The organism is Pelagibacterium lacus, assembly GCF_003345525.1.
GTDB classification, from domain to species: domain Bacteria; phylum Pseudomonadota; class Alphaproteobacteria; order Rhizobiales; family Devosiaceae; genus Pelagibacterium; species Pelagibacterium lacus.
In genome coordinates this window covers 1-53,512 of record NZ_QQNH01000015.1, presented here as the reverse complement: position 1 = coordinate 53,512, position 53,512 = coordinate 1, and the positions used below count along the sequence as shown (strand labels likewise).

Here is a 53,512-nt window from a genome sequence, read left to right as displayed (position 1 = left end):
GCCGCCTTGAGCGTGAGCATCTCGCTGGCCGCAACGGCCCTGTCGCTCTCGGACGGGGTTTCGGCCACCGCTCCCATGAGACGGAAGGCCGAAGCGCACCACAACAGGCGATCGGCCTCGTCCGAGACCGGCTGCGCCGCGCCCGCCCCGGGCAGCAGCACGACCAGGGCGGCCAGCAGCGCGAGGGGGATCGATCGCATGGGTTTCCTTCCGGGATGCGTGGCGGTTTGGCCGCTCTACCCTCGCATAAACCGGGCGCAATCGCGAGCCTGGGGCAAAAAGGCCCTTCTTGGCGCCAGTATGCTTGAAGGGCAGCGGGCACCTCCTTATATAGCCAGCCAAGCCCGGTAACGGGCAAGGACAGGATCAGCATCCCAGAGCAGAGGGACCCGGCCGCCCATCCTCCGACGCGACGCCGCTCGAAACGGGCGCGTCGGGGACGGAAGGCCAAATCCGGGGTTCGCTCGTGAAAGTGAGGCATTAAAAATGGCTAAAGTAATCGGTATCGATCTGGGCACCACCAATTCGTGCGTCGCCGTCATGGACGGCAAGACCCCGAAAGTGATCGAGAACGCGGAAGGCGCGCGCACCACCCCCTCCATGGTCGCCTTCTCCAATGACGGGGAACGTCTGGTCGGCCAGCCGGCCAAGCGCCAGGCGGTCACCAATCCGGAGGGCACGCTGTTCGCCGTCAAGCGCCTGATCGGCCGCCGCTTCGACGACCCCATGGTCACCAAGGACAAGGATCTGGTGCCCTACAAGATTTCCAAGGCCGACAATGGCGACGCTTGGGTCGAGGTGGATGGCAAGAAGTCGTCCCCGTCCGAAGTCTCGGCCATGATCCTCACCAAGATGAAGGAAACCGCCGAGAGCTATCTGGGCGAAAACGTCACCCAGGCCGTGATCACCGTTCCCGCCTATTTCAACGACTCCCAGCGTCAGGCCACCAAGGACGCCGGCAAGATCGCCGGGCTCGAAGTGCTGCGCATCATCAACGAGCCGACCGCGGCCGCGCTGGCCTATGGGCTCGACAAGAAGGAATCGGGCACCATCGCGGTCTATGACCTGGGCGGCGGCACCTTCGACATCTCGATCCTCGAGATCGGCGACGGCGTCTTCGAGGTGAAGTCCACCAATGGCGACACCTTCCTGGGCGGTGAAGACTTCGACATGCGTCTGGTCGACTATCTCGCCGACGAGTTCAAGAAGGAGCAGGGCATCGACCTGCGCGGCGACAAGCTGGCGCTGCAGCGGCTGAAGGAAGCCGCCGAAAAGGCCAAGATCGAGCTGTCGAGCGCCTCGCAGACCGAAATCAACCTGCCCTTCATCACCGCCGATGCGTCGGGCCCCAAGCACCTGCAATTGAAGCTCACCCGCGCCAAGTTCGAATCCATCGTCGAGGATCTGGTCAAGCGCACCATCGAGCCCTGCCGCGCCGCGCTCAAGGATGCCGGCATCACGGCGGGCGAGATCGACGAAGTGGTTCTGGTCGGCGGCATGACCCGCATGCCCAAGGTACAGGAAGAAGTGAAGAACTTCTTCGGCAAGGAGCCCCATAAGGGCGTCAACCCCGACGAGGTGGTGGCCATGGGCGCCGCCATCCAGGCCGGCGTCCTGCAGGGCGACGTCAAGGACGTGCTGCTGCTCGACGTGACCCCGCTGTCGCTCGGCATCGAAACCCTGGGCGGTGTCTTCACCCGGCTGATCGACCGCAACACCACCATCCCGACCAAGAAGGGCCAGGTGTTCTCCACCGCCGAGGACAACCAGTCCGCCGTGACCATCCGGGTGTTCCAGGGCGAACGCGAAATGGCCGCCGACAACAAGATGCTCGGCCAGTTCGACCTTGTCGGCATCCCCTCGGCCCCGCGCGGCGTGCCCCAGATCGAGGTGACCTTCGACATCGACGCCAACGGCATCGTCAACGTCTCGGCCAAGGACAAGGGCACCGGCAAGGAGCAGCAGATCCGCATCCAGGCCTCGGGCGGCCTGTCGGACGCCGACATCGAAAAGATGGTCAAGGACGCCGAAGCCAATGCGGAAGTGGACAAGAAGCGCCGCGAAACGGTCGAAGCCCGCAACCAGGCCGAAAGCCTCGTGCATTCCACCGAATCCTCGCTCAAGGAGCATGGGGACAAGGTCTCTGCCGAGATAAAGGCCGAAATCGAGACCGCCATCGCCGAAACCAAGACCGCCATCGAAGGCGAGGACCCTGAAGCGATCAAGGAAAAGTCCGCCGCCCTGGCGCAGGCGTCCATGAAGCTCGGCGAAGCCATGTACAAGGCCAGCCAGGAAGAGGCCGAAGCCGCCGCTTCGGGCACGGACGAGGCCGATGACGACGTGGTCGACGCCGATTTCGAAGAGGTCAAGGACGACGACGACCAGAAGTCGGCCTGATCCGGCTGCAACACCCTTTCAGTGCCGCCTCCGGGCGGCACTGTCTTTTCCGGCAGGGGCCCGGTTTCACGTGAATCAGCACCGCCCGCTGGTCTTCCTGCCTCCGGCTATGGTAACAGGCGCCGGGCATCATTACCTAAGACGCATGGCAGGGCCGGCATCGTGCCGGGGCCTGACGCGCTCAACGACAACGAACGGTTGGTTTGGCACAAGAGATGATCTTGCATCCGTCCATGATTTGCCCCCGCCGCGACACGGGGAAGTTCTAGAACATGTCCAAAGCCGATTTCTATTCGGTGCTCGGGGTCGACAAGGGCTGCGACGCCACCGCGCTCAAATCCGCCTATCGCAAGCTCGCCATGCAATACCACCCGGACCGCAATCCGGGGAATGCCGAGGCCGAGCACAAGTTCAAGGAAGTCTCGGAAGCCTACGATACGCTCAAGGACCCGCAGAAGCGCGCCGCCTATGACCGGTTCGGCCATGCCGCCTTCGCCAATGGCGGCGGGGGCGCCGGGCAAGGCTTCGGCTCGGATTTCTCCTCCTCCATGTCCGACATCTTCGAGGACATCTTCGGCGAATTCATGGGCGGGGCGCGCGGCCAGCGCCAGCGCGACGGCCGCCAGCGCGGCTCGGATCTGCGCTACAATCTCGAGATCGACCTCGACGACGCCTTTACCGGCACCACGGTCGACATCGACGTGCCGACCCTCACCCAGTGCGGAACCTGCGACGGCTCCGGCGCCAAGCCGGGCACCGGGTTTTCAACCTGCCGCATGTGCGGTGGCCACGGCAAGGTGCGCGCGGCGCAGGGCTTCTTCACCATCCAGCAGACCTGTCCCCAGTGCCATGGGCGCGGGGAGACCATGGACCAGCCCTGTACCGATTGCCACGGCCAGGGCCGCAAGCAGACCTCGCGCACCCTCTCGGTCGACGTGCCCAAGGGCATCGAGGACGGCACCCGCATCCGGCTGGGCGGCGAGGGCGAGGCCGGGGTGCGCGGCGGGCCGGCCGGGGACCTCTATATCTTCGTTTCGTTAAAGCCCCATCAGCTGTTCCAGCGCGACGGCGCCGATCTCTACGCCAAGGTGCCGATCTCGATGATCACCGCTGCCCTGGGCGGGGAATTCGAAGTGCCCACGCTCGACGGCATCCGCGCCAAGGTGAAGGTCGGCGAGGGCACCCAGCCCGGTGCCCGGGTGCGGCTCAAGGGCAAGGGCATGCCGGTTTTGCGCAGCCAGCAGGTCGGCGATCTCTACGTCCAGCTCGAGGTGGAGACGCCGCAAAAGCTCAGCAAGCGCCAGCGCGAGCTGCTGGAGGAATTCCAGGAGCTGTCCAGCCGCGAGACCTCACCGGGCTCGGAAGGCTTCTTCGACAAGCTCAAGCATATGTTCGGCTAGCAATGGGGCTTGCCGTCCCCGAGGCGGCCTGCCTATCCTCGCGCCGTCCACCAAGGAGACGGCCCCATGCCCAGCGCGCTCACCCTTTCCGGTTCGATCCGCACCGGTTCGTTCAACAAGAAGCTGCAGGACGCGGTCGACGGCAAGCTGGCCACGGCCGGCGTTGCGGTCAATTCGATCTCGCTGGCCGATTTCGACATGCCGATCTTCAACGAGGATCTCGAGCCCCATGCGGTTCCCGAGGCGGCGGGGCGGCTGGCCGAACTGTTCCGGACCCACGACATCGTCTTTATCGCCACGCCCGAATACAATGGCGGCCTGCCCCCGCTCATGGTCAACACCATCGCCTGGCTGTCGCGGCAGAAGCCCTCGCCTTTCCGTCACACGGTGTTCGGCATTGGCGGGGTCTCCTCGGGCCGCTACGGCACCATCTGGGCCCAGAGCCATCTGCGCGATTCGCTCTCCAAGATCGGCGCCCTGGTGGTCCCCACCCTGCTCGGCGTCGGGCCCCATTCCTCGGCCTTTTCCCCCGATGGCCAGATCGCCGAGGCCGGCGCCGTGCAAAAGATCGACCAGATGGTCTCCGAACTCACCCATTTTTCCCGCGGCGGGATTTGAAGGGCGCCGGCGCGCCACCCTTGCGCTCGGCGCCAAGTCGTGGCATCGAGCCGGCAAGCATCGCGCAGGGGAGATTGCCATGGCCGGAGACCTGATCGTCGGACTGGATGTCGGCTCGCGCTATGAGGCAGAGGAGATCATCTCCCGCCTCGGCGACAGCGTCCAGTATTTCAAGATCGGCTATCAGCTCTTTTACGGCGGCGACGGGCTGACCATCGGGCGGGAGCTGATCCGGGCCGGCAAGAAGGTGTTCTTCGACCTCAAGCTGCTCGACATCGACAACACGGTGGAAAAGGGCGTCGCCGCCTTCGCCGAGACCGGCGCGGCCATGCTGACGCTCCACGCCTATCCAAAGGCGATGGCAGCGGCGGTCAAGGCCGCCGAGGGCTCGGGGCTGTGTCTGCTCGGCGTCACCGTCCTCACCTCGATGGACGAGGCCGATCTGGCGGAAGCCGGCTACGGCATGCCCATCGAGGCCCTGGTGGCCCGCCGCGCGCAACAGGCTCGCGACGCCGGCATGGGCGGCATCGTCGCCTCGGCCTTCGAGGCCGAGACCGTGCGCGGCATCGTCGGCCCCGACATGGCCATCGTCACCCCCGGCATCCGCCCCTCGGGCAGCCCGGCCGGCGACCAGAAGCGGGTGATGACCCCCGCCGAGGCGCTGGGCGCCGGGGCCAGCCATCTGGTAGTGGCCCGCCCCATCGTCGCCGCGCCCGATCCCAGAAAGGCCGCCGAGGCGATCCTCGTCGAAATGGCCACGGCATAGGGGACAGCGCATGGATTTCAGGATCGGCATAGTCGGCGCCGGCGGGCGCATGGGTCTAGCCAGCATCCGCGCCGTCGCGGCGCATCCCGAAACGGCGTTGGCCGCCGCCATCGACCGACCCGGGGCCGACAGCATCGGCAAGGATGCCGGCAGCCTCGCCGGCCTCGAACCGCTCGGCGTTGTCATCGGCGACGATCTCGACGCCCTGCTCGGGCAGGTGGATGCCATCCTCGATTTTACAGCTCCCGCGGCCAGCGTCGATCTGGCGCAACGCGCCGCGAAGAGGGGCCTCGTCCACATCATCGGCACCACCGGCTGCACCCCGGAGGACGATGCGCGGATTGCCGAGGCGGCGGGGCGGGGCGCCCGCATCGTCAAATCGGGAAATTTCAGCCTCGGGGTCAATCTCCTCGCCGCGCTGGTCCAACTGGCGGCGACGACGCTCGACATCGATTTCGACATCGAGATCCTCGAAATGCACCACCGGCACAAGGTCGATGCCCCCTCGGGCACGGCGCTGCTGCTCGGGGAGGCGGCGGCGGAGGGGCGCGGCGTCGCGCTGGCCGACACCGCGGTCACGGTGCGCGACGGCCACACCGGGGCCCGGACGCCGGGAACGATCGGCTTTGCCAGCCTGCGCGGGGGTGGCATCGTTGGCGAGCATTCGGTGCTGTTTTCCTCCATGGCGGAAACCGTCACCCTCTCCCATTCGGCGCGCGACAGGGGCCTGTTCGCCGATGGCGCGCTCAAGGCCGCGCTCTGGGCCCGCACGCGCCCGGCGGGGCTGTATTCCATGGCCGATGTGCTCGGCCTTTCACCAGAAGGACGCAATTGAATGACCGGTACGCTGATCCTCGTTCGCCACGGCCAGAGCCAATGGAATCTTGAGAACCTCTTCACCGGCTGGCGCAATCCCGGCCTCACCGAACAGGGCATCGACGAGGCCCGCAAGGCCGGTCAGGCCCTCAAGGCGCGGGGGATCGTGCCCGATGCCTATTTCACCTCGGCGCTCGTCCGCGCCCAGCACACTCTCGACCTGATGCTCGAGGAAATGGGGATCACCGATCTGGTCATCACCCGCAACCACAAGCTCAACGAGCGCGATTACGGCGACCTGTCCGGGCTCAACAAGGACGATGCGCGGGAAAAATGGGGCGAGGAGCAGGTCCATGTCTGGCGCCGCTCCTATGACGTGCCCCCGCCGGGCGGGGAAAGCCTCAAGGACACCGCGGCCCGCGTCCTGCCCTATTACCAGGCCGAGATCGAGCCGCTGCTCAAGGCCGGCAAGACGGTTCTGGTCACCGCCCATGGCAATTCCCTGCGCGCCCTGGTCATGCAACTCGAAGGGCTGGACGAGGACGCGATCCTCAAGCGCGAAATCGCCACCGGCGCGCCCATCGTCTATGGCATCGGCGCCGATGGCGAACGGGTTTCGACGCAAGAACTCTAGGGTCGAAACGAGGACCGGGCGCGGCGCCTATTGCTGCGCGACCAGCCCCGCCTCCCAGCCCAGAATGGCGCGCTTGCGGGCGATGCCCCAGTGATAGCCGGTGAGGGCGCCGGTCGAGCCCACGATGCGATGGCAGGGGACGACGAAGGAGATGGGGTTGCGCCCCACGGCGCGGCCGATGGCCCGCGCCGCATTGGGCCGGCCCACGGCCCGGGCCACCTCGCCATAGGTCGCGGCCCGCCCGGGCGGAACCTTGAGCAGGGTTTCCCAGACCTTGATCTCGAACTGGGAGCCGATCATCACCAGCCGCACTGGCTGCTCGGGGTCCCATTGCGCCGGATCGAAGATGCGCCGCGCCACCGGGGCGATCGCCGCGTCGTCGCGGCGGAAGGCGGCATTGGGCCAGCGCCGCGCCAGATCCTCGAAGGCATTGGCATCGTCCCACTCCTCGGCAAAGGCGATTCCTGCCACCCCATATTGGGTGGTCATCAGGCACACCACGCCGAAGGGCGAGGGGGCATAGCCCCAGGTGACATCGAGACCGGCGCCTTGGGCGCGATAGATGCCGGGGGGCACCGCATCATAGGCGACGAAGAGATCGTGCAGGCGCGACGGTCCCGACAAGCCGACCTCATAGGTCGTATCGAGCACGCTCAGATTATCGCGCAGCAATTTGCGCGCATGGTCCAGCGCCACGGCCTGGGCGAAGCTCTTGGGCGACAGGCCGCACCAGCGGCGGAACAGCTCGACCAGTTGCCGCTCGCTCATCGAGAGCGCATGCGCCAAACCGGCGATGTCGCCCGATCCGGGGGTCGAAAGGTATTCGATCGCCCGGGCGATGGTGCGGTAATCGATGTCCGCGCCGTTCGGGTCGGCGGGGACGCTGGGGGCGGTGAGGGAAGCGTTGGCGTTCATCATGGGCACAGACTAGCGTCACGGTCGCCGGCAAGCGACCCGATTTTGACGGCTCAGCGCCGGGCGCGGTCGAGGGCCGGGCGGAAGGCGCGGGCGAAGTTTTCCTTGTCGTCGGGGGTGAGGAAGCGTCCGATCTCATAGGCTCCCTCCCGCGTGGTGATCTTGAGCGCGGTGACCCGGTCCTCGCCGTCGCGCACCACGGCGAAGCGCACGAAGAAGGGATTGAACGACAGGGTGGTCTCGCGGCCCCGCTTGGTCACGTGGCGGATATCGAGGGCATCGGGCCAGAGGGTGATTTCCTCGAAGGCGTGCTTGTCGTCCAGCGACGCGGTGAGCGCCCAATAGAGCAGCGCGATATCGAGCCCCAGCAGGCCGACGATGGGCCAGGCCCCCATGGCGAAGAAGGCGAAGCCCGGGATGGCGGCCATGACGCAGGCAAAGACGATCACGCCGCGAATGCCCTGCGGCGAAAGCGAGCGGTGCGGGGTCAGCAAGGCGGCAAAGAGCGGGTTTTGGGTCATCTCGGCTTGCCTTTTGGCGTTCGGCCCATTCTAAGAGACAGGTCCACGCCAATCAAATCACTTCATCGTCGCACCCCCTCATGCCCAGACCGCCCACCAAGGCCGAGATCGAACGGATCTTCGAGACCTTTGCCCAATACGATCCCGAACCGACCGGCGAGCTCGATTTCGTCAATCTGTTCACGCTGCTGGTCGCCGTGGTGCTCAGCGCCCAGGCCACCGATGTGGGTGTCAACAAGGCGACCAAAAAGCTGTTCGCCATCGCCGACACGCCCGAAAAGATGGTGGCGCTGGGGGAAGACGCCATCCGCGAGCATATCCGCACCATCGGGCTCTATCGCAACAAGGCCAAGAACGTCTTCCTGCTCAGCCAGGCGCTGATCGACAATCACGGAAGCCATGTGCCCGACACGCGCGAAGCCCTCGAGGCCCTGCCGGGGGTGGGGCGCAAGACCGCCAATGTGGTGCTCAATATCGGCTTCGGCCAGCCGACCATCGCCGTCGACACGCATCTGTTCCGGGTCGGCAACCGCACGGGCATCGCGCCGGGCAAGTCGCCGCTGGCGGTGGAAAAAGCGCTTCTTAAGCGCGTGCCGGCCAAATATCTGCTGCACGCCCATCACTGGCTGATCCTGCATGGGCGCTATATCTGCAAGGCCCGCAGGCCCGAATGCTATCGCTGCATCATCGCCCAATGGTGCCGCTATCCCGACAAGACCCCCGGCCCGGTTGCGCGGCAGCGCGCGATGCCCTAAGCGGAACCCAGGCAAGAGAGTGACGGACACCCCATGACCACCCGGTTCGACGTTCTGACCATCGGCAATGCCATTGTCGATGTGATCGCTCCGATCGAGGAGAATTTCCTCATCGACGAGGGCATGCGCAAATCGATCATGCACCTCATCGATGCGGAGCGCTCGGCCGATCTCTATGCGAAAATGCCCGAGCATAAATCGATCATCCCGGGCGGCAGCTCGGCCAATACGGCGGCCGGCGTCGCGGCTCTCGGCGGGCGCGCCGCCTTTGTCGGCAAGGTGGCCGAGGACGAGCTCGGCCTCGTCTTCCGCGCCGATTTCGAAACCAAGGGCATTTCCTACGACACCGACTATCTGCGCGACGATGTCGCCACGGCCCGTTCGATGATCCTCGTCACGCCCGATGGCGAGCGTACCATGAACACCTATCTGGGCGCCTGCCAGCACCTCACCGAGGCCGATATCGTCGAGGAGACCATCGGCGCGGCTTCCATCACCTATATGGAAGGCTATCTCTGGGATCCCCCCCAGGCCAAGAAGGCCTTCGTCAAGGCGGCCCATTACGCCCATAAGAGCGAGCGCGCCGCCGCGATCACCCTCTCGGACCCGTTCTGCGTCAACCGCTTCCGCGCCGAATTCCTCGACCTCATCCGCTCCAAGACCATGGACTATGTGTTCGCCAATATCGAGGAGGCCAAGGCGCTCTACGAGACGGACGATCTGACCGTCGCCGTGCGCCAACTGGCCGAGGACGCCGAGATCGCCGCCATCACCATGGGCGCGCGCGGGGCAATGGCGATCCGCAACGGGGAAATCGTCTCGGTCCCGGCCTTTCCGGTCGACAAGGTGGTGGACGTGACCGGGGCGGGGGATCTGTTCGCCTCGGGGTTCCTGCTCGCCACGGCGCGCGGCCAGTCCATGGAGGAAGCGCTGCGGCTCGGCTGTCTCGCCGCCTCGGAGGTGATCACCCATTACGGCGCCCGTCCGGTGGCCGATCTGCGCGCCATGGCCGAGGCCGAGGGCATCGCCGTCTGAACTCAGACCTTGCGCAGGGAAACCTCGTGGATGGCGTGGTCGGCGCCCTTTTTGAGGATCAGGTCGGCCCGGCTGCGGGTCGGCAGGATGTTCTCACGCAGATTGGGCAGGTTGATCGACTGCCAGATCGACTTGGCGGTGGCGATGGCCGTCAGTTCCGACAATTCGGAAAAGCGCCGGAAAAAGCTCTTGGGATCGCGGAAGGCGGTCTCGCGCAGCTTCATGAAGCGCTCCACATACCAGGCCTCGAGCACGTCTTCGTCGGCGTCGATATAGACCGAGAAATCGATGAAATCGGACGCGAAGACGATGGGGCTGCCGGTGCGGGGCAATTCGCCCGGCTGCAGGATGTTGAGCCCCTCGACCACGAGGATGTCCGGGCTCTCGACGACGATCTTTTCGTCCGGCAGGACGTCATAGGTGAGGTGGGAATAGGTGGGCGCCTCGACCCGGGGGGCACCCGATTTCACCGCAGCGAGAAAATCGACGAAGGCGGCGCGGTCATAGCTTTCGGGAAAACCCTTGCGCTGCATCAGGTCGCGGGCCTCCAGCACCGCATTGGGATGGAGGAAGCCGTCGGTGGTGATGAGATCGACCTTGGGTGAGGTCGGCCAGCGGCGCAGCAGGGCGCGCAGGATGCGCGCCGTGGTGGATTTGCCCACGGCGACCGAACCCGCCACGCCAATGACGAAGGGTACCTTGGCGCCATTATGCCCCAGAAAACGGCTCGACGCGTGATGAATGCCCTGGATCGCCTCGACATAGAAGGAGAGCAGGCGCGTCAGGGGCAGGTAGACGATCTCGGCCTCGGCCAGCGAGATGGGGTCGTTGAGAGTGCGCAGATGCTCGATATCCTCGGCATCGAGGGTCATCGGCTCATCGGCGCGCAGCCGCGCCCATTCCGCCATCGAAAAGGTGAGATAGGGGGCGAAGGCGATCTTTGCTGACATGGATCAGTCTTTCGGCCGCGCGGCCTTTTCGGCCAGGCCCGACTGGCCGGTGCGGCGGTCGAGCTCGGCCAGCACCCGGTCCAGCGCCACGCCCTCGGCCCGCAGCAGGACGAGCAGGTGGTAGATGAGGTCGGCGCTTTCCTTGACCAGTTCGTCCTTGTCCCCGCTCATGGCGGCGATCACCGTCTCCACCGCCTCCTCGCCCAGCTTCTGGGCGCATTTGGCCGTGCCGCGGCTGAGCAGCTTTGCGGTATAGGACTGGTCGGGCGCGGCAGTGGCGCGCTCGGCCAGCCGCGCCTCGAGCGCTTCTATGGTCAGTGTGGTCATGGCTGTGCCTCCTTGACGCCCTGGTCTCAGTCGAGCCGCATCGGAATGCCCGCCGCGGCCATATGGGCCTTGGCCTCGCCGATGGTGAAGGTACCGAAATGGAAGATCGACGCCGCGAGGACGGCCGCCGCATGGCCCTCCTTTATCCCCTCGACCAGATGGTCGAGCGTCCCCACCCCACCCGAAGCGATCACCGGCACGGCCACCGCATCGGCGACGGCGCGGGTCAGCTCGATGTCGAAGCCCGACCGCGTGCCGTCGCGGTCCATGGAGGTGACCAGCAATTCGCCAGCCCCGCGCTCCACTGCGCCAACGGCGAAGGCGACGGCGTCGATGCCGGTGGGCTTGCGCCCGCCATGGGTGAAGATCTCCCAGCGCCCGTCCTCCACGCGCTTGGCGTCGACCGAGACGACGATGCATTGATTGCCGAACTTGTCGGCGGCGCGGGCCACGAAATCGGGATCGGCCACCGCCGCGGAATTGATAGACACCTTGTCGGCCCCCGACAGCAGGAGCTTGCGGATATCCTCATTGCTCTTGATGCCGCCGCCCACGGTCACCGGCATGAAGCAATGCTCGGCGGTGCGGGCCACCACGTCGAAAATGGTGTCGCGTCCCTCATGGGAGGCGGCGATGTCGAGAAAACACAATTCGTCGGCCCCCGCCGCGTCATAGGCGATGGCCGCCTCCACCGGGTCGCCGGCATCGACCAGATCGACGAAGTTGACGCCCTTGACGATGCGTCCGTCCTTCACGTCGAGGCAGGGGATGATGCGTGCTTTGAGGGTCATGAGGGATTTCTCTTGGGGTTGGCCCTGCGCCAATAGAGCAGATGGACGAGAAGGACAATCACCCAAACGGCGAGGGCCACGGCCCCGAAGGGGATGGAAGCCAGCATCAGCCAGCCCATGATCGCCATGCCGGCCAGGAGGCCGCCATAGTCGACGCCGTTGATGACGCAAGGGTAGACCCCCGCCTCGTCCAGCCGGCAGCCATTGGGCTCGGCGACCAGATAGGCGAGGTAAACCGAGATCACAGGCCCCAGCGCCACCAGCACGATCACCGCCAGCACCAGCCCGTAGCCCAGCCAGGGGAACCGTTTGCGCGCCGGGCCGGCGGTCATCCGGCGGCCTTGAGCAGGGCCAGTGCTTCACGTGAATCAATGCGCCCGTCATAGAGGGCGCGGCCCGAAATCGCCCCTTCGAGGATTTTCGCGTCCGGCTCGGTCATGCGGCGGATGTCGTCCATGCCGGCCAGCCCCCCCGAGGCGATGACGGGGATGCTGGTCGTCGCGGCCAGCGCCAGGGTCGCATCCCAGTTGATGCCCTTGAGGACCCCGTCGCGGTCGATATCGGTATAGATGATGGCGGCGACCCCGGCGCCCTCGAAGCGCCGGGCCAGCTCGCTGGCCGAGAGCTCGGAGGTTTCCGCCCAGCCCTCGACCGCAACCTTGCCGCCCCGGGCGTCGATCCCCACCGCGACCTGGCCGGGAAAGGCCTTGCAGGCCGCCTTGACCAGTTCGGGATCGCGCACCGCGACCGTGCCGAGGATCACCCGCGCCAGCCCCTTGTCGAGCCAGGCCTCGATATGGGCCAGGGTGCGGATGCCGCCGCCGAGCTGGACGGGGAAATCGACCGCCGCCAGAATGGCCTCGACCGCCGCGCCATTGACGCTCTCGCCGGCAAAGGCACCATTGAGGTCCACCACATGCAGATAGTCGAAGCCCTGCTGCTCGAAACTTTTGGCCTGTGCGGCCGGATCGTCGTTGAAGACCGTCGCCTGGTCCATGTCGCCGAGCTTGAGCCTGACGCATTGACCGTCCTTGAGGTCGATGGCGGGAAAGAGAATCATGGACGCCACTTGAGAAAGTTGGAGATCAGCGCCTGGCCCAAGGCCTGGCTCTTTTCGGGATGGAACTGGGTGCCGGCGATATTGTCGCGCCCCACCATGGCGGTGATCGGCCCGCCATACTGCGTGGTGGCGATCACCTGCTCCTCGGCGGTGACCCGCATGTGATAGGAATGGACGAAATAGGCATGCAGGCCGTTTTCCCCGGTTTCGATGCCCTCGAGGAGCTTGTGGGGACGGGCCACCGCCAGGGTATTCCAGCCCATATGCGGCACCTTGAGGGCCGGGTCATGGGGCATGATGGCCTCGACCACGCCGTCGATCCAGCCCAGGCCGGGGGTCTCGGACTTTTCCCGCCCCGTCCGGGCCAGAAGCTGCATGCCGACGCAGATGCCGAGGAAGGGCGTTGTGCCCCGCGCCACCTTTTCCTCCAGCACCGCGATCATGGCGTCGACCGCGCGCAGCCCGGCCATGCAATCGGCAAAGGCGCCGACCCCGGGCAGGACGATGCGGTCGGCCCGCCGCACAAGCTCGGCATCGGCGGTCACCCTGATTATTGCCCCGGTCTCCATCCCGGCGCGGGAAAAGGCCTTTTCGGCCGATCTGAGATTGCCCGCCCCGTAATCGATGATGGCGACGGTCTCGCTCACGGCCGGGCTCCAAATCTCTGTTCGAGCCACAGGCGCTCGGCCGTCGCGCCATCGGCGGCCACCAGTTCCCCCAGCGCCAGCCAGTTGCGGCGCAGCAGCGCCCGTCCGGCGATGCGGGCGGCGGCAAAGCCGGTCCAGAGCGCGAACACCCCATAGAGCCCCAGGGCGGCGGCCGGGCCGATCAGCGGCACGCTGGCCGCCAGCGCCGCCACCAGCAGCGCCCAGACGAGCACGAAGCCGATGGCCCCGTGAAACATCGCCCACAAGGGAGTGAACAGGAACGCCGTCCAGCGGAACCTTTCCGAGAGCACCGCGATGGCCTCGGGTCCGGCTTCGGGCTTGGCATAGATTGCGTAAAGGGTCATGACTTCTGTCTACAGCACGCCCTTGGTCGAGGGCACCGCGTCGCCGGCCCGCGGATCGATCTCCACCGCCTGCCGCAAGGCGCGCGCCAGAGCCTTGAACAGGCTCTCGGCGATGTGGTGGTTGTTGTCGCCATAATAGGTTTCGGCATGCAGGGTGATACCGGCATTTATGGCCAGCGCCTGGAAGAATTCGCGCACCAGCTCGGTGTCGAAGCTGCCGATCTTGGGTGCGGTGAAGGCGACCCGCCAGACGAGGAAGGCCCGGCCGGAGACGTCGAGCGCCACCGTCGAGCGGGTGCCGTCCATCACGAGGTCGGAAGCGCCATAGCGCACAATGCCCTTTTTCTCCCCCAGCGCCATGCGAATCGCCTGGCCGATGGCGATGCCCACATCCTCGACGGTGTGGTGGTGGTCGATATGGAGGTCGCCCTTGGCGCGGATCGTCATGTCGATCAGGGAATGGCGCGACAGCTGGTCGAGCATGTGGTCGAAAAAGCCCACACCCGTTTCGATGGTCCGCGACCCGTCGCCATCGAGATCGATAGCGACGCTGATCTCGGTCTCATTGGTCTTGCGATCGAGCTTGGCCTTGCGCATGGCTGACCCCCTTGGGAAACACGCAACTTGCCTTAACAGCTTGCGGCGCAGGGGAAAAGCCCGACAATTCCCGCCTCGCATTGCATTTGGCCCGATCAGCCCTAAATAAACAGCAACACACCTATTTTGATGAAAAAGGCATCTGAGTATCGATGACGACAATCGTTTCCGTGCGGAAGGGCAATCAGGTCGTGGTGGCGGGCGATGGGCAGGTATCCCTTGGCCAGACCGTCATGAAGCATTCTGCCAAAAAGGTCCGCCGGCTCGCTGGGGGCTCGGTGATCGCCGGCTTTGCCGGAGCCACCGCCGACGCCTTCACCCTCTCCGAGCGACTCGAGGCCAAACTCGAACAATATCCGGGCCAGTTGATGCGCGCCTGCGTCGAACTGGCCAAGGACTGGCGCACCGACCGCTATCTGCGCCGGCTCGAAGCCATGATGATCGTGGTCGACAAATCCGACAGCCTGATCCTCACCGGCACCGGGGACGTGCTCAGCCCCGAGGATGGCATCGCCGCCATCGGCTCGGGGGGCAATTACGCCCTCGCCGCCGCCCGCGCCCTGGCCGATGGCGATAAGAGCGCCGAGGAGATCGCGAGAAAGGCCATGGGCATCGCCGCCTACATCTGCGTCTATACCAACGCCGAGGTGACGGTAGAAACGCTCGAGCTCGACTCTTGACCCTCGCCGTCCGCCAGATCGGCCCCGGAGAGGCCATCGCCTATCGGGAGATCCGGCTGACGGCGCTGGACGGCGATCCGGCCGCCTTTTCGTCCGACGCGGCGACCGAACGGGCCCGCGACCTCGACTGGTACAGGCAAAGCGCGCGGGAAACCGCGATCTTTGTCGCCTTTCGCGGCGAGATGCCCATCGGCATGGCGGGGCTGTTCGTCTCCGACCAGCCCAAGACGCGACATATCGGCACCGTGTTCGGGGTCTATGTGCGGCCCGAGGCGCGCCAGGCGGGCGTGGCGGCGCTCCTCATGGAGGCGGTGATCGCCCATGCCGCCGGCAGCGTCGCCCAACTCCATCTCGGGGTGGCCGCCGACAATATCCCCGCGCTGGCCCTTTATCACCGGCTCGGCTTCCAGACCTATGGCACCGAACCGCGCGCCCTCAGGATCGAAGACCGCTATATCGACGAGCACCTGATGGTGCTGTTTCTGGACAAAGAAGACAGACTATGAGTGACAGAAGTTTTTCCCCCCGCGAGATCGTTTCCGAACTCGACCGCTATATCGTCGGGCAGAACGACGCCAAGCGCGCCGTGGCCATCGCGCTGCGCAATCGCTGGCGCCGCCAGCAGCTGCCCGAGGACATCCGCCGCGAGGTCAGCCCCAAGAACATCCTGATGATCGGCCCGACCGGGGTCGGCAAGACGGAGATTTCCCGCCGGCTGGCCCGCCTCGCCCAGGCGCCTTTCGTCAAGGTGGAGGCGACCAAGTTCACCGAAGTGGGCTATGTGGGCCGCGACGTCGAGCAGATGATCCGCGACCTCGTCGAGGCCGGCATCGTGCTGCTCAAGGAAAAGAAGCGCGCCGAGGTGAAGGCCAAGGCCCATCTCAACGCCGAGGACCGGGTGATCGACGCGCTGGTCGGCCAGTCGGCCACCCCCTCGACCCGGGACGCGTTCAGAAAGAAGCTGCGCGACAACGAGCTCGACGACAAGGAGATCGAGATCGAGGTTCCGGCCAGTTCGGGCATGCCCATGTTCGACATTCCCGGCATGCCCGGGGCCGGCATGGGGATGATCAATCTCTCGGACATGTTCGGCAAGGCGTTCGGCGGCAAGACCCAGAAGCGCACGGTCAAGATCAAGGACAGCTACGAAATCCTCATCAACCAGGAGGCCGACAAGCTGCTCGATCAGGACAAGATCAATATCGAGGCCATCGAGCTGGTGGAGAACCACGGCATCGTGTTCCTCGACGAGATCGACAAGGTGGCGGCCAAAGAAGGCGGGGTCACCGGCGGTCCCTCGCGCGAGGGCGTGCAGCGCGACCTGCTGCCGCTGATCGAGGGCACCACGGTCTCGACCAAATACGGCCCGGTCAACACCGACCATATCCTCTTTATCGCCTCGGGGGCCTTCCACGTCTCCAAGCCCTCGGACCTGCTGCCCGAATTGCAGGGCCGCCTGCCGATCCGGGTGGAGTTGCGTGCCTTGACGCGGGAGGATTTCATCAAGATCCTCACCGACACCGAATATTCGCTGATCCGGCAATATGTGGCGCTGATGGGCACGGAAGGGGTGACGCTCGACTTCACCCAGGACGCCATCGAAGCGGTGGCCGACATCTCCGTGTCGGTCAATGCCTCGGTGGAAAATATCGGCGCGCGGCGCCTGCAGACGGTGCTCGAACGTCTTGTCGAGGACATCTCCTTCACCGCGTCGGACCGCTCGGGCACCACGCTCACCATAGACGGCGCCATGGTGCGCGACACGGTGGGCAAGATGGCCGGCGACGCCGATCTCAGCCGCTATATCCTCTGACGGCGCCGCGGTGGAGCGCTCAGCGCTTCACCGCCCGCCGCATCACCTCGTCGCGGAGGGCCTTGCAGTCCTCCGCCGACAGCCGCCCCAATTCCCGCGCCAGCACATTGGTCAATTCGGTCGCTTCGGGAGCCAGCCCCGCGGTGTCGATGGTGATCTTGGGGTCGGAGATCTCGGCCAGCCGCTGGATCTCCTCGGCCTCGTCCCAGATCACGTTGAAATAGGCAATGATCCGCTGCACCATGAACCAGGTCGGCTTGCCGCGCTTGCCGTGCTCGAGGGCCGAGAGGTACGCGCTCGAGACGTTGAGCGCCTTGGCCATGTCCTTGAGCGCGATGCCGCGTTCGGCGCGCAGTTTGCGCAGCTTGGCGCCCAGAGGCGTCATGTCTCCCGCCTCCGCTTGAGCCGCACATAGAGCGCGCCGCCGCCCCCATGGCTCTGATGCGCCGGCTCGATGCCGGCGATCAGCGGGGCGAGGTCGGGGGCATTGAGCCAGAGCGGGACCATTTCGCGCAACACCCCGCGCTGCGCGAGCTGGAGATAGCCGGTCTTCTTGATGCCCTTGCCGGTGATGACCAGCAGGGTACGCTCGCCCCGGGCGGCGCGTTCGAGGATGAAGCGCTCCAGCACCATCTGCGCCCGGGCCTGGGTCATGCCGTGCAGGTCGAGGGTGGAATCGATCGGCTCGCGCCCGCTGGTCACGCGGCGCTTGAGATTGGGCTCGATGGGCTTTTCGCTCGCCGGGACCCGCGACGCGGCGATCAGCGGCGCCCGCGAGGGCAGCGCTGGCCGGGCAAAGCGCGGCGGTTCCGGCCGGGCGGCGGCCGGCGCGTCCGGGGGCGGGGTCTCGATGGCCTCGATCAGTTTTCGCGGATCGGCGCTCTTGCGGCCCTTGAGGGGGTCGACGGTCTTGCCCACCGCCGTCCACAAATGCCAGTCGCGCACCGGGCCCGGTGGCGATTTGCGCGGCCCGGGCGGTTTGCGCGCCATGGCGAAGCCCTCGAAATCCCGGCGTCTATTCGAGATCGTTGGTTGCAACGAGCTTCCAGTTGGGATCGCGCGACTTGGTGTTGCGCAGGAAGGTCCACTCATCGGCGATGGCCACCACCTGGCCGGGGGTGCCCTCGATGATCTCGCCCTCACGGTCCCTGGTGATCGACACCACTTCGGCATCGATACGCAGGGTCACCACGGCGTTGCGCTTTTCCAGCTCGGCTTCGGCGAAGGCGATGTTGGAGAGGCCGACAAAGGTGAATTCGGTCGCATGGCCGGCCGCCTCGCGCTCGGCGATCGCCGCGTCGAAGCTGTCATAGACGTCCTTGTCGAGGAGCATTCTCAGCGTCTTGCGGTCGCCGGCGGCATAAGCGGTGACGATCATCTCATAGGCCGATTTGGCCCCCTCGATGAACTGCTTGGGCGAAAAGCCCGCATCGGCTTCGGCGATGGCGCGCAGGCCTGCCTCGACTTCGGGCCTGCCGAGCGCGAATTTCTCGATTTCCGCTTCCAGCTTGCGCTGGGCCCGCTCGGCCTCGGCATCGTCCTGGGTGGTCCGACGTGGCATCTGCACCACATTGTCGTCATCGGGTCGGGTGCGCGAGATCGACTCATAGCGCACCGAGGGCGGCCGCTCATTGCCGGTGCGGGTGCCCAGGACCGAGCGCAGGCGCAGCAAAACCACAATGGCAACCACGATGACGATGAGTGTCGGAAAATCTAAGAATTCGCCCATGAGTCTGATACTGGCTCCAAATGGTCGGTCGGCCCGGCAAAATCGCCGGCGAGCGGTCGCAATCTGCTTGTCGTGTCCTATATATATGAAAATCGCCTCCGCAAACCAGTTCGCGGTGGCATTATTGTGATCGCCGGCCACCGGGCGCCGTTTCGGGCATGCGGTCGAAACGAGAGGTGTTTGCCCCTGTGGGACGTTTCCTGCTCCTTGGCCTGCTGGCCCTGCCCTTTGTCGAGATCGCCGGTTTCATCTGGGTCGGCAGCCAGATCGGCATCCTCGCCACCCTGGCGCTGATTGTCCTCACCGCCGTGCTCGGGGTCGCCATCGTGCGCCAGCAGGGGCTGGGCATGGTGCTCGACAGCCGCGCCATGATGGCAAGGGGGGAAGTGCCGCAGCAAAAGATCGCCGAAATGATGATGGTGGCGGTGGCCGGGTTCCTGCTGCTGCTCCCCGGATTTCTGACCGACCTCGTCGGCCTCGTCCTGCTGGTTCCCCCGGTGCGCGGCTGGATCTATCGCCGGCTCAGCGCCAATATGGTGATCGTCACCAGCTACCGCCCGGCGTCGCGCGGCCCGGCCTATACATCGATCGATCTCGATCCGGACGACTACCGCAGCTAGGGTGCGGTGAGGGCGGGCGGCGCGGCTTGCTTGTGATCGCCGAGCAAAAGTGCTAGCCAAACGCCGAATTCGGCGTCCGGACCGGACGCCCGCCAGGAATTTCACGTAAAGGGAAGACGAGCCCCATGGCTGAAGACAATCAGAACACTCCGGCGGCCCCGGGGGAAGAGGCCGCCCAGCCGCAATTCGGCATTGCCGGGCAGTATATCCGGGACCTCAGCTTCGAAAATCCCAACGCGCCGGCCTCCCTGGTGCCCGGCCCGGTCAATCCTGCCTCCAATGTCAACATCAACGTCCAGGTCAAGAAACAGGCCGACGACACCTATGCGGTGGAGATCGGGCTCACGGTCAAGACCGAGCGCGAGGGCAAGGTGCTCTATGCGGTCGAACTGGTCTATGGCGGCCTGTTCCGCACCCGCAACATCCCGGAAAACCAGCTCGGCGCGCTCCTCATGGTCGAAGCCCCGCGGCTGATCTTCCCCTTCGCCCGCCAAGTCCTCGCCCAGACTATCCAGTCGGGGGGCTTTCCGCCGCTCATGCTGGAACCAGTGGATTTCGTCGCGCTCTATCGCCGCAATCTCGCCGCCGCCAAGGACCGGGCCGAGCAGGTCGCGGCCGCCGGCGACACCAAGCCCACGGTCAACTGACCCTCGGTCTTTCGGGACAAAAAGTTAAAGAAGCCCTTCGCCGCGCGGAGGGCTTTTTTATTGGGCGTTACGCCCGGGCCAATTCGGCCGGCTCGTCCTCCACCGCCCCATAATTGAGCCAGACCGCCTTGTCGCCCATTTCGGCGATGAAGGCGGCGTGGCTGGCCAGTTCGCGCGCCGTGAGCCGCGCGGGGAGGGGCACCGGACGCTGGCGGGCCGGCGGACGGGCCGGGCCGCCGCGCTGGCCGTATTCGATCTCGGCCGACAGGGCCAGAGCCACCTGGCGGCCGCCGATCAATTCGAGATAGACCTCGGCGAGAATCTCGCTGTCGAGCAGCGCCCCGTGCAGGGTGCGGCGGGAATTGTCGATGCCATAGGTCTTGCACAAGGCGTCGAGGCTGACCCGCGCCCCCGGATGCCGGGTGCGGGCCAGCATCACCGTGTCGATCACCGGATTGGCCAGGCGAGCCCGCCCGCACCATTCGAGCTCGGCGTTCAGAAACCCCATGTCGAAGGGAGCATTGTGGATGATCAGCGTGTCATTGCCGATAAAATCGACGAAACCCTGGGCCAGTTGGGAAAATTTCGGCTTGTCGCGCAGGAAATCTTCCGAAAGCCCGTGTACCCGGAAGGCTTCCTCGGGCATGTCGCGTTCGGGATTGATATAGATGTGATGATGCCGGCCCGTGGGCACGTGATTGATCAGTTCGACGCAGCCGATCTCGACCACCCGGTCGCCCCCGGCCGGCGAAAGGCCGGTGGTTTCGGTATCGAGCACGATTTCACGCAACAGGCTCACGCTCCCGCCTCCGTTTCCAGCGCCGCGATCACCCTGTCGGTTTCGGCAAGGGTCTGGTCCATGCTGCCGGAGGTGTCAATGACGTAATCGGCCCGGCGGCGCTTTTCCGCCTGCGACAATTGCCGCGACAGCATCAATTCGAACTTGGCCGGGGTCATGCCGGGCCGGGCGAGCACCCGCTGACGCTGAATCTCCGGATCGCAGGCGGTCACAATCACCTTGTTGATGGTATAGGTGGCCCCGTTCTCGAAAAACAGCGGGATCTCCACCACCCCCATGGCGGCGCCCTTTTGCTCGGCCTCTTCCATGAAGGTGGTCGCCTTTTCGCGCACCAGGGGATGGATTACCTCTTCGAGTTCCCCCAGCCGGCCGGGCTCGCGGGCCAGGGCCGCCGAAAGCGCAGCGCGATCCACCGCGCCGTCCACCACCGTGCCGGGAAACAGCGTCTCGACCAGCGGCACCGCCTCGCCGGCATAGAGCGCGTGCACCGCCGCGTCGGCGGAGTAGACCGGAATGCCCCGTTCCTTGAAACGGGCCAATACGGTGGACTTGCCCGTGGCGATCGATCCCGTCAGCACAACCCGCAACATAACCGTCCCGTTCATTTCCCCTTATGGCCGGCTGGCGGCCAGAATTTTTTCGCGCAGCGCCGTGCTCACCTCGGGGCGCTGGCCGAACCAGGCGGCGAAACCCGGCACGGCCTGGTGCAGCAGCATACCCAGCCCGTCGACCGAGGCAAACCCCCGGTCCCGGGCTTCGCGCAACAATGGCGTGATCAGCGGTGTATAAACGATATCGGTCACCACCGCTCCCTGGCGCAGCCCGGACAGCTCGAGTCCCGCAAAGGCCGTGCCGCCCATCCCCACCGCGCTGGTATTGATGACGAAGCCCGCGCCTTCGGCGCGCCGGCCGAAATCGGCGAGCCCGCCAGGATGGATCGGCCCGCCCAGTTCCCGCGCCAAGGCCTCGGCCCGCTCCGGCGAGCGGTTGAGCAGGTCGATACGCCCGACGCCGCGGTCGAGGAGGCCCACCAGCACGGCCCGCGCGGCGCCGCCGGCCCCCAGAACGACCGCATGCGTAAGCCCCCGGTCCCAGCCTGGCGCGCCGGCGTCGAGATTGGCAAGGAAGCCCTCATAGTCGGTATTGGTGCCATAGAGCTGGCCGTGGCGGTTGACGATGGTGTTGACCGCGCCGATCCGGCGGGCCAGCGGGTCGATCTCGTCGAGCAGGTCCATCACGCTTTCCTTGTGCGGAATGGTGACATTGCCCCCCAGATGGCTGCCCGCCCGCACCCCGGCCAGAAAATCGCCCAGCGCCTCGGGCGCCACGTCGATCGGCTCATAGACCCCGTCGATCCCCAATTCGGCCAGCCAGCTGCCGTGGATCAGGGGCGATTTGGAATGCGCGATCGGGTGGCCGATGACGAAGGCCTTGTTCATGGCTGGAGCGCCTCCGGCGCGTATTGGGAGAAGGCGGCGAGGAGCGGCAGCAGCGGCAGGCCGAGAATGGTGAAATAATCCCCCTCGATGGTTTCAAACAGGCGCACCGAGGGGCCTTCGAGCCGGTATCCGCCCACCGAAGCAAGAATCGCCTCGCCTTCGAGGACGAGCACCGTTTCGAGTTCGGCCTCGGAAAATTGGCGGAAGCGCAGCCTCGCGCTTTCCACATGCGACCAGAGGATTTCGCCGTTCCGGGCCAGCGCGACGCCGGAATGGAGCTGGTGCGCGGTCCCCGCCATTTGCAGCAGGCGCGCCGCCGCTTCGGCCCGGTCGCGCGGCTTGTTAAAGCCGGTGCCGTTGAAATCGAGGGTCTGGTCAGCGCCGATGACCAGGGCATCGGGCCGCTCGGCGCTCACCGCCAGGGCCTTTTGCCGCGCCAGCTCCTCGGCCAGCCCGGCGCGATTCGCCCCTTGCGTCAAGATTTGCGCTTCGATGGCGCGTTCGTCGATCGGGGAAGCCACAACCGAAAAGCGGATTCCCGCATTCTCCAATAGGGTTTTCCGCGTAGCGCTTTTCGAGGCGAGGACGAGCACGGCCGGGGCTTTCGGTTGATCGTGTGGACAGTGTTTTTCACAAGGCTTTCAACATGGGAAGCCCTTATGGCGCAAGCCGGCTGCCGCGGCGGGGTTATCCCCATAGCGCGATAAACGGTTAACAGCTCGTTACCTGTGGACGCGCTGACGGGCCTGTCGAAAACTGCGTGGAAAACCCGGCTGCGGCGACACAAGAACCGCATTAACACTTCGTTAAGATTTGCACAGCCACAGATCTTAACAAAACCTTAACTGCCCGGCCCTTATCGCCCTTTATCCCCGCGTGGCCCGGGCGTTTTCGACTCGGGCCGCCCGCGCCCAACTGCCGCATTGGTCCCAAGGGGCTGCCCGGTTGTGGGCAGGGACTTATTGGTGCAAAACACAGCCATAAAGAATAAGAAGATTCTTAGATTCTCTTTGATTACCAAGAGATCGCAACCAGCAGGATCGCGGTACCTCATGACCTCAGCTCCCAGGACAGGCAAGCGCCTGCTCGATACGGCGCTCGGCCATCGCCAGTCTACGCCCCCCATCTGGATCATGCGCCAGGCCGGTCGCTACCTCCCCGAATACCGCCAGGTGCGCGAACAGGCCGGCGGGTTTCTCAACCTCTGCTATACGCCGAGCCTTGCCAGCGAGGTGACACTCCAGCCGCTGCACCGCTTCGATCTCGACGCCGCCATCCTCTTTTCCGATATCCTCGTCATCCCCGACGCGCTGGGCCAGTCCGTCCGCTTCGAACAGGGGGAAGGGCCGGTGCTCGATCCCCTCGATCCGGCCGACATCGCGAAGCTCGATCCGTCCCGTGTGATCGAGAATCTCTCCCCCGTCCTTGAAACTGTCGAGCGGGTCCGCGCCGCGCTCGATCCCTCCAAGACGCTGATCGGGTTCTGCGGCGCGCCCTGGACCGTGGCGACCTATATGCTCGGCGGACGCGGCTCGCCCGACCAGGCAGCGGCGCGGCTGTTCGCCCTGGCCCATCCCGAGGCCTTCGCGGCGCTGATCGACGTCCTTGTCGACGCTTCTGCGGAGTATCTGGTGGCGCAGTTCAGGGCCGGCGCCGATCTGGTGCAGATCTTTGAATCCTGGGCGCTCAATCTCGACGAGACCGCCTTCCGCGCCTATGTGATCGACCCCAACCGGCGCATCGTTGAAAAGGTGCGTCAGGCGCTGCCCGACGCCCCGATCACCGGGTTCCCGCGCGGCGCGGCCGGCATGCTGGCCGAATATGCGGAAAAGACCGGAGTTTCGGTATTGGGCCTCGATTACGCCACCCCGCTGTCCTTTGCCGCCCGGGCGCTGCCGAAAACGCTGGCGGTGCAGGGCAATCTCGATCCCCTGCGGCTGGTGTCGGGCGGGGCGCAGATGGAAAAGAGGGCGCGCGAGATCATTGCGGGCTTTGCCGATCGGCCGCATATCTTCAATCTCGGCCATGGCATCGTGCCCCAGACCCCCATCGAGAATGTCGCGCGTCTGGTCGACATCGTGCATGGGCGCTAGAGAACAATCGGAGGGAAACTGCCATGTTTTTATGGGTCAAGGCGCTGCACGTCATCTCGGTGATCGCCTGGATGGCCGGGATGCTCTATCTGCCGCGGCTGTTCGTCTATCACGCCGATGCCGAGAAGGGCTCGGTGCAGTCGGAAACCTTCAAGGTGATGGAACGCCGGCTGTTTTGCGCCATCACCACGCCGGCGATGATCGCCAGCTGGATTTTCGGGCTCACCCTGCTGCACCTTTACGGCACCGGCATCTTCTCTGAGGGCTGGATCTGGCTCAAGCTCGCCTTCGTGCTGTTGCTGTCGGGCTTTCACGGCTTTCTGGGCAAGACGCTCAAGGCCTTCGCCCGCGACGAGAACACCCGTCCGGCCAAGTTCTACCGCATGATCAACGAGGTCCCCACGGTGATCATGATCGTCGTGGTCATCGCGGTGATCGTCAAACCCTTCTGATTGCGGCTTCCCCGGCCTTTCGGTTCTGCTTGCAATCGGTGCGCTGAATAGTTATGTGGAGGGGAAACTCGCGCATTCGCCGCGAGACGGGCGGCATCCGCTTCGCCCTCTGACTCCCCTCCTTATATTCTTTCTTTTCGTCCATCTCCCTTAAGAAGTCTGATCATGGAATTCATGAAGCTCAGGGACCTCAAGGCCAAATCTCCGGCCGAATTGCAGTCCTTTGCCGAAGAGCTCGACGTCGAAAACGCCAACACCCTGCGCAAGCAGGAACTGATGTTTGCCATATTGAAGCAGCTGGCCACCCGCGACGTCGAAATCATCGGCGAAGGTGTGGTCGAGGTGCTGCCCGACGGGTTCGGATTCCTGCGCTCCCCCGATGCCAACTACCTTCCCGGGCCGGACGACATCTATGTCAGCCCCTCCCAGATCCGCCGTTTCGGGCTGCGCACCGGCGATACGGTCGAGGGCCAGATCCGCTCTCCCAAGGAAGGCGAGCGCTATTTCGCGTTGCTCAAGGTCAATACGATCAATTTCGAGGAGCCCGAAAAGGTCCGCCACAAGATCAATTTCGACAACCTAACCCCGCTCTATCCCGACGAACGGCTCAATATGGAACTGGCCGATCCGACCAGCAAGGACCGTTCGGCCCGGGTGATCGACCTCGTCGCGCCGCTCGGCAAGGGCCAGCGCGCCCTGATTGTTGCCCCGCCGCGAACTGGTAAGACGGTATTGTTGCAAAATATTGCACAATCGATCGCGACCAATCACCCCGAATGCTATCTCATCGTGCTCCTGATCGACGAGCGGCCCGAGGAAGTGACCGACATGCAGCGCTCGGTGAAGGGCGAGGTGATTTCCTCGACCTTTGACGAGCCGGCCTCGCGCCACGTCCAGGTCGCCGAAATGGTGATCGAAAAGGCCAAGCGCCTGGTCGAACACAAGCGCGACGTGGTGATTCTCCTCGATTCCATCACCCGTCTCGGCCGCGCCTACAACACCGTGGTGCCCTCCTCGGGCAAGGTGTTGACCGGCGGTGTCGACGCCAACGCCCTGCAGCGTCCCAAGCGCTTCTTCGGCGCGGCGCGCAATATCGAGGATGGCGGTTCGCTCACCATCATCTCGACGGCGCTGATCGATACTGGCAGCCGCATGGACGAGGTGATCTTCGAAGAGTTCAAGGGCACCGGCAACTCGGAAATCGTTCTGGACCGCAAGGTGTCCGACAAGCGCGTCTTCCCGGCCATTGATGTCACCAAGTCGGGCACCCGCAAGGAAGAATTGCTGGTCGAGCCCGATATCCTGCGCAAGATGTATGTGCTGCGCCGCATCCTCAACCCGATGGGCACGGTCGATGCCATGGAATTCCTGCTCGACAAGCTGCGCCAGACCAAGACCAATTCCGAATTCTTCGATTCGATGAACACCTGATCGTCAGGTGCGTCCGGACATTGGAAAAAGGCCGGCCCGCGCCGGCCTTTTTCTATTCCTCGAGGCCGGTTAAACTGGCCGGCAGGCAACGTATTCAAGAAACCGGCGGATTACGGCGCGTGACGCAGTCTTCGACCATTGTGGCTCTGTCTTCCGGCGCGCTGCCCTCCGGCGTCGCGGTGATTCGCCTCTCCGGTCCGCGCGCCTTTCCGGCTGTCGCGGCGCTGGTCGGCGATCTGCCGCCGCCGCGCCATTTGACGCTGCGATCCCTCACGGCCCCCGAAAGCGGCCAGCCCCTCGATACCGGTCTCATCGCCATCTTCCCCGCGCCGCATTCCTTCACCGGCGAGGATTGCGCTGAATTGCAGGTCCACGGCTCGCCGGCTGGAGTGAAGGCGATCCTTACCGCGCTCACCGCGTTTGAGGGCATCGCCTTGGCAGGGCCCGGCGATTTCACCCGCCGTGCCTTCGAGAATGGCAAGCTCGACCTCGTTGCCATCGAGGGCCTGGGCGATCTTCTGGCCGCCGAAACCGAAACCCAGCGCCGCCAGGCTCTGGCCCGGCTCGATGGGCAGCTCTCGGAGCAAATCATCCTCTGGCGCGTGCTGCTGCTCGACGCGCGGGCCGAGATCGAAGCGCGGCTCGATTTCTCCGACGAGGACGATGTGCCCTTCGAGCTGCCGGCCCATTTCGTCTCCGATCTGGAGCTGCTGCAAGCGGCGCTGGCCGAGTCCCTGGCCGGTTATGAGCGCGGCCGCATCGCCCGCGAAGGCTTCCGCATTGTCCTCGCCGGGGCGCCTAATGCGGGAAAGTCCAGTCTTTTGAACCGCTTGGCCGGCTCCGACCTGGCTATCGTCACGGCGGAAGCCGGCACCACCCGCGACACCAAGGACGTGTCCATCGATCTGGGCGGGCAGCTCGTCACCCTTACCGATACGGCCGGGCTGCGCGACACCGACAGCCTCGCCGAGGCCGAGGGCGTGCGGCGGGCGCGAAAGGCTATGCACGCCGCCGATCTCGTCCTCTGGCTCAGCGCGCCCGACGCCGTCTCGGACCCCGATGCGGATCAGTCCGCCGCCCCCATCTGGCGCATCGCCACCAAGGCCGATCTCGGCCCGCCGGCCCAGGAAGCGCAGTTTTCCGTCTCGACCCAGACCGGGGAAGGGCTCGAACCCTTGCTAAATGCGCTCAAAACCCATATTGAAGCCCGGCTTGGGCCGAGTGAGCCGAGTCTTGTCAGCCATATGCGCGACAAGGCGGCGCTGGAAGCGGCGATTGCTGCCATCGGCACGGCGCTGGCGCGGCTGGACCAGCCGGAATTATGCGCCGAGGATTTGCGCCGCGCTGCCGACGGGCTCGCCGGTCTGATCGGTCTGATGGACAGCGAAGCCGTTCTCGATCGCCTCTTCGCGGGCTTTTGCATCGGCAAATGATTCACGTGAAACACGGACGCGCGGCACGGGATCGGATTCACGTGAAACACTGTAAGGGACTGGGCGCATGAGTGCCTTTGATGTCATCATTGTCGGGGGAGGCCATGCCGGGGCCGAGGCGGCAGCGGCTTCGGCGCGCCTGGGCGTCGCCACGGCGCTGGTCACCCACAAGGCGGCGACCATCGGCGAAATGAGCTGCAATCCGGCCATTGGCGGTCTGGGCAAGGGTCATCTGGTACGCGAGATCGACGCGCTAGACGGCATTATGGGTCGTATCGCCGACCGGGGCGGCATCCAGTTCCGCGTCCTCAACCGGCGCAAGGGTCCGGCGGTGCGTGGCCCCCGCGCCCAGCAGGACCGCAAGCTCTATCGCGAGGCCATGCAGGCCGAATTGAGCGCCACCCCCGATCTCACCATTGTCGAAGGCGAGGTCGATGATCTGGTGGTGCGCGACGGGCGGGTCGAGGGCGTCATCCTGCTTGATGGCCGCCGTATCGACAGCAAGGCCGTGGTGCTCACCACCGGCACTTTCCTGCGCGGGTTGATCCATCGCGGCGAGGAGACCATTCCGGCCGGCCGGGCCGGGGAAAAGCCGGTGCTCGGCCTGTCGCTGCGCCTCGAAGCGCTGGGCTTGCGGCTGGGGCGGCTCAAGACCGGCACGCCGGCCCGTCTCGACGCCAATTCCATCGATTTTTCCATCCTCACGCGGCAGGAGGGCGATCCCCATCCCGAGCCGTTCTCCGCTCTGACCGGGGCGATCACCAATCCGCAGGTTGCCTGCTTCGAAACCCGCACCACGCCCGAGGCGCATCGGATCATCACCGACAATCTCAGCCGTTCGGCGCTGTATTCCGGCCGCATCCAGTCGCGCGGGCCGCGCTATTGCCCCTCCATCGAGGACAAGGTGGTGCGCTTCGCCGACAAGGACACCCATCTGGTGTTTCTCGAGCCCGAGGGCCTCGACGACAGCACCATCTATCCCAATGGCGTCTCCAGTTCGCTGCCCGAGGACGTGCAACTGGCCTTCCTGCAGGCCATGCCCGGGCTGGGCGATGTGGTGATCAAGCGGGCCGGCTATGCCATCGAATATGATCATGTCGACCCGCGTGAGCTTTCGCCGACCCTGATGCTGCGCGCCTTGCCGGGGCTCTATCTGGCCGGGCAGATCAACGGCACCACCGGTTATGAGGAAGCGGCCGGCCAGGGGTTGATCGCCGGTGCCAATGCCGCTCTCGCCGTGCTCGGCCGCGCGCCGCTGATTCTCTCGCGCACCAATTCCTATCTTGGGGTGATGATCGACGATCTCATCGCGCGCGGGGTGACCGAGCCCTATCGCATGTTTACCTCCCGCGCCGAGTTCCGGCTGCATTTGCGGGTCGACAATGCCGATCAGCGCCTCACCGAGCTGGGCATCGCCTGCGGGCTGGTGGGGGAGGAGCGCGCCGCGCATCATCGCCGCCGCATGGAGGGGCTCGCCAGTGCGCGGCACTTACTGCAAAGCCTCACCACCACCCCCAGCCAGGCCCGCAAGGCCGGGGTCAATGTCAATGCCGATGGGGTGCGCCGCTCGGCCTTCGACCTGATGAGCTATCCCACCACCGGCCGCGGCGATCTCGAATCGGTGTGGCCGGAGATTTCCGCTTTGGATTCAGGGGTTTACGACCAACTGGCCATCGATGCGCAATATGCGGTCTATCTCGACCGCCAGCAGGCCGATATCGACGCGGTGAAGCGCGACGAATCCCGCGCCATTCCCGATTGGCTCGATTATGCCCTGCTGCCGGGGCTCTCCAACGAGATGAAGCAGAAATTGATCGCGGCGCGGCCGCAGACCGTGGCGCAGGCGCAGCGCATCGAGGGGGTGACGCCCGCCGCCCTCACCCTGATCCTCGCGGTGATTCGCCGTGGCCGGCTGGAGCGCAAGGCATCGTGATCGAACACCTGCGCGCATATACGCCGTTCATCGCCGATCTTCACGCCACATACGCGCGCATAACCGCCTTCAACACGCAATTGTTGCGCTGGCAAAAGGTGCAGAATCTGGTTTCACGTGAAACACCGGGTGATCTGTGGACGCGCCATATCCTTGATTCGCTTCAGCTTTTGCCGTTGATCGGCCCAAACGACGCGCCGCTGCGCGTGCTCGATATCGGCTCCGGCGGCGGTTTTCCCGCCCTTCCACTGGCCATTGCGCTGAAAAGCCGCCCGGTTTCGTTCCAGCTCATCGAATCCAACGCACGCAAATGTGCGTTCCTGCGCGCCATGGCGCGGGAATTCGATCTTCCCGTCACCGTGCATACGACGCGCATCGAGGCGGTCGATCCGCAAACCATTGGTGCGGTTGATCTTTTCACCTCCCGCGCCCTGGCGCCGCTGCCGCTGCTGTTCAGCTATCTGTGCCGGTTCTGGGGCGCGGACAGCCGCGCCTTGCTGCATAAGGGGCGCGAAAACGGGGAAGAACTGAAAACAGCGGATTCAGCTTGGCTTTACGATGTGTTAAGGCTTCCCAGCACGACCGATCCGGACGGGGTCATTCTCGATATCCGCAACCTCCGGCGGCGCGCCTAATCTAAAGTCTTGAAACCGCAGCGGTTTCGGAGGTCAGATGCATCCGCGAATTCTCACTCTCGCCAATCAGAAGGGGGGCGTCGGCAAGACGACGACCGCCATCAACCTCGCCACGGCCCTGGCCGCGATCGGCGAGCGCGTGCTGATCATCGATCTCGATCCGCAGGGCAATGCCTCCACCGGACTGGGGGTGGGGCGGCAGCAGCGCGAGCGCTCCTCCTACGACCTGCTGCTCAACGAGGCCACGGTCAAGGAGGCGGCGGTGCTGACCTCGGTGCCCAATGTGGCGCTGGTGCCCTCGACCATGGACCTGCTCGGGGTCGAGCTGATGATCGCCGCCGAGCGCGACCGGGCCTTCCGCCTCAAGACCGCGCTCAACGACGTGCAGCAGGTGACCATTGACGGCAAGCCGATCACCTATGTGCTGATCGATTGCCCGCCCTCGCTCAATCTTTTGACCATCAACGCCCTCACCGCGGCCGATGCGGTGCTGGTGCCGCTGCAATGCGAGTTTTTCGCGCTTGAAGGGCTGAGCCAGTTGCTGCAGACCATCGAGCAGATCCGCTCGACGCTCAATCCGCGCCTCTCGATCCAGGGGGTGGTGATGACCATGTTCGACAAGCGCAACAATCTTAGTGAGCAGGTGCTCAACGATGTGCGCGAGCATATGGGCAGTTTGGTGTATGATACGGTGATCCCGCGCAATGTGCGGCTGTCCGAGGCGCCGTCCTATGGCAAGCCGGCGCTGCTCTACGACCTCAAATGCGCCGGAAGCCAGGCCTATCTGCGCCTGGCGACGGAAGTGATCCGGCGGGAACGCCAGTTGCGGGCGGCGTGATGGAGAAAATGATGAACGACAAACCCAATCGACTTGGCCGTGGTCTTGCCGCTCTGATCGGCGACATGCAACCCCTCGAAACCGCGCTGCGCCAGGCCGAGAGCGGGACGGGAATCCGTCGCCTGCCGGTTGAATTCATCATCGCCAGCCGCGCCAATCCGCGCAAGGATTTCGATCCCGAACTGCTCGAGGACCTGACCAATTCCATCCGGGAAAAGGGGGTCATGCAGCCGCTGCTGGTGCGGCCCAGCGAGCAGGGCCCGGACGTCTTCGAGATCATTGCCGGCGAGCGGCGCTGGCGTGCCGCGCAGCGGGCCGGGCTGCACGAGGTTCCGGTCATCATCCGCGAGGTCGACGACAAGGAAGCGCTGGAACTCGCCATCATCGAGAACGTGCAGCGCGCCGATCTCAACCCGCTGGAAGAGGCGCAGGGCTATGGCCAGCTGATCGAGCAATTCAGCTATACCCAGCAGGACCTCGCCCAGGTGATCGGCAAGTCGCGCTCGCATGTTGCCAACACGCTGCGGCTGCTGCGCCTGCCCCGTGAAGTGCAGGACATGCTCGAGCAGGGCGCCCTGACCGCCGGCCATGCCCGCACGCTGATCACCTCGGAGGACCCGCTGGGGTTGGCGCGCCGCATCGTCGATGCGGGACTGTCGGTGCGCGAGGCCGAGGCGCTGCACCAGCAGGACAGCGAAACCCGGCGGACTGGCCCGGCGGAGCCGCGTCGGGCCCCGGCCAAGGATGCCGATACGCTGGCGCTCGAACGGCAATTGTCCGACGCGCTGGGGCTTTCGGTTACCCTCGATCACAAGGACCGCGGCGGCCGGCTGGAGATCCGCTACAAGACCCTCGAACAGCTCGATACGGTCTGCTCGCGCCTGATGTCGCATTAGCGTGTTTCGAGGATAAGCGGGCACCGCTTATGGCGATGTTGCACGTGAAACACCGCGCCCGAAACGCCCCCTGGGGTCAGCGGCGTGCGGCGGCCATGCACACGGCCAGCAGGGCGTGCCGGGCGATGGACGGCGCCATGGCGCCGGATTTGCGGCTGTCGGCGATGGCCGCGTGCAGGCGGTTGCCGACCGCGGCGAGGCTGTCGTCCGACCACAGGCGCAATTGCTGCTCCACCGCGGCCTTGCGGGAAAAATGGATGCGCGGGGCGGCGCGGCCGATCACCTGATCGACCCCCTGTCCGGCATCGATCTCGGCCCGCATGGCGCGCAGGCGGGCGAAATGCTGCTGCGCCACGATCAACAGGCGCTGGATGTCGTTGCCGGCGCTCACCGCCCGCGTCACCGCATCGTCGAAGCGCCGGGCATGGCCCAGGGCAATGGCGTCGATCACCTGGTCGATGGCCAGCGCGGCGTTGTCGCCACACAGGCGCAGCACGTCCTCGCGGCTCAGCCGCCCGCCGGGGCCGGCGAAGAGGACGAGCTTTTCCAGTTCCTGCCGGGTGATCTGGCGGTCATTGCCCAGAAGATCGCGCAGCAGGGGGACGAGGTCGGATTCGAGCCCGATATTGGCGGCGGCAAAGGTCTGGCGAATCAGCGCTTCGAGGGTCTGGTTGGTGTCGGCATAGCAGGGCAGGGCGCGGGCGTCGCGACGGGATTCGGCCTGCTTCCTGAGGGAATCGGAGGGCTTCAGGTCCCCGCCCTCGACGATGAACACCACCTGCGCGTTCTCGTCGAGCAGTTCCACAAGGGTCGGGGTCAGCTTGTTGCTGGCGGCGCGGATGCGGATCACCGTTCCCCCGCCGAACAGGGAAGGGCTGCGGGCCAGGATGCCCAGGCGCTGCGGGTCGGCGTCGACCTCGCTCATATGCAGGGTTTCGAGGCTTTCCGGATTGGGCGGATCGCCGGCATAATGCCGCGCCAGCCGGGCGGCGTTTTCGCTGACCAGCCCGGCATCGGGCCCATAGACCAGCACCCAGCCGACCGGGAGGTCCGGCGCGGAGAGGAATTTCTCGATATCGCGCCCCTTGAGGGCGGTCATGGGGTGCCGAGCCGGCCGAGCAGTTCGAGACGCACCGATTGCGCGGCCTGTTGCACGGCCCGCTCGATGGCGGCGTCGCGGGCCTGGTTGTCGGCCACCAGCTGGCCGGTGGTCTGATATCCGGCGGTCGCGGTGTGGGTGCCGCTGGCGATGGTTTCGCCGTCGCGCGTCACCGTATAGGCGGCACGGGCGACGACCTGATGGTCGCGCACCGGGCTGGCTATGGTGGTCAGCCCGATGCGGGAGGTGGAGGCCGAGACCGAGACCGACACTTCCGGCACCGTATCGGCAGAGCCGCTCGGCACGCGGAGCGCCAGGGCGCGGTAGAAGACCTGTTCCAGGCGGTCATTGGGGGCGGCGTGCCGCAACTCCAATGCCTGCTGCGCGGCGGCCGCATCGCCATAGACGGGCGTCAGCGTGCAGGCCGAGACGGCCAGCCCGGCGCCCAGGGCGACGGCCAGGGCCAGGGCGCGCAGGGCGCGGGCACCGCCGATGGCGTTAAAGCTAGGCAACCACATTGACGATCCTGTTGGGCACGACGATCACCTTGCGCGGGGGATTGCCGTCGAGAATGCGCGCAACCGCGTCGAGAGACAAGGCCGCCGCCTCCACCTGGTCGTTGGCGGCATCCTTGGGCATTTCGATCTCGCCGCGGCGCTTGCCGTTTACCTGCACGGCCAGCACCACGCTGTCCTCGGCGAGATAGGCCGGATCGACCTCCGGCCAGGGAGCGTTGCACACCAGGTGCTCGTGGCCGAGCAGGGCCCAGCAGGTCTCGGCCAGATGCGGCATCATGGGGGCGACGAACTGGATGAAGCGCTCCACGGCTTCCCGCAGGGCGGCGAGAGAGTCGAGCGAGGGGGCCTCGGCGATAGCCGGCATGGCCTTGTGGATGGCGTTCGCGAATTCGTAGATCTGCGCCACGGCGCGGTTGAAGCGCAGCCCGACGAGATCGGCCTCGATCTGCCGCGTCGCCTTGTGCGCGGCCTTGAGCAGGTCGCTGCCGATGGTCGGGTTGCCGGCGATCGTCACCGGATCGAGGGCCAGGATGTCCCTGGCGTCGCTTACCAGCTTGTGGGCGCGCTGCACGAAGCGCCAGGCGCCCTCGATGCCGGCCTCGGTCCATTGCACGTCGCGCTCGGGGGGAGAATCGGACAGCACGAACCAGCGCACGGTGTCGGCGCCATAGGTGGCGATCATGTCGTCGGGGTCGATGACATTGCGCTTGGATTTGCTCATCTTCTCGACCGAGCCGATAGCCACCGGCTCCCCGCCCGGAGTGGTCGCGCTGCGCTGGCCCTCGGCAAAGCCGAGCACCACTTCGGACGGGGCCAGCCAGCGGCCTTCCCGATCCTTATAGGTCTCGTGGGTCACCATGCCCTGGGTGAACATGCCCTTGAACGGCTCGGTGACGTGCATGTGCCCGGTGCGGTGCATGGCGCGGGCGAAAAAGCGCGAATAGAGCAGGTGCAGGATGGCGTGCTCGACGCCGCCGATATACTGGTCGACCGGCAGCCATTTGTCGGCCATGGCCGGGATGGTCGGGGTCTCGGCGCGCGGCGCGGTGAAGCGGGCGAAATACCAAGACGAATCGACGAAGGTGTCCATGGTGTCGGTTTCGCGCCGGGCCGGGGAGCCGCAGGTCGGGCAGGTGGTGTGCTTGAAGCTCGGATGGCGGTCGAGCGGATTGCCGGGCGTGTCGAATTCCACGTCCTCGGGCAGGCGCACGGGCAATAGGTCGGCGGGCACGGGGACGATGCCGCAGGTGTCGCAATGGATGACCGGAATGGGGCAACCCCAATAGCGCTGGCGGGAAATGCCCCAGTCGCGCAGGCGGTAATTGACCTGGCGGGTGGCCTGCGGCGTGCCGCCGATCATGCGGGCTTCGAGGTGCCTGGCGATGGCATTCTTGGCGGCGTCGATATCGAGACCGTCGAGGAAATCCGAATTATACGCGACGCCCGGGCCGGAATAGGCTTCGGCGCCGACGCTGAAGGCCTCGGGGTCGGCGTCGGGCGGCAGCACCACGGGAATGACCGGCAGGTCGTATTTGCGGGCGAAATCGAGGTCGCGCTGGTCATGGGCCGGACAGCCGAAAATGGCGCCGGTCCCGTAGTCCATCAGGACGAAATTGGCCACATAGACGGGCAGCGTCGCACCTTCGATCACCGGGTGTTTCACGGTGAGCGCGGTGCGATAGCCCTGCTTTTCCGCCGTCTCGATGGTTTCGGCCGAGGTGCCCATGCGATGGCATTCGGCGATGAATTCCGCGAGCGCCGCGTCCGATCGGGCGATGGCGGCCGCGATGGGGTGGTCGGGGGACAGCGCCACGAAGGACGCGCCGAACAGCGTATCGGGGCGCGTCGTGAAGATTTCGACGGTCTCAAGGCCGGCGTCATTGTCCGTCATCTCGAAGAGTACGCGCAGGCCCTCGGAGCGCCCGATCCAGTTGCGCTGCATGATGCGCACCTTGTCGGGCCATTCGTCGAGCCCGTCGATGGCGGTCAGCAGGTCCTCGGCGAAATCGGTGATCTTGAAGAACCATTGCGTCAGTTCGCGCTGCTCGACCAGCGCGCCGGAGCGCCAGCCGCGCCCGTCGATCACCTGCTCATTGGCGAGCACCGTCTGGTCCACCGGGTCCCAATTGACCTTGGACACCTTGCGGGTGACGAGGCCGGCCTCCATCATGTCGATGAACAGCATCTGCTGGCGGTGATAGTAGTCCTCGTCGCAGGTGGCGAATTCCCGGCTCCAGTCCAGCGACAGCCCGATGGCCTTGAGCTGGCTGCGCATGGCGGCGATATTGTCATAGGTCCATTGGCGCGGATGCACCTTGTTGGCCATGGCCGCGTTTTCCGCGGGCATGCCGAAGGCGTCCCAGCCCATGGGGTGCAGCACGTTCTTGCCCTTGGCCCGCTGGAAGCGGGCGATCACGTCGCCCAGCGTATAATTGCGGACATGGCCCACATGGATACGGCCGGAGGGATAGGGAAACATCTCGAGCACGTAATAGGGCGGGCGCGGATCGTCGTTCCGGGTTTCGAACGTCTTGTTGTCGGCCCAGACCTTTTGCCAGAAAGGTTCTTGTTCACGCGGATTGTAGCGCTCGGGAGCGTTTGCCATTGAATAAACCGGTCGCGGCCCTGACTTGAGGGAAGAGGGAAAATTGGGTAGGCGACCATCACCAGAAAAGCGCCGCAAGGTCAACCATTGCCAGCCGCAGGGGCCGTCATTGTCATGAGTTCGAACATCCCGGAAACCGCCGCCCAGCGGCTCGCTGATATCCTCGCCCGCCTGGCGGCGGCCGCCGGCCGGATCGAGGGAGGAGCGGCGCCGCATCTGGTCGCCGTCTCCAAGACCTTCGGAGCCGAGGCGATCGCCCCCCTGATCGCGGCCGGGCAGCGCCGGTTCGGCGAGAACCGGGTGCAGGAGGCGCAAGGCAAATGGCCGGGCCTGCGCGCCGACCATCCCGATATCGTCCTCCACCTCATCGGCCCGCTGCAGACCAACAAGGTCGCCGACGCCGTGGCGCTGTTCGACGTCATCGAAAGCGTCGATCGGGACAGGCTGGCGCAAAAGCTCGGGGCGGAAATGGCCAGGCAGGACCGGCATCTGCCGTGCTTCGTGCAGGTCAATATCGGCGCCGAGCCGCAAAAGGCCGGAATCGCGGTGGACGAGACCGTCGATTTCGTTGCCCGGTGCAGGGATCGCTATGGCCTCGATATCGTTGGGTTGATGTGCATCCCGCCGGCCGATGCGGCGCCCGGCCCCTATTTCGCGCAACTGGCCGAACTGGCCCGCGCGGCCGGGGTGGGGCAATTGTCGATGGGCATGAGCGGTGATTTCGAAACGGCGGCCCTGATGGGCGCCACCCAGGTGCGGGTCGGATCGGCGCTGTTCGGCGCGCGATAACGTGCATGTGATCGGCGGGAGCGGCCCTAACCCCCGATTGCAGCGTATAGAATCGAATGGAGAGTATGGGTCCCACCCCTCGCGACGGAGATTTGCCAGCCATGAACAAGCGCCGCCTCCTCATCGTCGATGACGACGCCGATCTGCGCGCCGCCCTCGTCGGCCAGCTCGAGCCCTATCGCGAGTTCGATATCGTCGAGGCCGGAACGGTGGCCCAGGCGCGCCAGATCGCCACCGGTGAGCGCATCGACCTCATGCTGCTCGATGTGGGGCTGCCCGACATGGACGGGCGCGAGGGGCTAAAACTGCTGCGCAATGACGGTTTTCGCGCTCCGGTCATCATGCTGACCGGGCAGGACAGCGAGGCCGACGAAATCCAGGGGCTGGAAAGCGGCGCCAACGACTATGTCACCAAGCCGTTCCGCTTCTCGGTGCTTCTGGCCCGCATGCGCACCGCGCTGCGCCAGCACGACCAGAGCGAGGACGTCATCTTCACCATCGGGCCCTACAGTTTCCAGCCTTCGGCCAAGCTGCTGGAAAGCAGCGACGGCAGCAAGATCCGGCTCACCGACAAGGAAACCTCGATCCTCAAATATCTCTATCGCCAGGGGTCCAAGACCATTTCGCGCGATGTGCTGCTGGCCGAAGTGTGGGGCTACAACAACCGGGTGACCACCCATACGCTGGAGACTCATATCTACCGCCTGCGCCAGAAGATCGAGCGCGATCCCTCCAATGCGCGGCTGCTGGTCACCGAAGAAGGGGGCTATCGGCTGGTTCCCTGACGCAGTTTAGGCCTAAACCTTTGCCAGCCCGGCAAATTATGGCATGGATAGGGTTCCAACCATGTCCGGGGGCCGCGATGGACGATGAAACGGCGATGGCCGCATTTCGCGAGCTTGAGCTGTTCGCCCATTTCAATGACGAGCATCTGCGCCTCCTCGCTTTCGTCTGCCAGGAGCAGCGGCTGATGGCGGGGGATGTTTTATCCGAGGCCGGGGCCAGCGTCGGCGGGGCGCATGTGCTGGTGTCGGGGCAGCTGGAGGCGGGCAGCGGCGAGGGCGGCCCGCGCTACCGCATCACGCCGCCGGCCCTGATCGGGGAAATCGGCCTGATGCTGGACAAGCCCCGCGCCACCACCATCGTCGCCACCCGCACCAGCAGCGTGCTGCTCGTGCCGCGCGAGGCCTTCATGAAACTGCTGCGCACCCATCCCGAGCTGGCCCAGGGGGTCGCCGACACCCTGCGGGGCGAATTGACGCGCTATCTCGAATCGATCGCCACGCTGGGCGGCCGCTTTTCGTCCTGATCAGGCGAATTCGACGATCACCGGGACGTGGTCGGAGGGCTTGTCCGACCAGCCGCGGGCCGGGCGCAGCACATGGGCGGCGCGGGCATGGGCCGCGATGTCGCGGGTCGACCAGATATGGTCGAGCCGGCGTCCCCGGTCGGAAATGTCCCAGTCCTTGGCGCGGTAGCTCCACCAGGAATAGAGCTTTTCCTCGATGGGGATGTGCTGGCGCACCAGGTCGACCCAGTTGCGCCGGGCGAGGAGGCGCTGCAGCGCTTCGGTCTCCACCGGCGTGTGCGAGACCACCCTGAGCAATTGCTTGTGGCTCCAGACGTCGTTTTCATGCGGCGCAATGTTGAAATCGCCGCAAATGAGCTGCCGGTCGTCGAACACCAGATCGTCGAACCATTGCTCCATTTCGGCAAGGAAATCGAGCTTGTGGCGGAATTTGGGGTTGATGGTCGGGTCGGGCTCGTCGCCACCGGCCGGGATATAGAAATTGTGCACCGTGAAGACGCCACGGCCCAGATCGACCCGCGCCGAGACGTGGCGGCTGTCGGGAATGTCGCAAAAGCCGCGCGCCTGGATTTCGTCGAGCGGGCTTTTCGAGATGGTGGCGACCCCGTGATAGCCCTTCTGCCCGTGCACCGCCTGGTGCGGATAGCCCGCATCGGCCAGCGCCTTGGCGGGGAACTGGTCATTGGTGCATTTGATTTCCTGCAGGCACAGCACGTCGGGGCGGTACTGACCGAGGAAGTCGAGGACGATCGGCAGGCGCAGGCGCACCGAATTGATGTTCCAGGTGGCGAGAGAGGGCATGGGCGGCTCGGGCAAGGAATGGACGAGCCGCCTTTATGGCCATGGCGCCGCGCCGGGTAAAGCCCCGATCAGTTCTGGGCGTTCACCGAGCGATAGGTCGGGTCGATGCGGAAATACTGGTCGGGGATGTCGACGCCCTTCTGGGTGTCGTAGATAGAAAAGGTCGTTTCCACGCCCGAGGGCTCGATAAGGCTCCACTGCACCAGATCGAGGGTCGCCCGCTCGAAGATCAGCGAGACCTGTACCGTGCCGATGGGGCTGTCGTCGGCGATCATCGCCGAGACATGGGTCTCGGACATCACCACATCGGTCAGGTTGGAATTGATGAGGCTCACCGTGTCGCCGAGGAACTGGCGCAGGGGCACGTTTTCCTGGGAATAGGCGTATTGGGTGCGCGCCTCGCGGTCGATGACGTAAAAGCCCGACCCTTGCGAAATGATCTCCTCGCGGCTGGGCGGGCCGTAGCGGAAGCGCACATTGTTGGGGCGCTTGAGCCAGAACGTGCCTTCGATGCGGCCGCCCTGGCTGTCGATCTGCACGAAGCGCCCGGCCATGGTGCGGATCTCGGAATTGTGGCGGGAAATCTCCTGCAGCACGAATTCCTCGTCGGGCGAAAGGCTGACGGCCTGGGCCGATGCCGGCATGATGGCGAGCGCAACGCCGATCAAGGCGGCGAGAGTGGCGGCGAGAAGGCGAATCATCATCGCGAGACTCCGGTCAAAAGCAGATCATGCCCCTTGAGGATGCTGGGTAGAAGCCAATTGCGGCAGGAGCGGGAAGCGCCCGCGCGCCGGGCGGTAAACTCCTCGTGCGCCCGGTCGGTTCCGCTCAATAGCCGTCGGCATTGTCCCCGATCAGCACCTCGCGCTTGCCGGCGTGGTTGGCCGGGGAGATGATGCCTTCCTGCTCCATGCGCTCGATCAGGGTGGCGGCCTTGTTGTAGCCCACCGACAGGCGGCGCTGGATATAGGAGGTCGAGGCCTTCTTGTCGGCCAGCACGATGTTGACCGCCTTGTCGTAAAGCTCGTCCCCCGAGCCCCCGAACCCGCCGTCATCGTCAAAGCTCCCCTGGCCGTCCTCGTCCTCCATGGTGATGGATTCGAGATATTCCGGGGTGCCCTGGTTCTTGAGGTGCGAAACGATGTCCTCCACCTCGCCATCGGCCACGAACGCCCCGTGCAGGCGTTTGATGCGGCCGCCGCCGGCCATGTAGAGCATGTCGCCATTGCCCAGCAGCTGCTCGGCGCCCTGTTCGCCCAGAATGGTGCGGCTGTCGATCTTGGAGGTCACCTGGAAGGAGACGCGGGTGGGGAAATTGGCCTTGATCGTGCCGGTGATCACGTCGACCGAGGGGCGCTGGGTGGCCATGATGATGTGAATGCCTGCCGCGCGCGCCATCTGGGCGAGGCGCTGGATGGTGCCTTCGATGTCCTTGCCGGCCACCATCATCAGATCGGCCATCTCGTCGACGATGACGACGATGAAGGGCAGCGGCTCGAGATCGAATTGCTCGCTTTCGAAGATCGCCTCGCCGGTCTCGCGGTCGAAGCCGGTCTGCACGGTGCGGGTGATCGTCTCGCCCTTGGCGGAGGCTTCGGCGACGCGGGCATTGAAGCCGTCGATATTGCGCACGCCGATCTTGCTCATCTTCTTGTAGCGGTCCTCCATTTCCCGCACCGCCCATTTGAGCGCCACCACCGCCTTGGCAGGGTCGGTCACCACGGGGGTCAGAAGGTGCGGGATGCCGTCATAGACCGAGAGCTCGAGCATTTTGGGGTCGATCATGATCAGTCGGCACTGCTCGGGGCTCATCTTGTAGAGCAGCGAAAGGATCATGGTGTTGATGCCCACCGACTTGCCCGAGCCGGTGGTGCCGGCGATCAGCAGGTGCGGCATGCGGGCGAGATCGACGATGATCGGTTCGCCGCCAATGGTCTTGCCGAGGCAGATGGGCAGCTTGGATTTGGAGGTGTCGAAATCGGTGGAGGCCAGAAGCTCGCGCAGGAACACGGTTTCGCGCGTCTTGTTGGGCAGCTCGATGCCGATGGCATTGCGGCCCGGCACCACGGCGACGCGGGCCGAAATGGCGCTCATGGAGCGGGCGATGTCGTCGGCCAGGGAAATCACCCGGCTCGACTTGATGCCCGGGGCGGGTTCGAGCTCATAGAGCGTCACGACCGGGCCGGGGCGGACATTGATGATGTCGCCCTTGACGCCGAAATCCTCGAGCACGCCTTCGAGGCGCTTGGCGTTGTCCTCGAGCGCCGCGGGATGGTGCTCGGCCGGCAGCTGGTTGGCGGCGGGCAGGGCCAGGAGCTCGAGGGGCGGCAATTCGAAGCCGTCGCTGGGCAGGAACGACGTCTGCGCCTCGCGCAGCTGGCGGGGCGATGGGGTCGGCCGGGCGGCGGGGGCGGTGACCCGCGGCTTGCCCATGGGCCGTTCATTGGCGATCAGCCGCCCGATATCGTCGTCCTGGTCGAAGGGCTGGTCGGCTTCGACATAGTCGTCATAGCCGGCCTCGTCATGGGCTTCCGGCTGCCAGTCGGGCTCCAGCGGGGGCTCGATAGGGGTGCGGCCCAGGCGATCATGGGCCGGTTGCGGCTCCAGCGGCGGCTCGAAATCATCGGCCTGCCAGCCGCGCTGGGGCGCTTCGGGGTGCTTGCGGGCGAAGATGCGCCGGATTGCGGCCCGGGCGCCATAGGCGGTGTGGGCGGCAAAGCCGATGGCCACATCGAACAGGGCCGGCGAATCGGGCTCGTCCTCGATCTCGGGTTCCGGCGCCGGGGCGCGGCGGGCGCCGGTCGGTTTGGCGCGCACGGGAAGCCGGGGCTCGCTTTCAAAGGCCGGGCGGGAACGGGCCGAGAGCCACAGGGCGGCGAGGCCCGGCACACCGAGCAGGGCGGCAAAGACCATTGCGGCGATGCCCTCGGGCGCCGTGCCCATGACGCTGGCATAGAGGGTGACGAACAGATTGCCGGTGAACCCGCCCAGGCCGAGCGGCAGCGGCCAGCTTTCTGGCGTGGGGAAATTGGCCAGCGCGCCGGTGGCCAGCAGGGTGCCCAGCATCCAGCCGGTGAAGCGGATGCCCAGATAGGAGGGGACCACGCGGCGAATCAGCGACCAGGACCACACCAGCGGGGAGAGGACGAACAGGGGCGCGGCAAGGCCGATCAGCTGGAAGGCGATGTCGGCGAGGCTGGCGCCGAACGGGCCGAGCCAGTTTTCGGCCAGCTTGTCGGTGGCGTAGGAAAAGGAGGGATCATCGACCGACCATGAGGCCAGCGAGACCAGCACCACCGCCGACAGCGCCGCGAGCACCACGCCGATCAGCCGGACCGGAATGGTGATGGAGAGCGCCGGAGAGGAGGAGCTTCTGTCGTCCAGGGGTGATGTGGAATGCAGGGTCATTCGGGCAGCCGGGCGGTTACGCAATACTGATCTCGGGCCCCAGCCTAATCGGGCATGGTTAACCCCGCCTTAGCGGGGCGGGGCATTTTCACCAATCCTGCGCGGCGGGCGCGCGGATGCGGGGTCCGGATGGCTCCGGACCCCTGTCGTCGAGCCGTTTCAGTGGAATTCGGGATAGGCCTCGACCCCGATTTCGGCCTTGTCGAGTCCCAGAGCTTCGTTGTCCTCGGAGGGCCGCAGGCCGATGCTGGCCTTGAGGATGAACCAGACGATGCTGCTGGCCCCGAAGACGAAGATGCCCACCACCATGATGGCCATCACCTGGACGGCGATATTGGCGTCGGGGTTGGTGAACACCACCGCGATGGTGCCCCAGATGCCCGCGAAGAGGTGCACGGGGATGGCGCCGACCACGTCGTCGATCCGCAGCCGGTCGAGCAGCGGTACGGCGAGGACGACGATGACCCCGCCCACTGCGCCGATGAGGCAGGCGGCGCCGAGCCCGGGGGTGAGGGGTTCGGCCGTCACCGAGACGAGCCCGGCCAGCGCCCCGTTGATGACCAGGGTCAGGTCGACGCGTTTATAGATGGCGTAGGTGACGAGCATGGCCGCCAGCGCGCCGCCGATGGCGCCGGAATTGGTGTTGGCCATGATGCGCCCCACATCGGCGATGTCGCCGACCGACCCGATGGCGAGCTGGGAGGCGCCGTTGAAGCCGAACCATCCCATCCACAGGATGAACATGCCCAGCGTGGCCAGGGGCATGGACGAGCCCGGCATGGCATTGACCGATCCGTCCGCGCCATATTTCCCCCGGCGCGCGCCGAGGATGAGCGCGCCGGCCAGTGCCGCCCAGCCGCCCACTGAGTGCACCACCGTCGAGCCGGCGAAATCGAGAAAGCCATTGGCATCGAGAAAGCCGCCGCCCCATTTCCACGAGGCCTGGATGGGGTAGATGAACATGGTGAGGACAGCGACGAAGATGAGGAAGGGAAAGAGCCGGATGCGTTCGGCGACCGTGCCCGACACGATGGAGGCCGCGGTGGCGCAGAACATCACCTGGAAGAAGAAATCCGAGCTGGTGGTGGCATAGTCCAGATCGGCGTCGGCGGCGGCAAGGCCCACCGGCTCGAGCACGGCGATGCCGAAGGCGCCCAGAATGCCGTCTATGCTCCAGCCATCGCCCGGATACATGATGCGGTAGCCGATGAGGTAATAGGCCAGGCAGGCGAGGGAATACATGGTGATGTTCTTGAGCAGCTGCATGGAGACGTTCTTGCTGCGGACGAACCCCGCTTCGAGCATGGCAAAGCCGGCCGCCATCCACATGACGAGGATGCCGCCCAGCACCATGATGAAGCTGTCGAGGATGTATTTGACGACGACGGGCACGTCGGCGGCGGCTTCGGCGCCGGAGGGCTGGATCTCCTGCCCCAGGGCAGCCGGGGCGACCAGCAGGAGGGCCAGCGCCGCCATGCCTGCTGTTCTGGGTGTGATGGGCTTCATGATCGTTCTTCTCCTAAAGGCAATCCGGGTGCTCCTTCGGACTCAAGCGCCGTGCCAGAGCGATGCAACTGCATTCAAGCCGTTGAGAAGAAATCCTTTTTCAGAGATCGGCGGGCGGGAAGTCGCCATGCTCCCGGTTCATTTCGCCCAATAATTGATCATGATTGATGAAATTGCTGAAAAATCGATCATCGGTCCCTGCGGCCATGCTGCCCCTTTGTCGTCGCAGCGGCGCGCTATACACTCGGCCGGGCAGTACAGGAGGTGATCCGATGAAGTCGAGCCAGAGCGCCTATGACGTCCTCATCGTTGGCGGTGGGCCGGTAGGCTTGACGCTGGCCCATGCGCTGGTGAGCTTCCTGCCCGGGCTGCGGCTGGGCCTGCTCGACAGGCGGGCCCTGGCCGTCCCCACCGATCTGCGCGCCTCGGCCATTGCGGCCGGCGGAAGGCATCTTTTCGAGGCCCTGGGACTCTGGGACCGGATGGCGCCGGACGCCAACCCGGTGCGCGGCATGCGCATCACCGATTCGGGAGAGGGCGATCTGGCCCGGCCGGTATTGCTGGCCTTCGAGGAGCCGGAATCTCCCGGCGCGCCCATCGCGCACATGGTGCCCAACACCGCCAGCACCGGGGCGCTCATCGCGGCCTGCGCCGGCAGCATCGATATCGTCGCGCCCGGCGCGGTGGCGGGCTTTGACGGGTCGGGCCCGCTGGCTGCGGTCACGCTGGCGGACGGCCGCTCGCTTTCGGCGCGGCTCGTCATCGCCGCCGATGGCGGGCGCTCGACCCTGCGCGGCCTCGCCGCCATCAGGAGCTTCAGCCATGACTACCGGCAATCGGGGGTGGTGACGACCATAGGGCACAGCCTGCCGCACGGGGATTTCGCCTATGAGCATTTCCGCCCGGCGGGCCCCTTTGCCTCGCTGCCGCTCAGCGGTGACCGCTCGTCGCTGGTCTGGGCCGAATCGCCCCAGCGCGCCGCCGGGCTCCTCGCCATGCGGCCCGAAGATCTGGCGCGCGAGATCGAAGCGGCGATGGGGACCAGTCTCGGGGCGGTCGAGGTGCTCGATGCCGTGCAGAGCTTTCCGCTGCACCTGCTCATGGCGCATAAATTCGCCGCGCCGCGCCTGGCGCTGGTCGGCGATGCGGCGCATGTGATCCATCCGCTGGCCGGCCAGGGGCTCAATCTCGGCCTCAAGGACGTGGCCGTCCTGGCCGAAGTGCTGGTGGATGCGGCGCGGCTGGGGGAGGATATCGGAGCGCTCGGCGTTCTCGAACGCTATGAGAGCCGCCGCCAGGCCGACACCGCGCTCATGGCCGTGGCGACCGATGGGCTCAACCGGCTGTTTTCCAACGATGCGGCCCCCTTGCGCGGCCTGCGCGATTTCGGGCTTTCGATCGTCGATCGCATCGGGCCGCTCAAGGAAGGGATCATCGCCCAGGCGGCGGGAACGGGCGGCGCCAAGCTGCTCAAGGGCCTGCCGCTATAGAAACAAGCCTCAATCGGGGGCAGGGCGGTTGCGCAGGGCGTCGACCTCGGCCTCGTCGAGTCGCCGCGCCGCATCGATCACCAGCAGCGGCACGCCCTTGCGGATCGGAAAGGCATAGCGGGCCACGATCGAGATGAGTTCGGTCTTGTCGTGGGACAGGGTCAGCCGGGTCTTGGTCAGGGGACACACCAGCATCTCGATGGTGCGGGGGTCGAGCCGATAGCGGGGATTGTCGCTGTCGGGCTCCTCGCTCATTGCAGCACGGCTCCGGCCCGGGCCTTGGCCATTTCCATTTCGGCGAGGGCGATCAGGGTCTCGGCGCGCTCGGAAAGGGTCGCCGCTTCGAGCAGCGCCTGCTTTTCCCGCGCCCCATAGGGGGTCAGCATGGCTGAGAGATTGATCAACTCCCCGGTGCTCATCTCGTCGATCTCGTCCCAGTCGACCTCGATCTGGGCGAAGTCAGCATAGGATTTGAGCACGGCGAGCAGGCGGGACCTGTCGATATCGTCCTCGCCCATCAGCGGCGCGAAGTCGTTGCGGAACGCTTCGGTGGCGATGCGGGCCCGGCGATAGGGCGACTCAGTGGTTAGCTCCTCGACCGGTGCGAATCGGCACACCCCCTCGAGGATGATGAAATAGCGGTTTTCCGCCTGTTCCTCGAAATGGGTGATGCGGCCCAGGCATCCCACCTGCTCCAGCGCCACATTGCCGCGCGGCGCCTCTTCCTGGCTGTCGCGGGGCTGGATCAGCCCGATCATGCGCTCGCCGGCCAGGGCGTCGTCGATCATGGCGACGAAGCGCGGCTCGAAGATATTGAGCGGCCGGTGGGTGCCGGGCAGCAGCAGCGCGCCGGAGAGGGGAAACAGCGCGATCGATTCGGGCAGGTCGGCAATGGAAGCGGGGCGGCGCATCAAATCGTCTCTGGCGGTCTCGTTTAGCTGAACAGCACGGAGGATAGCAGGCGCCGGCCCCGGGCCGTGGCCGGGTCCTTGGGGCCCCAGGCCTCGAACAGTTCGATCAATTGCTTGCGTGCCGCGTCCTCTTGCCAGTCGCGGTCGCGCTTCATGATTTCGGCCAGCGCCTGGGCGGCGCCGATGCGGTCGCCCCTGGCATTGGCGATCATGGCGAGGTCGAAGCGGGCCTGATGGTCGTCAGGGTCGGCAGCGAGGCGGGCTTCGAGTTCGGACGGATTGCCGAGCTTCTCCGCCTCCTCTTCCAGCGCCATGGTCTTGCGCAGCGCATCGGCGCCCGGATGGGGTTCGTCATGGGGCAGCATGGCGAGAGTTTCGCGCGCGCCGTCGCGGTCCCCGGTGCGGAACTGCACCGTGGCGACGCCGATCACGGCGTCAATGTCGTCGGGCGCGTGGCGCAATATGGTGGCATAGATCTGATAGGCGTGCTCGAAATCCTCGGCGTCGAGCGCCGCCTGGGCCGCCTCCTTGGCGGCGGCGATCTGGGTCTCGGCCTCGGAGGGTCCGCCCACCCCGGCCCGGGCGGCCATGTCGATGAGCTTGTGCGCGAATTTGGCGACCTCGCTCTCCGGCAGCGCGCCCATGAAGCCGTCCACCGGCCGCCCGCCGACAAAGCCGAACACGGCGGGGATGGACTTCACGCCCATCTGGCCTGCCAGGGCCTGGTTTTCGTCGACATTGATCTTGACCAGCGCGATCTTGCCCTTGAGCGCCGTGACCACCTTTTCGAGCGCCGGGGTCAGCTGCTTGCATGGCCCGCACCAGGGGGCCCAGAAATCGACCAGCACCGGCCGGGTGAGGGAGGCTTCCAGCACGTCGGCCTGGAAGTGGGCCGTGGAGGAATCGAAGATCAGTTCGCCGGTGGTGGCGGTGTCGGGCTGGGCAGGATTGAGGGAGAGATCCATGGCCAATATCTTTCGTGTTCAGCCGATCGGAGGCGTGAGGAAAAAGCGTCGGCGACCCATACACCATGCGCCGGTCCGGTGCAAAACCGTAAGCTCGGGGCTTGGATGGCGCCGCAATCAGGCAAGTTGGCCGGCGATGAAATTATGGGTTGCAATTGTCCGTTCGGTTGGGCATATAGGCGCGCATCGCGGTGCCGCCAAGGGCAGTGCCGGAATTGGAGTGCGGGCGTAGCTCAGGGGTAGAGCATAACCTTGCCAAGGTTAGGGTCGTGAGTTCGAATCTCATCGCCCGCTCCAAAAATCGAAGGGCCGGATGGCCTTGAGAATGAAAAAGGGCCGTAAGGCCCTTTTTGCGTTTTGGGGATGGGACGTGGCCGTCCGGTCACGCCGCCAGCGCGGCCGGGAGCTCGGGACCCAGCGGCACGATGCCGGTGGGGTTGAGGGCCTTGACCGAATAATAGCCGCTCTTGATGTGGTCGATATTGACCGTCTCGCGAATCCCCGGAATGGCGAGGACACGTTCCAGATAGCGGCTTAGCGCGGCATAATCGGCGATGCGGCGCAGATTGCACTTGAACAGGCCGAAATAGGCCACGTCGAAGCGCACCAGCGTCACGAAAAGGCGGATATCGGCCTCGGTGAAGCGATCGCCGGAGAGAAAGCTCCGGCCATCGGCCAGGCGCGCCTCCAGCTCGTCGAGCTGAGCGAACACCTCGTGGAAGGCGTCCTCATAGGCTTCTTGCGTGGTGGCGAAGCCGGCCCGGTACACGCCATTGTTGAGACGCGGGTAGATGCGGGCATTGAGCGCGTCGATCTCCTCGCGCAGATCGGCGGGATAGAGATCGTAGCTGGGGTCGGCCAGGTCGCCGAAGCCCGAATTCATCATCCGCAGGATATCGGCCGATTCATTGTTGACGATGGTGCCGCGCTGCTTGTCCCATAGCACCGGCACCGTGGCACGGCCGGAAATGGCCGGGTCGGCGCGGGTATAGAGCTCGTGCATATAGGTCGCGCCATTGACGTCGTCGCGGTTGGAGCCGGGATAGTCGCCGAAGCGCCAGCCCTGTTCGGTGAGCGCCGGCTCGACCACCGAAAGCGAGATCACGTCCTCGAGCTTTTTGAGCTTGCGCCCGATCAGCGTGCGCGAGGCCCAGGGGCAGATCAGCGCTACATAGAGGTGGTAGCGTCCCGGCTCGGCGGCAAAGCCACCTTCGCCGATCGGGCCGGCGCTGCCGTCCGGGGTGACCCAGTTGCGAAAGCTCGAGGTCTGGCGCACGAAGCCGCCTTTTTCATCCTTGGCCTGAACCGGCTGCCAGTTCTCGACCCATTTTCCGTTGACCAGCATGGCTGTCTCCTCACGTCCTGAGTGTGATGGCGATGCCCCAGGGATCGCGCAGGGTGGTGCCCTCGGGGGCTTTTGTCGCTTCGAGGCCGGCGCTTTCGGCGCGCGCCACGATGGCGTCGATGGTGGCCGCGTCGCGGACGATGAGTTCGACGCTGTCGAGCCCGGTCATGCCGGCCGGCCGCTGGGCGGCGCCGCGGCTGTTCCAGGCATTGCCGGCTAGCTGGTGGTGATAGCCGCCGCTGCCATAAAAGCTCGCGCCGGGGTAATCGGCGGCGATGTCGAAGCCCAGGACGTCGCGATAGAAGCGATCGGCGGCCGCCGTATCCCCAACCTGGAGATGGACGTGGCCGATGCTGCCGGCTTGGGGAAAGCCCGACCAGGGGGCGCCGCTGCCGGCAGTCAGCAGGTCCTGGATGTCCAGCGGTTCGGTGGTCATCTGGATCTTGCCGTCGCGGCCGCGCCATTGCGCCACGGGGCGGTCGGCATAGACCTCGATGCCATTGCCTTCCGGATCGGCGAGGTAGAAGGCTTCGCTGACGATATGGTCCGAAGCGCCCTGAATCCGGATGCCGGATTCGGCGATATGGCCGACCCAGTGCGCCAGATCGGCGCGGGTGGGCATCAGGAAGGCGGTGTGGAACAGTCCGGCCTGCCGCCGGTCGCCGGGGGCGAGGGCCGGATCGGCCTTAAGGACGAGAAGGGGCGTCCGGCCGGTGCCCAGGGTGGCCTCGCGGTCGGTCTTGGCGATTTCGCCCAGGCCGAGAACCTTCTGGTAATAGGCCGAGACGCTGTCCAGGTCGCGGACCTTGAGCCGGACTGTGCCGACCCGCATCGGGGCGGCGCTCATGTCGAAGAAGTCAGTTGCGATGGTCATGATGGTTGCTCCCGAAAGAAGGGGCGGCCGCGATCAAGGTCCGCGGCCGCGGGGTTTGGGTCAGGCGCGCTTGCGCTGGACGGCGAAGGCGCCGTCGCCGAGCAGGGCCTGGGCAATCAGCACGATGGCCCAGAATGCGGGGAATTCCCAGCCGCCGCCGGCGCTGTCGAAGTAAAAGCCGGCCGCGCCGTGCGGTGCGTAGATCGAGCCGAGCAGGATCGGCAGCAGGGCGAGCGAGACCCAGCGGGTCCAGACGCCGGCAATCAGCGCGATGCCGCCGGCCAGTTCGGCCGCAATGACGATATAGGCGAGAAAGCCCGGAAAGCCGATGCTTTCGAAAAAGCCCACCGTGCCGGCCGGGGTGTAGATCATCAGCTTGAGCCAGGCATGGGCGAGAAACAGGGCGCCGGTGGAAACCCGCAGCAGGGTGGCGGCGAGATCGGCGTTGGAAATGCCGGCCAGAAGGGCTGGACGCGGCGTATCGATGGAGGTCGTGGAGGTCATGGTGCTATCCTTTGGTGCGGAGGCTCAGGCGATGCCCTGCCAGGTGGGGGCGATGTCGGTGCCGTGGCCCAGGCCATAGCCCAGGGCGATGTTGAGGCCGGCCACCGGTTCGAGGTAGCGGGCAGAGGCGAGGCCGCCCGTTTCGACGCTTCTGAACCCGGCGCTTTTGGCGCGGGCGGCGACGGATTGGCGCGCGTCGGCGTCATCGCTGGCCACAAAGACCGTGGCCGGCTGGCCGGCGGCCTTGCCTTCGTTCTGGAGCACAGAGGCGAAGACGGTGTTGAAGGCCTTCACCACCTTGGCCGCCGGGGCGGCTTTCTGGATCTCTTCCGCCGCGCTGGACGAGTGGCCGACCGAGAGGCCGGAAAGTCTGCGATCAGCGGGTTGGTGATGTCGATGACGATCTTGCCGGCCAGGCCGCCTGCGGCGGCGACCACGTCCCCGGCGGCCTCATAGGGCACGGCGAGGACCACGGCTTCGGCGGTCTTGGCGGCGTCGGCAAAGGTGTCGGCCTGCACATTGGCGCCGGTCTCGGCGGCGGCTTCTTGGGCCTTGGCCGCGTCGCGTGCGGCGAAGGTGACCTGATGGCCGGCCTGGGCGAAGCGGGCGGCGAGGCCGCGGGCCATGTTGCCGGTTCCGAAAATTGCAATGTTCATGTTCGTTCTCCTGTCGGTGACGCTGGGCGTCGCGTTATGAGGAGAAGATGGACCCGGGAATGGAAAATGATAATCCGGCAGGCGGGAAGATGATCGCTTCCGATCTGGAAGCAATCGGCCCGGCGAGAGCGTGGCTAATGTGGCCGGTCGCGATAGCGGGCGATCAGGAAATCGACGAGGACGCGGACCTTGGCGGCGAGATGGCGGCTATGGGGGTAGAGGGCGTGGACCGGATAGGGCTCGGGGTCGAAGGCCTCCAGCACGCGGCGCAGCCGGCCGGCCCGCAGGGCCTCCGCCGCGATGAAGTCGGGCAGGCAGGCCAGTCCGAGCCCTGCCTCGGCCGCCATGCGGCAGGCCTCGGCGTTGGAATAGCGGATGCGGCCTTCCACGGGGACCGCCATCGGCTCCCCTTGTGCGGTGCGGAACGGCCAGCGGCTGGGGTCCTTGAAATTGGTGTCGATGATGCAATCGAAGCGCGACAGGTCGTCGGGGCTGGAGGGCTCTCCACGCCGGTCGAGATAGGCGGGCGCGCCCACCACCATGATGCGCACATTATAGAGCTTGCGCGCGATGACGCTGGAATCATTGGGCATGCCGACGCGCACGGCCATGTCGAAGCCCTCGTCGACCAGATTCACCAGACGGTCGGAAAAGCTGACATCGAGTTCGATCTCGTCGAATTCAGCGGCAAAGGCGTTAAGGGCGGCTGCCAGTTCCGTGGTGCCGAAGGAGAGGGGAGCGGTGAGACGCAGCTTGCCGCGCGGCGAATGCGAGGCGTCGCGGATGGCGGCGTCGAGATTGTCGAATTCCTCGAGCAGCGGCCGCAGCCGGTCGAAATAGGCCTGGCCGGCCTCGGTCGGCGATACGGCGCGGGTCGTGCGGCTGAGCAAACGCACCCCCAATTCGCTTTCCAGCCGCGAAACCAGTTTCGAGGCCTGCCCCGAGCTGGTCCCCAGGCGGGCGGCGGCGGCCGTGAAGCTGCCGGTCTCCATGACCGCTACGAACATCTTGTCCGATTCCAGCCTGTCCATGCCTCCCCCCGAGGATCGCGACCTGTGTTGCGGGTGTCAGACCCAGGGGCGGCTTTCGGCCATCTTGCCCTCGAAGCCGGCGATGTGGCTGTCCTTCTTGAGGGTCATGGCGATATCGTCCAGCCCTTCGAGCAGCACCTGCTTGCGGGCCGGGTCGATATCGAAATGGATAGTGCCGCCATCCGGGCCGGAAATGGTCTGGGCTTCGAGGTCGACCGTGATTGTGGCGTTCGAGCCGCGCTCCGCGTCGTCGAGCAGCAGGGCGAGCTGTTCGGGGGTGACGACCACCGGCAGGATGCCGTTCTTGAAGCAGTTGTTATAGAAAATGTCGGCGAAGCTGGTGGAGATCACGCAGCGTATGCCGAAATCGAGCAGCGCCCAGGGCGCGTGCTCGCGGCTGGAGCCGCAGCCGAAATTATCGCCGGCGACGACGATTTTGGCGCCGCGATAGGCCGGTTGGTTGAGGACGAAATCGGGCTTCTCGCTGCCATCCTCATTGTAGCGCAATTCCGCGAACAGCGCTGAGCCCAGCCCGGTGCGCTTGATGGTTTTGAGGTATTGCTTGGGGATGATCATGTCGGTGTCGATATTGATGATCGGCAGCGGTGCGGCAACGCCCGTCAATGTCGTGAATTTGTCCATGGTGCATCTCCTGCGGTCCGGTCTGGCCAAGGGGGAGCCCGGCACGCCCCCCGCCGTACCCGGCGGTACGTCTGGTTCCTCTGTGCATAATCCAATCCGCGCCGCTTGCCAAGCGCCGCCATTGCCTCGGGGCTCGGAGGCGCGATAGGGTGCGGAGGCGTTCTTGACCAAAGGATAAAACATGACCCCGCACAATCAGGCAAGGCCGGGCGACTATGCCGAAGCGGTGCTGCTGCCGGGCGATCCCCTTCGGGCCCGGTGGATCGCCGAGACTTTTCTCGAGGATGCCCGCGAGGTCAATGCGGTGCGCAATTGCCTGGGCTTTACCGGGACCTGGAACGGGGTGCCGGTTTCGGTGCAGGCCACGGGCATGGGGCAGCCCTCGACGGCGATCTATGTCCATGAGCTGATCACCGTCTATGGCGCGAAAACGCTGATCCGAGTCGGCACCTGCGGCGGTCTCAACACCGACGTCAAGGTGCGCGACGTGGTGATCGGGGCGTCGGCCTCCACCGATTCCACCATCGTCAAGGACGCCTTCGGCAATTACAACTACGCCCCTGCCGCCGATTTCGGCCTGTTGCGCGCCGCCGACGATGCGGCCCGGGCCAAGGGCAAGACCGTGCATGTGGGGGGCATCCTCTCCTCGGACATCTTCTACCATCCTTCCGGGCTGGAGGCCTATGGCGCGCTGATCGCGCATGGGGTGCTGGGGGTGGAGATGGAGGCCGCGACGCTCTACATGCTGGCCGCCCGCTTCAAGGTCCGGGCCCTGGCCATCTGCACCATGACCGACTGCCTGATCACCGGCGACGAGATCGACGCCACCGCGCGCCAGACCTCCCTGCGTGACATGGTGGAAATCGCCCTTTCCGTCGCGACGGCATAGGGAAAGCGGCAACGCCGCTTGCATGGCGCCCACCCACCGGCCTGTCACCCTCCCCCCTTGCGGGGGATTGTTTACACGGGCCTCTTTTTGGATTCTTGTGGAGGGGTGATTTGCGCAAGGAGGAACGCGATGGATTGC

61 protein-coding genes and 1 tRNA gene (1 of these 62 cut by a window edge) are annotated in these 53,512 nt (G+C 65.6%); 27 read left to right on the top strand and 35 right to left on the bottom strand.

The features are described from left to right. Positions 1-200, bottom strand: partial view of a hypothetical protein gene (locus tag DVH29_RS11125; protein WP_114646252.1) — the 5' portion only. 142 nt of this gene lie to the left of the window's left edge; only the first 200 of its 342 coding nucleotides appear in the window; it begins with the start codon at positions 198-200; its stop codon lies beyond the left edge, outside the window. Between the two features lie 286 nt (positions 201-486). Between DVH29_RS11125 and dnaK the strand changes: the two genes are divergently transcribed. The 6 genes from dnaK to DVH29_RS11095 all read left to right on the top strand — a co-directional run bounded on the left by dnaK (position 487) and on the right by DVH29_RS11095 (position 6,631). After that, entirely contained in the window at positions 487-2,397 is a 1,911-nt protein-coding gene (gene dnaK, locus DVH29_RS11120) for a molecular chaperone DnaK (RefSeq protein WP_114646251.1), read from the top strand. 272 nt (positions 2,398-2,669) lie between these two features. After that, the gene (gene dnaJ, locus DVH29_RS11115) at positions 2,670-3,797 is read left to right on the top strand and encodes a molecular chaperone DnaJ (protein ID WP_114646250.1); all 1,128 of its coding nucleotides are present in this window, start codon (positions 2,670-2,672) and stop codon (positions 3,795-3,797) included. A 66-nt stretch (positions 3,798-3,863) separates the two neighbouring features. After that, positions 3,864-4,415 (top strand): NADPH-dependent FMN reductase, encoded by a 552-nt coding sequence (locus DVH29_RS11110; protein WP_114646249.1) that lies wholly within the window; start codon positions 3,864-3,866, stop codon positions 4,413-4,415. A 79-nt stretch (positions 4,416-4,494) separates the two neighbouring features. After that, entirely contained in the window at positions 4,495-5,181 is a 687-nt protein-coding gene (gene pyrF, locus DVH29_RS11105; protein WP_114646248.1) for an orotidine-5'-phosphate decarboxylase, read from the top strand. A 10-nt stretch (positions 5,182-5,191) separates the two neighbouring features. Beyond that, positions 5,192-6,016, top strand: a complete 825-nt coding sequence (gene dapB / locus DVH29_RS11100; protein WP_114646247.1) for a 4-hydroxy-tetrahydrodipicolinate reductase — start codon at positions 5,192-5,194, stop codon at positions 6,014-6,016. Continuing rightward, positions 6,017-6,631, top strand: a complete 615-nt coding sequence (locus DVH29_RS11095) for a 2,3-bisphosphoglycerate-dependent phosphoglycerate mutase (protein ID WP_114646246.1) — start codon at positions 6,017-6,019, stop codon at positions 6,629-6,631. A gap of 27 nt (positions 6,632-6,658) precedes the next feature. Here the strand turns inward: DVH29_RS11095 and DVH29_RS11090 are convergent, their stop codons facing one another. Continuing rightward, positions 6,659-7,546, bottom strand: a complete 888-nt coding sequence (locus DVH29_RS11090; protein ID WP_114646271.1) for a methylated-DNA--[protein]-cysteine S-methyltransferase — start codon at positions 7,544-7,546, stop codon at positions 6,659-6,661. 53 nt (positions 7,547-7,599) lie between these two features. Further along, positions 7,600-8,067, bottom strand: coding sequence for a DUF2244 domain-containing protein (locus tag DVH29_RS11085; RefSeq protein WP_114646245.1), 468 nt, complete (start codon positions 8,065-8,067; stop codon positions 7,600-7,602). 80 nt (positions 8,068-8,147) lie between these two features. On the opposite strand from DVH29_RS11085, the gene nth reads away from it, so the two are divergent. Together nth and DVH29_RS11075 are read left to right on the top strand one after the other, a co-directional pair. Continuing rightward, positions 8,148-8,822, top strand: a complete 675-nt coding sequence (gene nth / locus DVH29_RS11080) for an endonuclease III (RefSeq protein ID WP_114646244.1) — start codon at positions 8,148-8,150, stop codon at positions 8,820-8,822. Between the two features lie 33 nt (positions 8,823-8,855). Then, positions 8,856-9,857: an adenosine kinase gene (locus DVH29_RS11075; protein ID WP_114646243.1), complete on the top strand. Its 1,002-nt coding sequence runs from the start codon at positions 8,856-8,858 to the stop codon at positions 9,855-9,857. A gap of 2 nt (positions 9,858-9,859) precedes the next feature. Here DVH29_RS11075 and coaA read toward each other — a convergent pair whose 3' ends face one another. From coaA to hisB, 8 genes are read right to left on the bottom strand one after another with little or no spacing between them, the layout of a single operon-like run. Next, entirely contained in the window at positions 9,860-10,807 is a 948-nt protein-coding gene (coaA, locus tag DVH29_RS11070) for a type I pantothenate kinase (RefSeq protein WP_114646242.1), read from the bottom strand. 3 nt (positions 10,808-10,810) lie between these two features. Continuing rightward, on the bottom strand, positions 10,811-11,134 hold the full coding sequence (locus tag DVH29_RS11065) for a phosphoribosyl-ATP diphosphatase (protein ID WP_114646241.1): 324 nt from the start codon (positions 11,132-11,134) through the stop codon (positions 10,811-10,813). Between the two features lie 26 nt (positions 11,135-11,160). Then, complete coding sequence (hisF, locus tag DVH29_RS11060) at positions 11,161-11,925, bottom strand: imidazole glycerol phosphate synthase subunit HisF (RefSeq protein WP_114646240.1); 765 nt, start codon at positions 11,923-11,925, stop codon at positions 11,161-11,163. Then, positions 11,922-12,257, bottom strand: coding sequence for a hypothetical protein (locus tag DVH29_RS11055; RefSeq protein ID WP_114646239.1), 336 nt, complete (start codon positions 12,255-12,257; stop codon positions 11,922-11,924). The genes hisF and DVH29_RS11055 overlap by 4 nt, the downstream gene beginning before the upstream one ends. Then, positions 12,254-12,985: a 1-(5-phosphoribosyl)-5-[(5-phosphoribosylamino)methylideneamino]imidazole-4-carboxamide isomerase gene (hisA, locus tag DVH29_RS11050; protein ID WP_114646238.1), complete on the bottom strand. Its 732-nt coding sequence runs from the start codon at positions 12,983-12,985 to the stop codon at positions 12,254-12,256. Before hisA ends, DVH29_RS11055 begins: the two co-directional genes overlap by 4 nt. Then, on the bottom strand, positions 12,982-13,632 hold the full coding sequence (gene hisH / locus DVH29_RS11045; protein WP_114646237.1) for an imidazole glycerol phosphate synthase subunit HisH: 651 nt from the start codon (positions 13,630-13,632) through the stop codon (positions 12,982-12,984). Before hisH ends, hisA begins: the two co-directional genes overlap by 4 nt. Next, positions 13,629-13,997 (bottom strand): hypothetical protein, encoded by a 369-nt coding sequence (locus DVH29_RS11040; RefSeq protein ID WP_114646236.1) that lies wholly within the window; start codon positions 13,995-13,997, stop codon positions 13,629-13,631. The genes hisH and DVH29_RS11040 overlap by 4 nt, the downstream gene beginning before the upstream one ends. Positions 13,998-14,006: 9 nt before the next feature. Then, positions 14,007-14,594 (bottom strand): imidazoleglycerol-phosphate dehydratase HisB, encoded by a 588-nt coding sequence (gene hisB / locus DVH29_RS11035; protein ID WP_114646235.1) that lies wholly within the window; start codon positions 14,592-14,594, stop codon positions 14,007-14,009. Positions 14,595-14,746: 152 nt separating this feature from the next. On the opposite strand from hisB, the gene hslV reads away from it, so the two are divergent. From hslV to hslU, 3 genes are read left to right on the top strand one after another with little or no spacing between them, the layout of a single operon-like run. Next, entirely contained in the window at positions 14,747-15,274 is a 528-nt protein-coding gene (gene hslV / locus DVH29_RS11030) for an ATP-dependent protease subunit HslV (protein WP_114646234.1), read from the top strand. Further along, positions 15,271-15,780, top strand: coding sequence for a GNAT family N-acetyltransferase (locus DVH29_RS11025; RefSeq protein ID WP_158541640.1), 510 nt, complete (start codon positions 15,271-15,273; stop codon positions 15,778-15,780). The genes hslV and DVH29_RS11025 overlap by 4 nt, the downstream gene beginning before the upstream one ends. Continuing rightward, positions 15,777-17,087, top strand: coding sequence for an ATP-dependent protease ATPase subunit HslU (hslU, locus tag DVH29_RS11020; protein WP_114646232.1), 1,311 nt, complete (start codon positions 15,777-15,779; stop codon positions 17,085-17,087). The genes DVH29_RS11025 and hslU overlap by 4 nt, the downstream gene beginning before the upstream one ends. Positions 17,088-17,106: 19 nt before the next feature. Here hslU and DVH29_RS11015 read toward each other — a convergent pair whose 3' ends face one another. From DVH29_RS11015 to DVH29_RS11005, 3 genes are read right to left on the bottom strand one after another with little or no spacing between them, the layout of a single operon-like run. Further along, positions 17,107-17,472 carry a helix-turn-helix domain-containing protein gene (locus DVH29_RS11015; RefSeq protein WP_114646231.1) on the bottom strand — a complete coding sequence of 122 codons (366 nt, stop codon included), beginning with the start codon at positions 17,470-17,472 and terminating at the stop codon, positions 17,107-17,109. Further along, complete coding sequence (locus DVH29_RS11010) at positions 17,469-18,077, bottom strand: Smr/MutS family protein (RefSeq protein ID WP_158541639.1); 609 nt, start codon at positions 18,075-18,077, stop codon at positions 17,469-17,471. Before DVH29_RS11010 ends, DVH29_RS11015 begins: the two co-directional genes overlap by 4 nt. Before the next feature lie 25 nt (positions 18,078-18,102). Then, positions 18,103-18,816, bottom strand: a complete 714-nt coding sequence (locus DVH29_RS11005) for a Tim44/TimA family putative adaptor protein (RefSeq protein ID WP_114646229.1) — start codon at positions 18,814-18,816, stop codon at positions 18,103-18,105. 158 nt (positions 18,817-18,974) lie between these two features. Here DVH29_RS11005 and DVH29_RS11000 point away from each other — a divergent pair, with 158 nt between their 5' ends. Continuing rightward, positions 18,975-19,436, top strand: a complete 462-nt coding sequence (locus tag DVH29_RS11000) for an FxsA family protein (protein ID WP_114646228.1) — start codon at positions 18,975-18,977, stop codon at positions 19,434-19,436. A 125-nt stretch (positions 19,437-19,561) separates the two neighbouring features. Then, complete coding sequence (gene secB, locus DVH29_RS10995; protein WP_114646227.1) at positions 19,562-20,083, top strand: protein-export chaperone SecB; 522 nt, start codon at positions 19,562-19,564, stop codon at positions 20,081-20,083. Between the two features lie 67 nt (positions 20,084-20,150). Here the strand turns inward: secB and dnaQ are convergent, their stop codons facing one another. From dnaQ to DVH29_RS10975, 4 genes are read right to left on the bottom strand one after another with little or no spacing between them, the layout of a single operon-like run. Continuing rightward, a complete protein-coding gene (gene dnaQ, locus DVH29_RS10990; RefSeq protein WP_114646270.1) occupies positions 20,151-20,873 on the bottom strand; it encodes a DNA polymerase III subunit epsilon in 723 nt (240 codons plus the stop codon). A gap of 5 nt (positions 20,874-20,878) precedes the next feature. After that, a complete protein-coding gene (gene coaE, locus DVH29_RS10985) occupies positions 20,879-21,472 on the bottom strand; it encodes a dephospho-CoA kinase (RefSeq protein WP_114646269.1) in 594 nt (197 codons plus the stop codon). Positions 21,473-21,493: 21 nt separating this feature from the next. Beyond that, complete coding sequence (locus DVH29_RS10980) at positions 21,494-22,321, bottom strand: shikimate dehydrogenase (RefSeq protein ID WP_114646226.1); 828 nt, start codon at positions 22,319-22,321, stop codon at positions 21,494-21,496. Next, on the bottom strand, positions 22,318-22,914 hold the full coding sequence (locus DVH29_RS10975; protein WP_114646225.1) for a Maf family protein: 597 nt from the start codon (positions 22,912-22,914) through the stop codon (positions 22,318-22,320). The genes DVH29_RS10980 and DVH29_RS10975 overlap by 4 nt, the downstream gene beginning before the upstream one ends. A 459-nt stretch (positions 22,915-23,373) precedes the next feature. Here DVH29_RS10975 and hemE point away from each other — a divergent pair, with 459 nt between their 5' ends. The 8 genes from hemE to DVH29_RS10935 all read left to right on the top strand — a co-directional run bounded on the left by hemE (position 23,374) and on the right by DVH29_RS10935 (position 32,032). Continuing rightward, complete coding sequence (hemE, locus tag DVH29_RS10970) at positions 23,374-24,414, top strand: uroporphyrinogen decarboxylase (RefSeq protein ID WP_114646224.1); 1,041 nt, start codon at positions 23,374-23,376, stop codon at positions 24,412-24,414. Between the two features lie 23 nt (positions 24,415-24,437). Beyond that, complete coding sequence (gene hemJ / locus DVH29_RS10965; protein ID WP_114646223.1) at positions 24,438-24,866, top strand: protoporphyrinogen oxidase HemJ; 429 nt, start codon at positions 24,438-24,440, stop codon at positions 24,864-24,866. Between the two features lie 165 nt (positions 24,867-25,031). Further along, positions 25,032-26,297: a transcription termination factor Rho gene (gene rho / locus DVH29_RS10960; RefSeq protein WP_114646222.1), complete on the top strand. Its 1,266-nt coding sequence runs from the start codon at positions 25,032-25,034 to the stop codon at positions 26,295-26,297. Positions 26,298-26,416: 119 nt separating this feature from the next. After that, entirely contained in the window at positions 26,417-27,730 is a 1,314-nt protein-coding gene (mnmE, locus tag DVH29_RS10955; protein WP_114646221.1) for a tRNA uridine-5-carboxymethylaminomethyl(34) synthesis GTPase MnmE, read from the top strand. Positions 27,731-27,797: 67 nt separating this feature from the next. Then, positions 27,798-29,663, top strand: coding sequence for a tRNA uridine-5-carboxymethylaminomethyl(34) synthesis enzyme MnmG (mnmG, locus tag DVH29_RS10950; protein WP_114646220.1), 1,866 nt, complete (start codon positions 27,798-27,800; stop codon positions 29,661-29,663). Beyond that, the gene (rsmG, locus tag DVH29_RS10945; RefSeq protein ID WP_158541638.1) at positions 29,660-30,298 is read left to right on the top strand and encodes a 16S rRNA (guanine(527)-N(7))-methyltransferase RsmG; all 639 of its coding nucleotides are present in this window, start codon (positions 29,660-29,662) and stop codon (positions 30,296-30,298) included. Before mnmG ends, rsmG begins: the two co-directional genes overlap by 4 nt. A gap of 37 nt (positions 30,299-30,335) precedes the next feature. After that, positions 30,336-31,136, top strand: a complete 801-nt coding sequence (locus DVH29_RS10940) for a ParA family protein (protein ID WP_114646218.1) — start codon at positions 30,336-30,338, stop codon at positions 31,134-31,136. 11 nt (positions 31,137-31,147) lie between these two features. After that, a complete protein-coding gene (locus tag DVH29_RS10935) occupies positions 31,148-32,032 on the top strand; it encodes a ParB/RepB/Spo0J family partition protein (protein ID WP_199562577.1) in 885 nt (294 codons plus the stop codon). A gap of 76 nt (positions 32,033-32,108) precedes the next feature. On the opposite strand, the gene holA is transcribed toward DVH29_RS10935, so the two are convergent. From holA to leuS, 3 genes are read right to left on the bottom strand one after another with little or no spacing between them, the layout of a single operon-like run. Continuing rightward, positions 32,109-33,131 (bottom strand): DNA polymerase III subunit delta, encoded by a 1,023-nt coding sequence (gene holA / locus DVH29_RS10930; RefSeq protein WP_114646216.1) that lies wholly within the window; start codon positions 33,129-33,131, stop codon positions 32,109-32,111. Next, positions 33,128-33,649 carry a hypothetical protein gene (locus DVH29_RS10925; RefSeq protein WP_114646215.1) on the bottom strand — a complete coding sequence of 174 codons (522 nt, stop codon included), beginning with the start codon at positions 33,647-33,649 and terminating at the stop codon, positions 33,128-33,130. The genes holA and DVH29_RS10925 overlap by 4 nt, the downstream gene beginning before the upstream one ends. Beyond that, positions 33,636-36,254, bottom strand: a complete 2,619-nt coding sequence (gene leuS, locus DVH29_RS10920) for a leucine--tRNA ligase (RefSeq protein WP_114646214.1) — start codon at positions 36,252-36,254, stop codon at positions 33,636-33,638. The genes DVH29_RS10925 and leuS overlap by 14 nt, the downstream gene beginning before the upstream one ends. A 114-nt stretch (positions 36,255-36,368) precedes the next feature. Between leuS and DVH29_RS10915 the strand changes: the two genes are divergently transcribed. The 3 genes from DVH29_RS10915 to DVH29_RS10905 all read left to right on the top strand — a co-directional run bounded on the left by DVH29_RS10915 (position 36,369) and on the right by DVH29_RS10905 (position 38,352). Then, on the top strand, positions 36,369-37,043 hold the full coding sequence (locus DVH29_RS10915) for a YggS family pyridoxal phosphate-dependent enzyme (protein WP_114646213.1): 675 nt from the start codon (positions 36,369-36,371) through the stop codon (positions 37,041-37,043). 101 nt (positions 37,044-37,144) lie between these two features. Continuing rightward, the gene (locus DVH29_RS10910) at positions 37,145-37,828 is read left to right on the top strand and encodes a response regulator transcription factor (protein WP_114646212.1); all 684 of its coding nucleotides are present in this window, start codon (positions 37,145-37,147) and stop codon (positions 37,826-37,828) included. A gap of 77 nt (positions 37,829-37,905) precedes the next feature. Next, the gene (locus tag DVH29_RS10905; RefSeq protein WP_158541637.1) at positions 37,906-38,352 is read left to right on the top strand and encodes a cyclic nucleotide-binding domain-containing protein; all 447 of its coding nucleotides are present in this window, start codon (positions 37,906-37,908) and stop codon (positions 38,350-38,352) included. Here DVH29_RS10905 and DVH29_RS10900 read toward each other — a convergent pair whose 3' ends face one another. The 4 genes from DVH29_RS10900 to DVH29_RS10885 form a co-directional block, all read right to left on the bottom strand. Then, entirely contained in the window at positions 38,353-39,153 is an 801-nt protein-coding gene (locus DVH29_RS10900) for an exodeoxyribonuclease III (protein ID WP_114646210.1), read from the bottom strand. Between the two features lie 68 nt (positions 39,154-39,221). Further along, positions 39,222-39,857, bottom strand: coding sequence for a LolA family protein (locus DVH29_RS10895; protein ID WP_114646209.1), 636 nt, complete (start codon positions 39,855-39,857; stop codon positions 39,222-39,224). A 124-nt stretch (positions 39,858-39,981) separates the two neighbouring features. Next, positions 39,982-42,561: a DNA translocase FtsK gene (locus tag DVH29_RS10890; protein ID WP_114646208.1), complete on the bottom strand. Its 2,580-nt coding sequence runs from the start codon at positions 42,559-42,561 to the stop codon at positions 39,982-39,984. Between the two features lie 159 nt (positions 42,562-42,720). Further along, entirely contained in the window at positions 42,721-44,067 is a 1,347-nt protein-coding gene (locus tag DVH29_RS10885; protein ID WP_114646207.1) for an ammonium transporter family protein, read from the bottom strand. 272 nt (positions 44,068-44,339) lie between these two features. Here DVH29_RS10885 and DVH29_RS10880 point away from each other — a divergent pair, with 272 nt between their 5' ends. Next, a complete protein-coding gene (locus DVH29_RS10880) occupies positions 44,340-45,557 on the top strand; it encodes an FAD-dependent monooxygenase (RefSeq protein ID WP_114646206.1) in 1,218 nt (405 codons plus the stop codon). 9 nt (positions 45,558-45,566) lie between these two features. Here DVH29_RS10880 and DVH29_RS10875 read toward each other — a convergent pair whose 3' ends face one another. Genes DVH29_RS10875 through DVH29_RS10865 form a run of 3 tightly spaced genes read right to left on the bottom strand, consistent with a single transcriptional unit; the run spans position 45,567 to position 47,433 of the window. After that, positions 45,567-45,812, bottom strand: a complete 246-nt coding sequence (locus tag DVH29_RS10875) for a Trm112 family protein (protein WP_114646205.1) — start codon at positions 45,810-45,812, stop codon at positions 45,567-45,569. Next, complete coding sequence (locus tag DVH29_RS10870; RefSeq protein WP_114646204.1) at positions 45,809-46,468, bottom strand: LON peptidase substrate-binding domain-containing protein; 660 nt, start codon at positions 46,466-46,468, stop codon at positions 45,809-45,811. The genes DVH29_RS10875 and DVH29_RS10870 overlap by 4 nt, the downstream gene beginning before the upstream one ends. A 23-nt stretch (positions 46,469-46,491) precedes the next feature. Further along, complete coding sequence (locus tag DVH29_RS10865) at positions 46,492-47,433, bottom strand: thioredoxin family protein (protein WP_114646203.1); 942 nt, start codon at positions 47,431-47,433, stop codon at positions 46,492-46,494. 222 nt (positions 47,434-47,655) lie between these two features. Between DVH29_RS10865 and DVH29_RS10860 the strand changes: the two genes are divergently transcribed. Then, a tRNA-Gly gene (locus DVH29_RS10860) sits at positions 47,656-47,730 on the top strand. 85 nt (positions 47,731-47,815) lie between these two features. Here DVH29_RS10860 and DVH29_RS10855 read toward each other — a convergent pair. The 7 genes from DVH29_RS10855 to leuD all read right to left on the bottom strand — a co-directional run bounded on the left by DVH29_RS10855 (position 47,816) and on the right by leuD (position 52,485). Continuing rightward, positions 47,816-48,778: a glutathione S-transferase family protein gene (locus DVH29_RS10855; RefSeq protein ID WP_114646202.1), complete on the bottom strand. Its 963-nt coding sequence runs from the start codon at positions 48,776-48,778 to the stop codon at positions 47,816-47,818. 10 nt (positions 48,779-48,788) lie between these two features. Further along, positions 48,789-49,652: a VOC family protein gene (locus tag DVH29_RS10850; RefSeq protein WP_114646201.1), complete on the bottom strand. Its 864-nt coding sequence runs from the start codon at positions 49,650-49,652 to the stop codon at positions 48,789-48,791. A gap of 60 nt (positions 49,653-49,712) precedes the next feature. Then, positions 49,713-50,156, bottom strand: coding sequence for a DoxX family protein (locus DVH29_RS10845; RefSeq protein ID WP_114646200.1), 444 nt, complete (start codon positions 50,154-50,156; stop codon positions 49,713-49,715). 24 nt (positions 50,157-50,180) lie between these two features. Next, on the bottom strand, positions 50,181-50,450 hold the full coding sequence (locus tag DVH29_RS16605) for an NAD(P)-binding domain-containing protein (protein WP_245944957.1): 270 nt from the start codon (positions 50,448-50,450) through the stop codon (positions 50,181-50,183). Further along, on the bottom strand, positions 50,447-50,812 hold the full coding sequence (locus tag DVH29_RS16600; RefSeq protein WP_245944956.1) for an NADPH-dependent F420 reductase: 366 nt from the start codon (positions 50,810-50,812) through the stop codon (positions 50,447-50,449). The genes DVH29_RS16605 and DVH29_RS16600 overlap by 4 nt, the downstream gene beginning before the upstream one ends. 134 nt (positions 50,813-50,946) lie before the next feature. Next, positions 50,947-51,843, bottom strand: coding sequence for a LysR family transcriptional regulator (locus DVH29_RS10835; RefSeq protein WP_114646199.1), 897 nt, complete (start codon positions 51,841-51,843; stop codon positions 50,947-50,949). A 36-nt stretch (positions 51,844-51,879) separates the two neighbouring features. Further along, positions 51,880-52,485, bottom strand: a complete 606-nt coding sequence (gene leuD, locus DVH29_RS10830; protein ID WP_114646198.1) for a 3-isopropylmalate dehydratase small subunit — start codon at positions 52,483-52,485, stop codon at positions 51,880-51,882. 181 nt (positions 52,486-52,666) lie between these two features. Between leuD and deoD the strand changes: the two genes are divergently transcribed. Beyond that, positions 52,667-53,374 (top strand): purine-nucleoside phosphorylase, encoded by a 708-nt coding sequence (deoD, locus tag DVH29_RS10825; protein ID WP_114646197.1) that lies wholly within the window; start codon positions 52,667-52,669, stop codon positions 53,372-53,374. The last annotated feature ends 138 nt before the right edge of the window (positions 53,375-53,512 follow it).

Coding starts and splice junctions, on each gene's coding strand:
- DVH29_RS11015 (WP_114646231.1), bottom strand. CDS start 17,472: ATGACGCCTCTGGGCGCCAAGCTGCGCAAACTGCGCGCCGAACGCGGC.
- DVH29_RS10850 (WP_114646201.1), bottom strand. CDS start 49,652: ATGACCATCGCAACTGACTTCTTCGACATGAGCGCCGCCCCGATGCGG.
- DVH29_RS11010 (WP_158541639.1), bottom strand. CDS start 18,077: ATGGCGCGCAAACCGCCCGGGCCGCGCAAATCGCCACCGGGCCCGGTG.
- DVH29_RS10865 (WP_114646203.1), bottom strand. CDS start 47,433: ATGGATCTCTCCCTCAATCCTGCCCAGCCCGACACCGCCACCACCGGC.
- hemE (WP_114646224.1), top strand. CDS start 23,374: ATGACCTCAGCTCCCAGGACAGGCAAGCGCCTGCTCGATACGGCGCTC.
- DVH29_RS11000 (WP_114646228.1), top strand. CDS start 18,975: ATGCGGTCGAAACGAGAGGTGTTTGCCCCTGTGGGACGTTTCCTGCTC.
- dapB (WP_114646247.1), top strand. CDS start 5,192: ATGGATTTCAGGATCGGCATAGTCGGCGCCGGCGGGCGCATGGGTCTA.
- secB (WP_114646227.1), top strand. CDS start 19,562: ATGGCTGAAGACAATCAGAACACTCCGGCGGCCCCGGGGGAAGAGGCC.
- DVH29_RS11065 (WP_114646241.1), bottom strand. CDS start 11,134: ATGACCACACTGACCATAGAAGCGCTCGAGGCGCGGCTGGCCGAGCGC.
- DVH29_RS11040 (WP_114646236.1), bottom strand. CDS start 13,997: ATGACCCTTTACGCAATCTATGCCAAGCCCGAAGCCGGACCCGAGGCC.
- DVH29_RS10935 (WP_199562577.1), top strand. CDS start 31,148: ATGAACGACAAACCCAATCGACTTGGCCGTGGTCTTGCCGCTCTGATC.
- DVH29_RS16600 (WP_245944956.1), bottom strand. CDS start 50,812: ATGAACATTGCAATTTTCGGAACCGGCAACATGGCCCGCGGCCTCGCC.
- mnmG (WP_114646220.1), top strand. CDS start 27,798: ATGAGTGCCTTTGATGTCATCATTGTCGGGGGAGGCCATGCCGGGGCC.
- DVH29_RS10890 (WP_114646208.1), bottom strand. CDS start 42,561: ATGACCCTGCATTCCACATCACCCCTGGACGACAGAAGCTCCTCCTCT.
- DVH29_RS10845 (WP_114646200.1), bottom strand. CDS start 50,156: ATGACCTCCACGACCTCCATCGATACGCCGCGTCCAGCCCTTCTGGCC.
- hemJ (WP_114646223.1), top strand. CDS start 24,438: ATGTTTTTATGGGTCAAGGCGCTGCACGTCATCTCGGTGATCGCCTGG.
- coaA (WP_114646242.1), bottom strand. CDS start 10,807: ATGTCAGCAAAGATCGCCTTCGCCCCCTATCTCACCTTTTCGATGGCG.
- DVH29_RS10835 (WP_114646199.1), bottom strand. CDS start 51,843: ATGGACAGGCTGGAATCGGACAAGATGTTCGTAGCGGTCATGGAGACC.
- rho (WP_114646222.1), top strand. CDS start 25,032: ATGGAATTCATGAAGCTCAGGGACCTCAAGGCCAAATCTCCGGCCGAA.
- DVH29_RS11095 (WP_114646246.1), top strand. CDS start 6,017: ATGACCGGTACGCTGATCCTCGTTCGCCACGGCCAGAGCCAATGGAAT.
- dnaK (WP_114646251.1), top strand. CDS start 487: ATGGCTAAAGTAATCGGTATCGATCTGGGCACCACCAATTCGTGCGTC.
- leuD (WP_114646198.1), bottom strand. CDS start 52,485: ATGGACAAATTCACGACATTGACGGGCGTTGCCGCACCGCTGCCGATC.
- DVH29_RS11075 (WP_114646243.1), top strand. CDS start 8,856: ATGACCACCCGGTTCGACGTTCTGACCATCGGCAATGCCATTGTCGAT.
- holA (WP_114646216.1), bottom strand. CDS start 33,131: ATGACCGCCCTCAAGGGGCGCGATATCGAGAAATTCCTCTCCGCGCCG.
- leuS (WP_114646214.1), bottom strand. CDS start 36,254: ATGGCAAACGCTCCCGAGCGCTACAATCCGCGTGAACAAGAACCTTTC.
- hisA (WP_114646238.1), bottom strand. CDS start 12,985: ATGATTCTCTTTCCCGCCATCGACCTCAAGGACGGTCAATGCGTCAGG.
- coaE (WP_114646269.1), bottom strand. CDS start 21,472: ATGTTGCGGGTTGTGCTGACGGGATCGATCGCCACGGGCAAGTCCACC.
- DVH29_RS10900 (WP_114646210.1), bottom strand. CDS start 39,153: ATGCCCTCTCTCGCCACCTGGAACATCAATTCGGTGCGCCTGCGCCTG.
- DVH29_RS10855 (WP_114646202.1), bottom strand. CDS start 48,778: ATGCTGGTCAACGGAAAATGGGTCGAGAACTGGCAGCCGGTTCAGGCC.
- DVH29_RS11005 (WP_114646229.1), bottom strand. CDS start 18,816: ATGGGCGAATTCTTAGATTTTCCGACACTCATCGTCATCGTGGTTGCC.
- DVH29_RS10940 (WP_114646218.1), top strand. CDS start 30,336: ATGCATCCGCGAATTCTCACTCTCGCCAATCAGAAGGGGGGCGTCGGC.
- DVH29_RS11110 (WP_114646249.1), top strand. CDS start 3,864: ATGCCCAGCGCGCTCACCCTTTCCGGTTCGATCCGCACCGGTTCGTTC.
- DVH29_RS10875 (WP_114646205.1), bottom strand. CDS start 45,812: ATGAGCGAGGAGCCCGACAGCGACAATCCCCGCTATCGGCTCGACCCC.
- pyrF (WP_114646248.1), top strand. CDS start 4,495: ATGGCCGGAGACCTGATCGTCGGACTGGATGTCGGCTCGCGCTATGAG.
- DVH29_RS11055 (WP_114646239.1), bottom strand. CDS start 12,257: ATGACCGCCGGCCCGGCGCGCAAACGGTTCCCCTGGCTGGGCTACGGG.
- DVH29_RS10880 (WP_114646206.1), top strand. CDS start 44,340: ATGAAGTCGAGCCAGAGCGCCTATGACGTCCTCATCGTTGGCGGTGGG.
- deoD (WP_114646197.1), top strand. CDS start 52,667: ATGACCCCGCACAATCAGGCAAGGCCGGGCGACTATGCCGAAGCGGTG.
- hisB (WP_114646235.1), bottom strand. CDS start 14,594: ATGCGCAAGGCCAAGCTCGATCGCAAGACCAATGAGACCGAGATCAGC.
- hisF (WP_114646240.1), bottom strand. CDS start 11,925: ATGACCCTCAAAGCACGCATCATCCCCTGCCTCGACGTGAAGGACGGA.
- DVH29_RS10885 (WP_114646207.1), bottom strand. CDS start 44,067: ATGAAGCCCATCACACCCAGAACAGCAGGCATGGCGGCGCTGGCCCTC.
- DVH29_RS10980 (WP_114646226.1), bottom strand. CDS start 22,321: ATGAACAAGGCCTTCGTCATCGGCCACCCGATCGCGCATTCCAAATCG.
- DVH29_RS10905 (WP_158541637.1), top strand. CDS start 37,906: ATGGACGATGAAACGGCGATGGCCGCATTTCGCGAGCTTGAGCTGTTC.
- DVH29_RS10910 (WP_114646212.1), top strand. CDS start 37,145: ATGAACAAGCGCCGCCTCCTCATCGTCGATGACGACGCCGATCTGCGC.
- DVH29_RS11090 (WP_114646271.1), bottom strand. CDS start 7,546: ATGAACGCCAACGCTTCCCTCACCGCCCCCAGCGTCCCCGCCGACCCG.
- nth (WP_114646244.1), top strand. CDS start 8,148: ATGCCCAGACCGCCCACCAAGGCCGAGATCGAACGGATCTTCGAGACC.
- DVH29_RS10915 (WP_114646213.1), top strand. CDS start 36,369: ATGAGTTCGAACATCCCGGAAACCGCCGCCCAGCGGCTCGCTGATATC.
- dnaJ (WP_114646250.1), top strand. CDS start 2,670: ATGTCCAAAGCCGATTTCTATTCGGTGCTCGGGGTCGACAAGGGCTGC.
- hslV (WP_114646234.1), top strand. CDS start 14,747: ATGACGACAATCGTTTCCGTGCGGAAGGGCAATCAGGTCGTGGTGGCG.
- hslU (WP_114646232.1), top strand. CDS start 15,777: ATGAGTGACAGAAGTTTTTCCCCCCGCGAGATCGTTTCCGAACTCGAC.
- DVH29_RS10925 (WP_114646215.1), bottom strand. CDS start 33,649: ATGTGGTTGCCTAGCTTTAACGCCATCGGCGGTGCCCGCGCCCTGCGC.
- DVH29_RS11085 (WP_114646245.1), bottom strand. CDS start 8,067: ATGACCCAAAACCCGCTCTTTGCCGCCTTGCTGACCCCGCACCGCTCG.
- DVH29_RS10870 (WP_114646204.1), bottom strand. CDS start 46,468: ATGCGCCGCCCCGCTTCCATTGCCGACCTGCCCGAATCGATCGCGCTG.
- DVH29_RS10895 (WP_114646209.1), bottom strand. CDS start 39,857: ATGATGATTCGCCTTCTCGCCGCCACTCTCGCCGCCTTGATCGGCGTT.